The organism is Tsuneonella sp. HG222, from assembly GCF_053819185.1.
The window spans coordinates 771,279-827,071 of sequence record NZ_JBSOQZ010000001.1; the positions used below are offsets into that span (position 1 = coordinate 771,279).

General features: G+C 67.7%; 52 protein-coding genes (2 of these 52 cut by a window edge). 26 read left to right on the top strand and 26 right to left on the bottom strand.

Annotated features, from left to right (window positions below; genetic code table 11):
* The 7 genes from ACWPMZ_RS03840 to ACWPMZ_RS03870 form a co-directional block, all read right to left on the bottom strand.
* Positions 1-287: the beginning of a lipid II flippase Amj family protein gene (locus ACWPMZ_RS03840; protein ID WP_455702687.1), read on the bottom strand. Its footprint begins 520 nt before the window's first position; 287 of the gene's 807 nt are visible here — the first part of the coding sequence; it begins with the start codon at positions 285-287; its stop codon lies off the left edge, out of view.
* Positions 288-326: 39 nt separating this feature from the next.
* Entirely contained in the window at positions 327-1,094 is a 768-nt protein-coding gene (locus tag ACWPMZ_RS03845; RefSeq protein WP_455702688.1) for a sulfite exporter TauE/SafE family protein, read from the bottom strand.
* 113 nt (positions 1,095-1,207) lie between these two features.
* Positions 1,208-1,651 (bottom strand): RrF2 family transcriptional regulator, encoded by a 444-nt coding sequence (locus ACWPMZ_RS03850; RefSeq protein ID WP_455702689.1) that lies wholly within the window; start codon positions 1,649-1,651, stop codon positions 1,208-1,210.
* 109 nt (positions 1,652-1,760) lie between these two features.
* Complete coding sequence (locus tag ACWPMZ_RS03855; RefSeq protein ID WP_455702690.1) at positions 1,761-2,891, bottom strand: PepSY-associated TM helix domain-containing protein; 1,131 nt, start codon at positions 2,889-2,891, stop codon at positions 1,761-1,763.
* A 142-nt stretch (positions 2,892-3,033) separates the two neighbouring features.
* Complete coding sequence (locus tag ACWPMZ_RS03860) at positions 3,034-3,222, bottom strand: helix-turn-helix transcriptional regulator (RefSeq protein ID WP_455702691.1); 189 nt, start codon at positions 3,220-3,222, stop codon at positions 3,034-3,036.
* Positions 3,219-3,599, bottom strand: coding sequence for a hypothetical protein (locus ACWPMZ_RS03865; RefSeq protein ID WP_455702692.1), 381 nt, complete (start codon positions 3,597-3,599; stop codon positions 3,219-3,221). Before ACWPMZ_RS03865 ends, ACWPMZ_RS03860 begins: the two co-directional genes overlap by 4 nt.
* A 76-nt stretch (positions 3,600-3,675) precedes the next feature.
* On the bottom strand, positions 3,676-4,239 hold the full coding sequence (locus ACWPMZ_RS03870) for a nuclear transport factor 2 family protein (protein WP_455702693.1): 564 nt from the start codon (positions 4,237-4,239) through the stop codon (positions 3,676-3,678).
* 102 nt (positions 4,240-4,341) lie between these two features.
* Between ACWPMZ_RS03870 and ACWPMZ_RS03875 the strand changes: the two genes are divergently transcribed.
* Positions 4,342-6,384, top strand: coding sequence for a TonB-dependent receptor (locus ACWPMZ_RS03875; protein WP_455702694.1), 2,043 nt, complete (start codon positions 4,342-4,344; stop codon positions 6,382-6,384).
* A 48-nt stretch (positions 6,385-6,432) separates the two neighbouring features.
* Here the strand turns inward: ACWPMZ_RS03875 and ACWPMZ_RS03880 are convergent, their stop codons facing one another.
* Positions 6,433-6,786, bottom strand: coding sequence for a hypothetical protein (locus tag ACWPMZ_RS03880; RefSeq protein WP_455702695.1), 354 nt, complete (start codon positions 6,784-6,786; stop codon positions 6,433-6,435).
* A gap of 218 nt (positions 6,787-7,004) precedes the next feature.
* Between ACWPMZ_RS03880 and ACWPMZ_RS03885 the strand changes: the two genes are divergently transcribed.
* Genes ACWPMZ_RS03885 through ACWPMZ_RS03895 form a run of 3 tightly spaced genes read left to right on the top strand, consistent with a single transcriptional unit; the run spans position 7,005 to position 10,425 of the window.
* Complete coding sequence (locus ACWPMZ_RS03885) at positions 7,005-8,453, top strand: aldehyde dehydrogenase family protein (RefSeq protein WP_455702696.1); 1,449 nt, start codon at positions 7,005-7,007, stop codon at positions 8,451-8,453.
* Complete coding sequence (locus ACWPMZ_RS03890) at positions 8,450-9,553, top strand: NAD(P)-dependent alcohol dehydrogenase (RefSeq protein WP_455702697.1); 1,104 nt, start codon at positions 8,450-8,452, stop codon at positions 9,551-9,553. Before ACWPMZ_RS03885 ends, ACWPMZ_RS03890 begins: the two co-directional genes overlap by 4 nt.
* Entirely contained in the window at positions 9,550-10,425 is an 876-nt protein-coding gene (locus ACWPMZ_RS03895; protein ID WP_455702698.1) for an alpha/beta hydrolase, read from the top strand. Before ACWPMZ_RS03890 ends, ACWPMZ_RS03895 begins: the two co-directional genes overlap by 4 nt.
* On the opposite strand, the gene ACWPMZ_RS03900 is transcribed toward ACWPMZ_RS03895, so the two are convergent.
* The gene (locus ACWPMZ_RS03900; protein WP_455702699.1) at positions 10,422-11,831 is read right to left on the bottom strand and encodes a carotenoid oxygenase family protein; all 1,410 of its coding nucleotides are present in this window, start codon (positions 11,829-11,831) and stop codon (positions 10,422-10,424) included. The two genes, ACWPMZ_RS03895 and ACWPMZ_RS03900, sit on opposite strands and share 4 nt — an antisense overlap.
* 96 nt (positions 11,832-11,927) lie before the next feature.
* Here ACWPMZ_RS03900 and ACWPMZ_RS03905 point away from each other — a divergent pair, with 96 nt between their 5' ends.
* Complete coding sequence (locus ACWPMZ_RS03905; RefSeq protein WP_455702700.1) at positions 11,928-12,482, top strand: nuclear transport factor 2 family protein; 555 nt, start codon at positions 11,928-11,930, stop codon at positions 12,480-12,482.
* Between the two features lie 48 nt (positions 12,483-12,530).
* Here the strand turns inward: ACWPMZ_RS03905 and ACWPMZ_RS03910 are convergent, their stop codons facing one another.
* Genes ACWPMZ_RS03910 through ACWPMZ_RS03920 form a run of 3 tightly spaced genes read right to left on the bottom strand, consistent with a single transcriptional unit; the run spans position 12,531 to position 13,999 of the window.
* Complete coding sequence (locus tag ACWPMZ_RS03910; protein ID WP_455702701.1) at positions 12,531-13,184, bottom strand: glutathione S-transferase family protein; 654 nt, start codon at positions 13,182-13,184, stop codon at positions 12,531-12,533.
* The gene (locus ACWPMZ_RS03915) at positions 13,181-13,654 is read right to left on the bottom strand and encodes an SRPBCC domain-containing protein (protein WP_455702702.1); all 474 of its coding nucleotides are present in this window, start codon (positions 13,652-13,654) and stop codon (positions 13,181-13,183) included. The genes ACWPMZ_RS03910 and ACWPMZ_RS03915 overlap by 4 nt, the downstream gene beginning before the upstream one ends.
* Positions 13,655-13,999: an ArsR/SmtB family transcription factor gene (locus ACWPMZ_RS03920; protein ID WP_455702703.1), complete on the bottom strand. Its 345-nt coding sequence runs from the start codon at positions 13,997-13,999 to the stop codon at positions 13,655-13,657. It lies immediately after the preceding gene.
* A 171-nt stretch (positions 14,000-14,170) separates the two neighbouring features.
* On the opposite strand from ACWPMZ_RS03920, the gene ACWPMZ_RS03925 reads away from it, so the two are divergent.
* The 3 genes from ACWPMZ_RS03925 to ACWPMZ_RS03935 are packed head-to-tail and all read left to right on the top strand — an operon-like array spanning position 14,171 to position 14,885.
* On the top strand, positions 14,171-14,383 hold the full coding sequence (locus ACWPMZ_RS03925; protein WP_455702704.1) for a hypothetical protein: 213 nt from the start codon (positions 14,171-14,173) through the stop codon (positions 14,381-14,383).
* A 34-nt stretch (positions 14,384-14,417) separates the two neighbouring features.
* Positions 14,418-14,750: a hypothetical protein gene (locus ACWPMZ_RS03930; RefSeq protein ID WP_455702705.1), complete on the top strand. Its 333-nt coding sequence runs from the start codon at positions 14,418-14,420 to the stop codon at positions 14,748-14,750.
* A 3-nt stretch (positions 14,751-14,753) separates the two neighbouring features.
* Positions 14,754-14,885, top strand: a complete 132-nt coding sequence (locus ACWPMZ_RS03935) for a hypothetical protein (RefSeq protein WP_455702706.1) — start codon at positions 14,754-14,756, stop codon at positions 14,883-14,885.
* A 61-nt stretch (positions 14,886-14,946) separates the two neighbouring features.
* Here ACWPMZ_RS03935 and ACWPMZ_RS03940 read toward each other — a convergent pair whose 3' ends face one another.
* The 9 genes from ACWPMZ_RS03940 to ACWPMZ_RS03980 form a co-directional block, all read right to left on the bottom strand.
* On the bottom strand, positions 14,947-15,312 hold the full coding sequence (locus ACWPMZ_RS03940) for a hypothetical protein (RefSeq protein WP_455702707.1): 366 nt from the start codon (positions 15,310-15,312) through the stop codon (positions 14,947-14,949).
* Between the two features lie 12 nt (positions 15,313-15,324).
* Positions 15,325-16,119, bottom strand: coding sequence for a hypothetical protein (locus ACWPMZ_RS03945; RefSeq protein ID WP_455702708.1), 795 nt, complete (start codon positions 16,117-16,119; stop codon positions 15,325-15,327).
* Between the two features lie 123 nt (positions 16,120-16,242).
* Complete coding sequence (locus ACWPMZ_RS03950; RefSeq protein WP_455702709.1) at positions 16,243-17,583, bottom strand: methyl-accepting chemotaxis protein; 1,341 nt, start codon at positions 17,581-17,583, stop codon at positions 16,243-16,245.
* Positions 17,561-19,090 (bottom strand): putative bifunctional diguanylate cyclase/phosphodiesterase, encoded by a 1,530-nt coding sequence (locus ACWPMZ_RS03955; protein ID WP_455702710.1) that lies wholly within the window; start codon positions 19,088-19,090, stop codon positions 17,561-17,563. The genes ACWPMZ_RS03950 and ACWPMZ_RS03955 overlap by 23 nt, the downstream gene beginning before the upstream one ends.
* Positions 19,091-19,160: 70 nt before the next feature.
* Positions 19,161-20,015, bottom strand: a complete 855-nt coding sequence (locus ACWPMZ_RS03960) for a CheR family methyltransferase (protein WP_455702711.1) — start codon at positions 20,013-20,015, stop codon at positions 19,161-19,163.
* Positions 20,012-21,109: a chemotaxis-specific protein-glutamate methyltransferase CheB gene (gene cheB / locus ACWPMZ_RS03965; RefSeq protein ID WP_455702712.1), complete on the bottom strand. Its 1,098-nt coding sequence runs from the start codon at positions 21,107-21,109 to the stop codon at positions 20,012-20,014. Before cheB ends, ACWPMZ_RS03960 begins: the two co-directional genes overlap by 4 nt.
* A gap of 10 nt (positions 21,110-21,119) precedes the next feature.
* Complete coding sequence (locus ACWPMZ_RS03970) at positions 21,120-21,485, bottom strand: response regulator (RefSeq protein ID WP_455702713.1); 366 nt, start codon at positions 21,483-21,485, stop codon at positions 21,120-21,122.
* A 63-nt stretch (positions 21,486-21,548) separates the two neighbouring features.
* Complete coding sequence (locus ACWPMZ_RS03975; RefSeq protein ID WP_455702714.1) at positions 21,549-21,995, bottom strand: chemotaxis protein CheW; 447 nt, start codon at positions 21,993-21,995, stop codon at positions 21,549-21,551.
* Positions 21,992-24,055, bottom strand: a complete 2,064-nt coding sequence (locus ACWPMZ_RS03980; RefSeq protein WP_455702715.1) for a chemotaxis protein CheA — start codon at positions 24,053-24,055, stop codon at positions 21,992-21,994. Before ACWPMZ_RS03980 ends, ACWPMZ_RS03975 begins: the two co-directional genes overlap by 4 nt.
* Positions 24,056-24,156: 101 nt before the next feature.
* Between ACWPMZ_RS03980 and ACWPMZ_RS03985 the strand changes: the two genes are divergently transcribed.
* A complete protein-coding gene (locus ACWPMZ_RS03985) occupies positions 24,157-25,014 on the top strand; it encodes a diacylglycerol/lipid kinase family protein (protein ID WP_455702716.1) in 858 nt (285 codons plus the stop codon).
* Here the strand turns inward: ACWPMZ_RS03985 and ACWPMZ_RS03990 are convergent.
* From ACWPMZ_RS03990 to ACWPMZ_RS04000, 3 genes are all read right to left on the bottom strand, one after another.
* Positions 25,011-26,723, bottom strand: a complete 1,713-nt coding sequence (locus tag ACWPMZ_RS03990; protein ID WP_455702717.1) for a hypothetical protein — start codon at positions 26,721-26,723, stop codon at positions 25,011-25,013. The two genes, ACWPMZ_RS03985 and ACWPMZ_RS03990, sit on opposite strands and share 4 nt — an antisense overlap.
* A gap of 172 nt (positions 26,724-26,895) precedes the next feature.
* Positions 26,896-29,034 carry a PQQ-dependent dehydrogenase, methanol/ethanol family gene (locus tag ACWPMZ_RS03995; protein ID WP_455702718.1) on the bottom strand — a complete coding sequence of 713 codons (2,139 nt, stop codon included), beginning with the start codon at positions 29,032-29,034 and terminating at the stop codon, positions 26,896-26,898.
* 100 nt (positions 29,035-29,134) lie between these two features.
* A complete protein-coding gene (locus tag ACWPMZ_RS04000) occupies positions 29,135-31,660 on the bottom strand; it encodes a TonB-dependent receptor (RefSeq protein ID WP_455702719.1) in 2,526 nt (841 codons plus the stop codon).
* Positions 31,661-31,846: 186 nt separating this feature from the next.
* On the opposite strand from ACWPMZ_RS04000, the gene ACWPMZ_RS04005 reads away from it, so the two are divergent.
* From ACWPMZ_RS04005 to ACWPMZ_RS04045, 9 genes are all read left to right on the top strand, one after another.
* Positions 31,847-32,773 (top strand): helix-turn-helix domain-containing protein, encoded by a 927-nt coding sequence (locus ACWPMZ_RS04005; protein WP_455704159.1) that lies wholly within the window; start codon positions 31,847-31,849, stop codon positions 32,771-32,773.
* Positions 32,774-32,915: 142 nt separating this feature from the next.
* Entirely contained in the window at positions 32,916-33,875 is a 960-nt protein-coding gene (locus ACWPMZ_RS04010) for a hypothetical protein (protein WP_455702720.1), read from the top strand.
* Entirely contained in the window at positions 33,872-35,221 is a 1,350-nt protein-coding gene (locus ACWPMZ_RS04015; protein ID WP_455702721.1) for a nuclear transport factor 2 family protein, read from the top strand. The genes ACWPMZ_RS04010 and ACWPMZ_RS04015 overlap by 4 nt, the downstream gene beginning before the upstream one ends.
* Complete coding sequence (locus ACWPMZ_RS04020; RefSeq protein ID WP_455702722.1) at positions 35,218-36,006, top strand: nuclear transport factor 2 family protein; 789 nt, start codon at positions 35,218-35,220, stop codon at positions 36,004-36,006. The genes ACWPMZ_RS04015 and ACWPMZ_RS04020 overlap by 4 nt, the downstream gene beginning before the upstream one ends.
* 4 nt (positions 36,007-36,010) lie before the next feature.
* A complete protein-coding gene (locus ACWPMZ_RS04025; protein WP_455702723.1) occupies positions 36,011-38,098 on the top strand; it encodes a PQQ-dependent dehydrogenase, methanol/ethanol family in 2,088 nt (695 codons plus the stop codon).
* Positions 38,099-38,246: 148 nt separating this feature from the next.
* A complete protein-coding gene (locus ACWPMZ_RS04030; RefSeq protein WP_455702724.1) occupies positions 38,247-38,630 on the top strand; it encodes a DUF6152 family protein in 384 nt (127 codons plus the stop codon).
* Positions 38,627-39,397 carry a hypothetical protein gene (locus ACWPMZ_RS04035; protein WP_455702725.1) on the top strand — a complete coding sequence of 257 codons (771 nt, stop codon included), beginning with the start codon at positions 38,627-38,629 and terminating at the stop codon, positions 39,395-39,397. The genes ACWPMZ_RS04030 and ACWPMZ_RS04035 overlap by 4 nt, the downstream gene beginning before the upstream one ends.
* A 29-nt stretch (positions 39,398-39,426) precedes the next feature.
* On the top strand, positions 39,427-40,209 hold the full coding sequence (locus ACWPMZ_RS04040; protein ID WP_455702726.1) for a hypothetical protein: 783 nt from the start codon (positions 39,427-39,429) through the stop codon (positions 40,207-40,209).
* Between the two features lie 13 nt (positions 40,210-40,222).
* Entirely contained in the window at positions 40,223-41,245 is a 1,023-nt protein-coding gene (locus ACWPMZ_RS04045) for an SMP-30/gluconolactonase/LRE family protein (RefSeq protein WP_455702727.1), read from the top strand.
* Positions 41,246-41,255: 10 nt separating this feature from the next.
* Here ACWPMZ_RS04045 and ACWPMZ_RS04050 read toward each other — a convergent pair whose 3' ends face one another.
* Entirely contained in the window at positions 41,256-41,933 is a 678-nt protein-coding gene (locus ACWPMZ_RS04050) for a queuosine precursor transporter (RefSeq protein ID WP_455702728.1), read from the bottom strand.
* A 130-nt stretch (positions 41,934-42,063) separates the two neighbouring features.
* Between ACWPMZ_RS04050 and ACWPMZ_RS04055 the strand changes: the two genes are divergently transcribed.
* The 8 genes from ACWPMZ_RS04055 to ACWPMZ_RS04090 all read left to right on the top strand — a co-directional run bounded on the left by ACWPMZ_RS04055 (position 42,064) and on the right by ACWPMZ_RS04090 (position 55,102).
* Positions 42,064-43,380: a NupC/NupG family nucleoside CNT transporter gene (locus tag ACWPMZ_RS04055; protein WP_455702729.1), complete on the top strand. Its 1,317-nt coding sequence runs from the start codon at positions 42,064-42,066 to the stop codon at positions 43,378-43,380.
* Positions 43,381-43,390: 10 nt separating this feature from the next.
* Positions 43,391-44,314: an isopenicillin N synthase family dioxygenase gene (locus ACWPMZ_RS04060; RefSeq protein ID WP_455702730.1), complete on the top strand. Its 924-nt coding sequence runs from the start codon at positions 43,391-43,393 to the stop codon at positions 44,312-44,314.
* A gap of 206 nt (positions 44,315-44,520) precedes the next feature.
* Complete coding sequence (locus tag ACWPMZ_RS04065) at positions 44,521-47,853, top strand: TonB-dependent receptor (protein WP_455702731.1); 3,333 nt, start codon at positions 44,521-44,523, stop codon at positions 47,851-47,853.
* Between the two features lie 84 nt (positions 47,854-47,937).
* Positions 47,938-49,629 (top strand): bifunctional metallophosphatase/5'-nucleotidase, encoded by a 1,692-nt coding sequence (locus ACWPMZ_RS04070; RefSeq protein WP_455702732.1) that lies wholly within the window; start codon positions 47,938-47,940, stop codon positions 49,627-49,629.
* Positions 49,630-49,780: 151 nt separating this feature from the next.
* Positions 49,781-50,161, top strand: coding sequence for a BlaI/MecI/CopY family transcriptional regulator (locus ACWPMZ_RS04075; protein WP_455702733.1), 381 nt, complete (start codon positions 49,781-49,783; stop codon positions 50,159-50,161).
* Positions 50,158-52,056 carry a M56 family metallopeptidase gene (locus tag ACWPMZ_RS04080; protein ID WP_455702734.1) on the top strand — a complete coding sequence of 633 codons (1,899 nt, stop codon included), beginning with the start codon at positions 50,158-50,160 and terminating at the stop codon, positions 52,054-52,056. The genes ACWPMZ_RS04075 and ACWPMZ_RS04080 overlap by 4 nt, the downstream gene beginning before the upstream one ends.
* Positions 52,057-52,151: 95 nt before the next feature.
* Entirely contained in the window at positions 52,152-53,003 is an 852-nt protein-coding gene (locus ACWPMZ_RS04085) for a hypothetical protein (protein ID WP_455702735.1), read from the top strand.
* Positions 53,000-55,102 carry a TonB-dependent receptor plug domain-containing protein gene (locus ACWPMZ_RS04090; protein WP_455702736.1) on the top strand — a complete coding sequence of 701 codons (2,103 nt, stop codon included), beginning with the start codon at positions 53,000-53,002 and terminating at the stop codon, positions 55,100-55,102. Before ACWPMZ_RS04085 ends, ACWPMZ_RS04090 begins: the two co-directional genes overlap by 4 nt.
* Here the strand turns inward: ACWPMZ_RS04090 and ACWPMZ_RS04095 are convergent.
* Positions 55,099-55,793, bottom strand: the 3' portion of a protein-coding gene (locus ACWPMZ_RS04095) for a heme-dependent oxidative N-demethylase family protein (protein ID WP_455702737.1). Its footprint extends 103 nt past the window's final position; the window shows 695 of its 798 coding nt (coding positions 104-798); its start codon lies beyond the right edge, outside the window; the stop codon is at positions 55,099-55,101. The genes ACWPMZ_RS04090 and ACWPMZ_RS04095 overlap by 4 nt on opposite strands.

Sequence of the window (55,793 nt, forward strand, 5' to 3'; positions counted from 1 at the left end):
ATGCCAAGCAGGACCCCCACGGTTGCCGAGCCCATGATCCAGCGGAAGTCGGCCAGCAGGTGCTCGCCGCCGCCGGCCACGATGCCGTTCTCCACCCGCTTGGCCGCGAGCGGGGCGAGGAAGCTGTTCGACAGGCGCGAGACGAGGACCAGCACGTTGAACAGCGCGAAGCTCATCGCGATCCGGCGGGTGCGCACCCCGGCGATCCGCGCGGCATAGGCCAGCGCGCCGATGAGGTTGATCGCTCCGGTGAGCAGGCACAGGACGACGAGGGGCCAGTCGATCATGGCGGGACTTTCGCAGGGGAGGGCGGCTTGTGGCGGGCCCTAGAGTATCGGCCAGGCCTTGTAGATCGAGAAGGTGCTGGTCGCCACAAGAACGATCGAGACCCCGACCAGCAGCGTGCGCGCCGGGATGCGCTTCGCCACGATCGCCCCGAACGGCGCGGCGACCACGCCGCCGATGATCAGCCCCACGGTCGCGACGGTGAAGGCCGCGAATCCCAGCGAGGCGATGAAGGCGACCGAAACGGAAACCGCCAGGAAGAACTCCGCGGTGTTGACGGTGCCCACGGTCTTGGCCGGATCGCTGCCCTGGACCAGCAGGTTGGACGTGACGACCGGTCCCCAGCCGCCGCCGCCCGCGGCGTCGAGAAAGCCGCCGACCATGGCCAGCGGCCGCGTGGTCTTGGGATCCTCGAAGCGCGGCTTCGACTTGCTGACGCCCTTGACGAACAGGTAGATGCCGACGCCCACCAGGTAGATCATGACGAAGGGCCGGGCGGTGCTGGCGTCGATGTTCGACAGGACATAGGCGCCGACCACGCCGCCGAGCACGCCGAACGGCACGAGGCGCTTGAACAGGCCCCAGTCCACGTTGCGCTGCCAGATGTGGCTCACGCCCGAAGTGCCGGTGGTGAACATCTCAACCAGGTGGGTGCTGGCCGATGCGGTCGCCGGGGCGACGCCCAGCATGCTCACCAGCATGGTCTGCGAAATGACGCCGAACGCCATGCCCAGAGCGCCGTCCACGATCTGCGCGCCGAAGCCGATGAGGATGAACGGAAGCAATTCGGAAAACGAGATATCGAACATGCGGGAAGGGCTCCTGCGTGGCGGGCTGGCCGAGACGCGTGAAGCCTAAACTCTACTTTCGGAGTTGACAATACGCCGAGCGTTCGGCCGACGCGCCCTTGCGTCGGGCGGGATCAGGGCTCCGCTTGGTCGGTAAAGGCAGGCACCGGGTCGATCCGGTCGGACAGCTTGATCCCGTCGAGCAGGTCGGCGGTGCGATCGCGCACCTGGAGCATCAGCGCGCGGGTCCGGCAATCGCCTTCCTCCAGGCAGTTGCGGCACTTCTCGTGGGCATAGCGGCTGGCGCAGGGCACCAGCGCCAGCGAGCCGCGCATGTGCCGCACCAGGTCGCCATAGGATATGTCGATCGGCGGGATGGCCAGCAGATACCCGCCGTCGCGCCCGCGCGTCGAAGCGATGATGCCCGAGCGCGCCAGTTCGGACAGGATGACCGTCAGGAACTTGGCCGGGATGTTCTGCTTTTCGGCGATGTCGGCAAGCTGCACCGGGCCCTTGCCGTAATGGTCCGCAAGGTGCTGCATCGCCCTGATGGCATAGCGTGTCTTCTGCGACAGCATGCTCTCGTCCTGCACCGACCGGTCGCCGGCTGCAACCGGGCTGTTGCCCGGCGGGATAACTTGTCCGCGACCTGTTGCCCCGCGAAACGCCGCGGACGCATCGAGCGGCCTAGGACAGACCCCGGTTATGCGCCGCGTAGGCCGCGCGCACGCTGCCCTTCACCCGGCGTCCGCGCAGCCACATCATCACCCCGGTCACCGCCAGCCCGGCCGGGATCAGGCCGCCCAGGAAGATGACGATCTGCCAGACCACGCCCATGTCGGTCCCGTCGTGGAATCTGCGCATCAGGCGCGCGGTGGTCTCAGGCCGGGGCGGATCGGGCGGGGTGAGCTCGCCCGTCGCGTCGGCCACCTTGACTTCCGCCCGGCCGCCGTCGCGGTCGTAGGTCAGCGTCCACTGTCCGTCCGGCGCCGTAGGCCAGGCGATGGTGCGCAGTTCGCCGGGGGCGAGCGGCGCGGCGATCGATGCCGCAGTGTCGGGGCTCAGGGCGGTGCGCTCCAGCAAGGGGGCAGGCGCGCCGCGCGCTCCCGGCGGCGGGCCGCCCGGGCCGTCGCCGGCAAGCGGGCCGAAGAACGCGGGGAAGCTGATCCACGCCCCGGTGAAGCTGAGCACCGCGAGCGGCAGCGCGATCCAGAACCCGCCCTGGTGGTGCAGGTTGCCGCTCGTCGTCGGCATCCGCTTCCAACGCAGCCCGCGCCGGAAACCGCCCTTAAACGGCCACCACAGCCACAGCCCGGTGAGCGACGAGGCGAGCATGGCCCAGCCGATCCAGCCGACGATCTTGCGGCCCATTCCCGGGATCATCAGGCTGCCGTGCAGCACGTGCATGACATGGACCGCACCCGCATCGCTCCTGCCGGTATCGAGCACCCGGCCGTCCACCGGATCGAGCCAGTATTGCGCAAACACCGGCCGCCCGCCCCGCGGCGGCCCGGCGAGCGAGGCGGCGGCAAGAACGGGGCCGCTACCGCTCTCGGGCCAGGTCAGTCGCGCCCGCGCCTCGCCCGGCGCGAGCGCGCGCCGCGCGGCATCGGCATAAAACTGCGCCGGCTTGTCGGCCGCCGCCGTGGTCGCGCGCTCGGGATTGAGCGTGCCTTCGAGCCAGTCGTGCCACACGAGCGCCGATCCGGTCAGGCAGATGGGGATGATGACCGCGGCCAGGATCAGCCCGATCCACTTGTGCACCTGGAACCACATGCGGCGGAGCCGCACCGTGGTGGAATTTGCCGTCGTCGCCATGAATGTCCCCGTCGTTCGACAGCACTTGAGCAGTTTTGCTAACGCTTCGCAAGAACGGGATGCGGGTGAGGTGATATGCGACGTCGATCGCTAGCCGGAAAGCTCGCTGTGGCCAGCGCGGTGGCGGGGCATGCCGATGGCGTCAGGGTTGAAACACCTCCTCTATCGTCAGCCCGAAGGTCCGGGCGATGCTGAAGGCGAGCGGCAGGCTGGGGTCGTAGCGCCCGTTCTCGAGCGCGTTGACCGTCTGGCGCGAGACCTGGAGCACTTCGGCGAAGTCGCCCTGGCTCCAGCCCTTGGCCGCGCGCAGTTCGCGGATGCGATTGTTCACCGGTAGTGCCTCACGGCGGCGAACTGGCCGACGCCCCACAGCACGCCCATGATCGGCCAGACGGCGAACGTCGGCAGGCGCGGCGCCCCGCCGCCCTCGGCAAAGCCCCAGCCGAAGGTTATCAGCGCGGTGCCGAGAAAGGCGAAGGCGATGGCATCGTACTGGATGCGGCGCTGCAGCTCGTCCATCCGCCGCAGGCCGCGCAGCACCGCCCAGACTGCCGCGAAGGCGCCGAGCATTGGCACGAGATTGACCGCAAGCAGCAGCGCGCCATCGGGCTGGATCGCCCGTTCGAGTGTGTTGGCCCCGACCAGCAGCACTGCATAGAGCACAAGCGCCCCGCCGAGTTCGAACGTGTATTGCCTGGAATTGAACATCGTTACCTCCTGTAAAGGAGGCTTTACACAGGCTTCCGCTGCCTGTCAAGGACACTTTCCATCAAGATCGGCCCGGTCAGAGCTTCTTGCTGTTGGGATCGATCGGCGGATCGCTCTTGAGCATGGGGTCCCAATGCTCGGCGATCCGGCCGTCGGCAATGCGATAGAGATCGAACCAGGTGGAGTAATAAGTCTCGCCCGCGGCGTCCTTTTCCGGCCGCACGAAGCTGGTCATCACGTAGTCGCCCTCGGCAATGAGCTGGATCAGCGGGAGCTCCAGCGTGTCGGCGATCGGCCGCTCGGGCCGGGTCTTGCGGATGTAGTCCTGCACCCCAGCAAGGCCCTGCCCGGCGTTGGGGTTGTGCTGGATGTAATCGGCGGCGATGAACTCGCCGGCGCGGTCGGCCAGGCCGGCCTGCAGCACGATGCGGTACATGTCGTAGACCAGCCGCTTGTTGGCCGCGAGCTTCGGATCGGCGCTGGCCAGCAGCGGAGCGTGGTCCTTGGGCACGACGGGCGGGGTTGCTGGCACGTTGGCGGGCACGTTTGCGGTCATGGGGGCAGTCTCCTGCTGGGCCGCGAGCGGCATGGGGGCGGTGGTGCAACCTGCAAGCAGCAAGGCGGCGACGGCTTTGCGCATCGATGGACTCTCCCTCTTGCCGCCAAGTCCTGCCAAAGGCAGCGTGACACCGCAAGCATGAGCCGCTACGTGGGCGGACAAAGTCAACGAAAGACGGACAGGATGCCCCTCAGACTGCGCCTAATGCTGGCCGCCGCCAGCGGTACGCTCGCCGTGCCGGCCTTTGCCCAGGATGCCGCCGGCGATGCCGCGCCCGCACCGGCCGGAATCGGCCCGGAAATTATCGTCACCGGCCGCGGGCTCGACGAGACGCCGGCCACGCCGGCCTACGACATCCAGCGGATCGACCGCGAACAGCTGGTCTCGACCGCTTCCGGCCGGCTGGAGGACGCGCTGGCGAATGTCGCCGGATTCCAGCAATTCCGCCGCTCCGACAGCCGGTCCTCGAACCCCAGCGCGCAGGGCGTGACGCTGCGGGCGCTCGGCGGGAACGCCACCAGCCGCGCGCTCGTGTTGCTCGACGGCGTGCCGATGGCCGATCCGATGTTCGGCTATATCCCGCTGTCCGCCATCGACCCCTCGCGGCTCGAAAGCGTGCGCGTGACGCGGGGCGGCGGCTCGGGGCCGTTCGGCGCGGGCGCGCTTGCGGGCACGATCGAGCTCGACAGCGCGGATGCAGCCGACGTCGGCCTGTTCACCGGCTCGGCGCTCGTCAACGACCGGATGGAAACCGAGCTGTCCGCCAGCGTCGCGCCCGAGCTGGGGCAGGGCTACGCCGTGATCAGCGGGCGGTGGGACCGGGGCAAGGGCTTCTGGACCACGCCCGAGGCACAGCGCGTACCGGCAAGCGTGCGGGCCAAGTTCGACAGCTGGTCGGGCACCGCGCGCATCGTCCAGCCGATCGGCAACGACCTGACGCTGCAGGTTCGCGGCATGGCTTACGACGACGACCGGGTCCTGCGGTTCGCCGGGGCGACCACGGGCAGCAAGGGCGAGGACCTGAGCGCCCGCCTGATCGGCCGCGGTGACTGGCAGTTCGACGTGGTCGGCTATCTGCAGTGGCGCAATTTCTACAACACGGTGATCTCCTCCACCACGTTCAACCGTTCGCTCGACCAGAAGGACACTCCGGCAAGCGGGCAGGGTGGGAAGATCGAGGTTCGGCCCCCGGTCGGCGACGCGCACACGCTGCGCCTGGGTGCGGATTATCGCCGCGCCAAGGGAGACCTGCTGGAAGACGCCTACAACGCCACCACCAGCGTTCGCACCGCGCAGCGGTTCGCGGGCGGGGTGAACACCGACATCGGCCTGTTCGTGGAAGACGACTGGGAGATCGGCCCGGTCACCCTGACGGGCGGCGTCCGCGCGGACCGATACACGATCCGCGACGGATACTACCGCGCGCTCAACGGTCCGGGCACCGTGACGACGGCCGACAACACCTTCGCCGACCGATCAGACTGGGTATTTTCGTGGCGCGGCGGCGCGGTGTTCGAAGCGAGCCCGGGGCTCGAACTGCGCGCAGCCGCCTATTCCGGCCTGCGCCTGCCGACCATCAACGAACTGTACCGCCCCTTCGTGGTCTTCCCGGTGACGACCAACGCCAACGAGAACCTCGTGCCCGAAACGCTCGAGGGTTTCGACGTTGGGGTCGACTGGAGGCCGGGGCCGGGGCTGCGCTTCACCGCGACCTATTTCGACAACGTCGTGAAAGACGCGATCACCAACGTTACCGTCGGCACCAACCTGCGCCAGCGGCGCAACATCGATGCGATCGATGCCGAAGGGTTCGAATTCGGCGCCGAGGTCAGGCAGGGTGCGTTCGGCTTCGATGCCTCGCTCGCCTATACCGATGCGCGGCAGGAGGGCAGCGGGCCTGCCGCCGCCCTCGACGGGTTCCGCCCGTCGCAAACTCCGTCATGGGCGGCGAGCGCGACGGCGAGCTGGCGCCCGGCGGAGCGGATGCTGTTCGCCGCCACGCTGCGCCATGTCGGCAAGCAGTACGAAGACGATCAGCAGACCGATGTGCTTCCCGCCGCGACTACGGTGGATCTCTATGCGCAGGTCCCACTGGTCGACGCGCTCAGTTTCGTCGCCCGCGCCGAAAATCTGACCGGGGAGACGGTCGTCACGCGCAACCAGGGCGGGTCGATGGATCTCGGGGCGCCGCGCACCTTCTGGGCCGGGCTGCGCTACGGGTTCTGACGAGAAAAGTGCCGCGTGGTGCGGCCCTTTTCCTGATCGGATTGTTGCTCAGCGGTCGCCGTATCCCGGCGGCCCGCTGTCTCCCTGCTGACCCTCGCCATCGCCATCCTGCATCTCGGCCTGGCGTCGCTGTGCGGCGTCGGACTGTTGGGGCTGTTGCTCGCGCCGGCCGGGGTCCGGCTGGCCGTGGCTTCCGCCGGTCTGTTCGGGCTGGCCGGTTTCCATTGTTATATCGTTGCCGTCGTCGGGTTGAAAATCGACCGCGCGATCGCCCTCGGGCCGGTAGGTGCCGCCCTGCTGTTCCTGTTGCGGCTGCTCCTGTTCGGGGTTCATGCTCCCCCCGGCATTGGCCTGCTCCTGCTGACGGCTGCCGGCGCCACTGTTCTGGCTCTGCTTCTGCATCGTACGCTCCTGAATTTCCGCACGAAATGCTTCGTGCCTCCGACCATCAATCACCCGGCAGGCCCGTTCGTTCCGGCCGTTTCGGCGCCGGGCGACGAAGCGGGCGCGAGGTGGGGCGGGCGTGATGCGGACGCGGTCGCGGGGAAATATCCGCCGACCGAAGGGAACGGTTGATTCAGGCTATCGCCTCTCTACGAAGGTGCGCATGAGGGAGAGACATGGCCGATATTCAGGTTCTCGAAGTCCGCAATCCGCGCACCGGTGAAGCGGATTTCACCTTGCCCATCTCGGACCGGCAGGAAGTCGCCGCGAAGGCGGCCCGGCTGCGCGGTAACCAAGCTGCGTGGGAAGCGCTGGGGGTGGGCGGCCGCTGCGCGGTCATGGCCCGCTGGCTGGGCGCGGTGAAGGCCCAGGCGGTCGCGATCGGCGAGGCCGACGCGGTCGATACCGGCGGCTGCCACACCAGCTACCTGCAGGGCTTCATCACCATGGGCGGCATCGGCGGCTGGCTGGAAGACGCGCCCAAGGCGTTCGCCGCGCTCGAGTGGCAGGGCATGAGCACGTCGATGCCCACGGTCGAGGTCGAGAGCCAGGTCGTCGCCTTCCCGGTCGTGGGCGTCATCAGCCCGTGGAACGCCCCGCTGATGCTGGCGCTGCTCGATGCGATCCCCGCGCTGTTCGCGGGCTCGGCCGTGCTGCTCAAGCCCAGCGAAGTCACGCCGCGCGTGATCGAGGCGCTGTTCGAAACCGTCCGCACCGTGCCCGAGCTGGCCGCGGTGTTCGATTACGTGACCGGCCCCGGCGCCGTTGGCCAGGCGGTGATCGCCGAGGCCGACACGATCTGCTTCACCGGCTCGGTCCCGACCGGGCGCAAGGTCGCCGTGGCCTGCGCCGAACGGCTGATCCCGTGCAATCTGGAACTCGGCGGCAAGGATCCGTGCATCGTCACCGCCAGCGCCGACCTCGACCGGGCGGCGACGGCGGTGCTGCGCGGCGCGGTCTATGCCACCGGGCAGGTCTGCTATTCGGTGGAACGGGTCTACGTCCACGAGAGCGTGCACGACGCCTTCGTGGCAAAGCTGGTGGCGCTGGCGGAGAAGGTGCGGCTCAATGCCGACAATCCGCGCGCCGGGCATATCGGCCCGTTCACTTTCGCCCCGCAGGCCGAGATCGTCACCCGCCACCTGCAGGACGCCGTTGCCAAGGGCGCGAAAGTCCTGACGGGCGGCCAGGTCGAGAACATCGGCGGCGGCCTCTACCTGCGCCCGACGGTGCTGACCGGCGTGACGCACGACATGCTGATCATGCAGGACGAAACCTTCGGCCCGACGATTCCCGTCATGGCCTTTGCCGATACCGAGGAAGCGATCCGGCTGGCCAACGACACGCAATTCGGCCTCACCGCCAGCGTGATTGCCGGCTCGGCCGAGGAGGCCAAGGCCATCGGCAAGCGGCTCAATGCCGGTGGCATCTTCCTGCAGGACACGTTCCTGACCTTCGCCAAGCTGCGCACCTTCGGTTCGGACAGCTTCGGCTGGTCGGGGTACGGCGCTCCGCGCATCGGACCCGAAAGCCTGCGCCGCTTCCTGCGCCGCAAGAGCCTGCTGACCCAGACCGGGCCGGTCGCCGACATCCAGGACGATCATCACCTGGGGAAGGGCGCGTGAAGATCACCGCCGCTGTCAGCCGCGATCCTGCCTCCGCCGCACCCTCGCTCGAGAAGCTCGAGCTCGAGGTGCCGCGCCCGGGTGAAATGCGCGTGCGGCTCATCGCCACCGGCATCTGCCACACCGACCTGCACGAGCATCCCGGCCGCCACGCGCCGCATCCGATCGTGCTGGGCCACGAAGGCGCCGGCGTGGTCGAGGAACTGGGCGAAGGCGTTGCCGGGTTCGCGGTGGGCGATCACGTCATCCTGTCGGGCAATTCGTGCGGACGGTGCCCCAGTTGCTTGGCCAACCGGCCGACCTATTGCGATCTCGCCATGCCGCTGTGCTTCGGCGCGCAGCGGCTGGACGGGTCGACCGCGCTCAGCCGTGACGGGGAGAGCGTCCACTCGCACTTCTTCGGCCAGTCGAGCTTCGCCACCCACTGCGTGGTGCCGCAGCGCACCGCGGTGAAGATGGACAAGGACCTGCCGCTCGAAAAGCTGGGACCGCTGGGCTGCGGCGTGGTGACCGGCGCGGGCGGGGTGATCGAGGCGCTCAAGGTTGGCTACGGCGATACCATCGCCGTGTTCGGCACCGGCGGCGTCGGGCTCAGCGCCGTCATGGCGGCGAAGCTGGTGGGCGCCAAGCGGATCGTCGCGATCGACATCGACCGCTCGCGGCTCGAACTCGCTCGCGACTTGGGCGCGACCGACTGCATCGCGGCGGACGAGGAAGGCGTGGCCGACAAAGTTCGCGCCGTCACCGGGCGCGGGGTCGACTTCACCTTCAACACCACCACCGTGCCCGAGGTTCACTCCTGGGCGCTCGACGCGCTGGCGATGAACGGCACCGCGGGCTTCGTCGCCGCGCCGCGCGGCGACTGGACGCCAAGGATGTTCGCCATGCTGGCGGGCGGGCGGCAGTTGCGCGGCATCCTGGGCGGCGACGCACATCCCGGACTGTTCCTGCCCCAACTGGCCGAGTACTGGCGCCAGGGGCGCTTCCCGTTCGACCGCCTGCTCACCTTCTACCCCTTCGCCGAAATCGACCGCGCCTTTGCCGATGCGCATTCGGGCAAGGCGATCAAACCCGTCCTGTTGATCGGAGACCCCGCATGATGACCCCCGACCTGCGCGCGAAGCTCGACGCCTTGGGCCGCGAGCTTTCGCCCGGCCTGCTGGGCGGGACGAGCCAGCTTTTCGCCGGCCTGTTCCAGGGGATGGACCCGCAGACCATCGAGGACGTCGACATCTCCTACGGTCCGGACGAGCGCCACCGGCTCGACATCTACCGCCGCGACCTGGCCAAGGACGCGCCGGTCTTCGTCTTCGTCCACGGCGGCGGGTTCGTAATGGGCGACAAACGCAGCGATGCGACCCCGTTCTATCGCAACGTGGGCGACTTTGCGGCGCGGATGGGCTGGATCGGCGTTACCGTGACCTATCGCCTCGCCCCCGGGAGTACCTGGCCCAGCGGGCCGGAGGATCTGGCGCAGGTGGTCGGCTGGCTGCGCGAGAACATCGCCGAATACGGCGGCGACCCGGATCGCATCGTGCTGTGCGGCCAGTCCGCCGGGGCGGTCCACGTCGCCAGCTACGTCGCTTTCCCCGCGCATCACGTGGCGCCCGGCGGCGGCATCGCCGGGGCGGTGCTGATGAGCGGCATCTACGATACGGTCGCCACCGCGCCCAACGACATGCACCGCGCCTACTACGGCGCCGACGAGAGCCGTTATGGCGAGGCGAATTGCGTTCCCGGCCTGCTGCAGACGCAGGTGCCGCTGTGCCTGACGGTCAGCGAGTTCGATCCCGAGAGCTTCCAGCGTGAGGCAGCCCGCTTCGCCGGTGCCTGGGGCGAGGCTAAAGGCACCTTTCCCGAGCTGCACTTCCTGGCCGGGCACAACCACCTGACCCCGGCGCAGAGCCTGGGTTCGACGGTCGAGGACGTGGAGCAGCTGGTGGCCGACTTCGTGCGGCGCGCGACGTCCTAGCCGGCCGGCACCCAGCTTCCGTGAAAGGCCATCGGCAGGGCGAAGGGCAGCTTGATCGTGGCCAGCGCCGGCCTGCTCACGTCGTTGCCGTCCAGGATCAGCAGGTCGGTGCGCTTCTCGGCGAACCGGTCGACCACGGTCAGGATATAACCGTCGCCTTCTGCTGAATCCGGCGTCCGGGGCACGAACACCGGCTCCTGCGCCGCCGCAGCCTCCAGGTCGTGGAAACGTAGTTCGTGGCTGTCCCAGTCGATCTGCGCGATCCCCATGCGCGGCGGGTCGCGGAACGCCAGGTAGCCGACGCGGTACTTCTCCATGGCGTAGCGGTCGTCGATCTTGGGCATGTCGCCATAGGCGCCCTGGACCGGCTCCATGGTCACCGCCTCGGCGCCGTTTTTCGACAGGTCGAAGGTGATGCGGGTCAGCTGGGTCACCGTCTCGGCCATGCTCGGCAGGTTGCCGTGCTTGTCGCGGAAGAAGCAGAAGCAGTTGCCCGGGCTCACCGGGGTGTCGACGATCACCTTCGAACCGTCGGTATAGGCGTTCATGATGTGGCCCAGCACGATGCCTGGAATGTCGAACCAGCGCAGGTCTTCCACCGTGCCGCCGCGCGGCATGATGCCCCACTTGGTCGGCAGGTCGGGATCGTACTGGTAATAGGGTTCGCCCGCGCGCAGCCGCTTCTCGTCGGCGACCAGCGGCATGATCGGGAACACCAGATGCTCGCGCGTGACCGCCCAGTCGTGGCTGAGGCCGGGGTAGGGCGTGTGGAACCATTCCTCGCGCAGCAGGCGGCCGTCCTTGTCGAACACGTGCAGGCTGGCGTCGGTCGTCGGCTCGCCCCCGGCGAACACGCCGTAGGACCACCATTCGCCGGTCTGCGGATCGATCTTGGGATGCGCGGTGAGCGCGGTGGAGCGCAGCCCCTCGAACGCGGGGATGTCGAGCGTGTCGAGCGTTTCGGGATCGAGCCGATAGGGCCGCGAATCCTCGCGCAGGGCGTAGACGTTGCCGCCGTGGGCGAAGGCGTTGGTGTTGCCGGTGTTGTCGCGCTGCGGCAGGTTCGAGACGCTTTCGTCGTCGGTATGGCGGTTGCGATAGGTGCCGTAGAGCCGCCGCCGGGCCGCGCGCTCGGCCTTAAGCCGCTCGGTCTGGACGTAGCGGCTGCGGAAGCTGACGTGGCCGTCCTCGAAACGGAACATGCTGGCCATTCCGTCGCCCGCCAGGATGATGTCCTCCTCCATGCTCGGGTACTGCCGGTCCGCACCGGTGCGATAATAGGCGCCGTTGCGCAGCGCCTCGGGGATCTCTCCCACCACCTCGCACTCGAACACGTCGGCCTCGAACCGCATCGGACTGCGGGTCTGGCCGCCGAAGCTGGCGTAGGGGTGAAATATTTCCGGCATCTGCCTCTCCCGGTGGATTCGATTGCTTAGTTTGCTAAGATCGATTGAACAGTGCGCGCGCGGGAATGGCAAGCGCCGAGGGGGAGGGGATAGCAAATGGCAGAGAACGCCTGGCCCGAAGGGGTGCCCAAGGTCATGCCCGCGCAGGACCGCGGCGAGATCGAGGAGCTCTACGCCCGCTATGCCTGGGGGATCGACCTGGCCGACGAGGAACAGGCCATCGCCACCTTCGCCCGCGAGGCGGAATTCGATCACCTGTGGCAAGGCAAGGTCCAGGGCCACGAGGCCATCCGCAAGAACCTGCGCAGCCTGTGGTACGACCGGCAGCACTGGTGGTACGGCCGCCAGCACCTGATGAGCCACTTCATCATGGACCCGATGGAGCAGGGAGCGCGGGTGCGCTGCTTCTTCCAGATCATCCAGTGGAATGCCGACTACAACACCAACTTCGTGTTCGGCATCGGCACGCGCGACGACCGGCTGATCAAGGAAGACGGGCGCTGGGTGTTCTTCAAGCTGGCGGTCAATGCCTGGACGGCGGCCGACCAGATCCCCTGGAAGGGCGAGCGTACCCTGCCGCTGCGTCCGCCTTACAAGAGCCCGCCCGCGGACACGCGGCCGTTCGACGAGCAGACCGGGGACGGTTGGTAATCTCGCTCGGCGGCTGACTGGAGAATCCGACCAGCCAGAGACTCCGGCCTAGTCCCGGTCCGGTGCCCCGAGCGGGAAGTAGTGTCGGAACGGGCGCGCCTCGTCGACCGCGCGGGCGAACGAGGGGCGCTCCAGCAGGCGCCGGCGATAGGCGATCAGGTGCTTGAAGCGGTCGGGGATGCGCCAGGTCCAATCCGCGTAGAACAGCGAGGGCGCGGCGGCGCAATCCGCCAGGGTGAAGCTCTCGCCCACGGCCCAGGTTCGGCCGTTCATCCGCTGGTCGAGCCAGGCGTAGCTGACTTCGAGCACCTTGCGCGCTTCCTCGACCCCATAGGGATCGCGCGCTTCCGGCGGCCGCAGCGCGTCGAGCACGAACTTGCCCTGCGGCGTCATCACGTAGTTGTCGAACACGCGGTCCAGCATCCGCACCTCGACGGCCAGGTCCGGGTCGTCGGGGATCAACTTGACCGGGCCGGGATACCGGACCTGCAGGTGTTCGATGATGATCGACGCTTCCAGAATGACCCGGTCTGCGTCGCGCAGGATCGGAAACTTCTTCATCGGCCACAGGCGGGCGAGTTCCTCGCCGACCCCGGCATCCTCCATCATGCGGTAGGTGAAGGGGATATCGTTCTCGTAGAAGGCGATCAGCGCTTTCTGGCAGTACGAGGAAAACGGGTGGGAGAAGAGCTCGAGCGTCATGCGAATGCCCTCGCTTCCCGCCCCTCGATCTTCGCCACCAGATTGTCGACATGCCAGGTCGTGCCATGCTCGCGCGCCTGTACGGCCTCGATCCCTCCTGAAAAGTAGGCGCCCTGCTCGGTGTGGAGCAGCGTCGTCCGCTCGCCGTCGGCCCTGAGCTCGATAGTCTGCAGGGACACGGACAGCTTCTCGCCCCCGTGGAGCAGATCGTAGACCAGGACGATCCGCTCGTTCTCGACGATGTCGTGATAGGTTGCCTGAAAGTCGGTCACCAGACCGCTCGGCCAGCGTGCATGGAACCGCTCGGTACCGCCCTCGCGAAAATCGAGATGACGGGCGAGCACTTCGGCATCGGTCGGAGTCCTGAACCATGCGGCCTTGGCTTCGAGGCTGGCATAGGCTGCGAAGATCCGGCTCGGGGCCGCGTTCAAGTGTCGTTCGATAACGAATGTGGCGTTTGTCACGGTCATCTATTCTTCTCCCGTCGGATGCGGTTGGGCCAGATAGGCTTCGAGCTGATCGTACTGCCGCTCCCAGAACTGCCGGCGCTCGGTGATCCAGCGGTCGATCCGGTCGATCGCGCCGGCATCCAGCATGCACGTGCGCACGCGGCCCTGCTTGGCGCTTTTGACGAGGCCCGACTCCTCGAGCACCTTGAGGTGCTGCGTCACGGCCGAGAGGGTCATAGGAAAGGGTTTCGCAAGCTCGCTGACGGTGGCCGGACCGCGGCTCAACCGTTCGACCATGGCGCGTCGGCTGGGGTCGGACAGCGCATGAAACGCCTTGTCGAGAGGTTGCGACTCATACTGAAGCATCCACTTAAGTATTGCTGGATGGCAGGCGGTGTCAAGCGGGGCGAACCGGGTCGCCGCTCCTTGCATTTCGCGGCAGACACCCCATTTTGGATGCATCGATGCGGCAGTCTGTTTGTGAGCGCCCTCGACTGAGAGACCGAGGGCTCCCGCTTGCAGCAAGGGAGCCGTCCGATGCCTCACCCCCAGCCCAACGTGGACCCGCCCAAACCCGAAGCTTCGGTGATCCAGGGAGGCAGCGTTCCCCCGGAACAGCTCGCCGCATCCCTCGGCATCGTGCGCCACGTCACGGAAACCTATTCGGTCGGCGGGTTCAAGTACACCAGCCTGACCGACGCCGTCGCCCAGGCGCGCCGCATGATAAAGCTGGAGCGCGAGCTCCTGTGAACCTCGTTCCCACCTTCAAAGGAGAGCCGCCCGCGTGACCGAAGAGAAAATCAGCGCGCCCGCATCGCACTGGCGCAGGCGCGCCAAATCCGTCCCGATCCCGCGCGATCAGGCCGTCAGGCAGGGGGATATCTCGCGCCTGGCGTTCCTTTCGCTGGGCAAGGAGGCCGCGATCGCGTTCCTCAACGCCGATCTGCCCGAACTCGGTGGTCGTCCGCTCGCCGTCGCAACTGCCAGCGAAGCCGGTGCCGTCAAGGTAAGGGCGATGCTGGAGGATGGCTCGGCTGCCGAAATCGGCGAGGCCCGGCGCGCGAGTGAAGCTTTGCAGTCGGCCGAAGAACCCACCGAACAGCTTGCCGGAGAATAACCCATGGCGAAAAGTCAGAAGAAATCGAACCGCGAAGTCCGCAAGCCCAAGGCGGAAAAGATCAAGACCAATGCCTCTCAGCCCAGCGTGAAGCCGGGTTCCGTGAAAGGGCTGGAGAACCTGCGGAACACCTGATCCTGGATGAGCCGGTCGCGATTGCAGTTTCCTGCAGCAGCGCCGACGAGGCTTTGATCCCCTAGTGCCAGCGCACCTGGCCGCTGCCCGGCTGGAGCACGAGCCTGAGCTTCTCGAGCTCGGCGATCAGCACGCTCAGCGCCTCGGCCTTGAACACCAGGGGTAGTTCGGCGCCGCCCTTGAGCGACATGAACAGGATCGGCTCCCCATCGGTGGTCTTGCCCGTCTGCATGCCGGACGGACGGATGAGCTGACGCTCGGCCTCGTCCCCGCTCAGCTTGGCGGTCTCGGCCGCCAGCGCCGCAACCAGCGCGGCGGCGCACTGCGTGCTCACCGCGATCGTGTGGATGGCATCGTCATCGCCGAGCATGTCGAGCGTGATCGTGTCGCCGTCGACCGACCATTGCTCCATCCGAACGTACTTCACAGCGGAAATCCTCTATTCCTTGGGCACCAGCAGCCGGGCCGGGCGCCGCTCGCGCGCGGTCTTGAACAGCTGGTAGGTCTGCCCGACGAGTTCGGTGACCCCGGTGATGGAGGCCACGAATGCATCGAGCTCGGGCGTATGGGCGGCTTCGATCACGCGCGTGTGCGCCGCCGGGTTCGGCCCTTCGAAGTGGACGTAGAACAGCGGCTCGCCGCGCTTGAGGATCAGGTCCTTCGTGGTGTCGTGCCATTCGAAGGCCCACATCAGCGCGCGCGGCCAGATGTCGATCGGGAAGCGGCCGCTGATCTGGGTGCCGGGGCGCGTATCGCCCAGGTAATGCAGGATCGGCGGGGTCTGGTTCACGAAGAGCGGATCGTCGGTCACGAAGGTGAACGGGGTCAGCATCTGCAGCACCGGGCGGTCCGGGTGGCGCCATTCGTGCCGCGGCTGGAACACGATCCGCTTCTGCAGCGCCTCTGATCGGATCGGGCTCTTGTCCGCCAGCAGGTTGGTGATGTTCATGTCGTGCGGCGTCAGTTGCAAACGCAGGTGCACGTCGATCGGACAGTTGATGACCCAATGCCGGCGGTCGAAATCGATCACCGAAGGGCATTGCCCGACGGAGCGGGGGTCCGCGCTCTGCGAATGGGTGCGGACCTGCTTGGGCGTGTCCCAGATGATCGTCGCCTGCTCGCCGTTGAGCAGCCAACCGGCCGTGTAGCTGCGCGCTTCCGCGGCGCCGGACCGCTCGGGCGGTGCGGCTTCGGCTTCGGGCGGCGGGTCTTTTCCGAAGAGTTTCCCCAGCATGGAGGGGCCTGGCCTTTCGATCGCTGCGATACGCGGGGCGAAGGGTATCGCCCCCCGCTGTGCGCGGGCCGTAGCATGGCCTCTGCCGGCGGGAAAGAGCGCCCCAGGCAGGGCGTGCGCGCGTCAGGCTTGGCGCACGTGCTCGATGAAATCCGCCGCCTTGCCGCGCAGGTACGATGCCTGCTTCTCGAGGTCGGTGGAGCTGGTCAGTACCTGGCTCGCCGCGCTGCCGGTGGCGAGCGAGGCTTCGCGCACCATCTCGATATTGCTCGTCACTTCCTCGGCGCTGCGGGCGGCCATGTCGATCGAACGGGCAAGGTCCTGCCCGGCAACCGATTGCTGGTCGACCGCCGCGGCGATGGACACGGCGGTCGTCTCCAGCTGCTTGATCTGGCCCGCGATGTCGCGCAGCGCAGTGACGCTGGCGCCTGTGGTGTCCTGCATCGCGCGGATCTGCGCGGCGACCTGTTCGGTTGCCTTGCCGGTCTGCGTGGCCAGTTCCTTAACCTCGCTGGCGACGACCGCGAAGCCGCGCCCGGCCTCGCCGCCGCGCGCCGCCTCGATCGAGGCGTTGAGGGCGAGGAGGTTGGTCCGCTGGGCGATGGTGGAGATGAGCTCCACGATCTTGCCGACTTCGCTGGCGCTGCTGGTCAGTTCGGAAATGGTCTGGTCCGCATCGACCGCAGCTACGCTGGCCTTCCGGGCCAGTTCGGCGCTGGTCGAGGCCTGGCGGCTGATTTCGCCGATCGACATGGCGAATTCGTCGCTCGCGGCGGCCGCGGCGGTGACGCCCGCGGTCGCTTCCGCAAGCGCCATGCTCACGCGGGAAGACTGGCTGGCCGACTGCTCGGCGCTCGCCGCCATCGCGGTGGCGGTGGCCTGCAGTTCGCTCGAGGCCGAGGCGACGCTGCCGACGACTTCCACCACCGTCTGGTCGAACCGATCGGTTAGCTGGCGCAGAGCGGCCGCGTGCTTTTCCTTGTTTCCGTCGGTCTCGCTGCGCAGCTTCTGGAACTTGCGCGCGGCTTTCTGGATGGTCACCAGTGCGCGGGCCAGGTCACCCATCTCGTCGGCGCGGTGCTGCCCCTCGATCTCGATTTCGTGGCGGCCCTCCGCCAGCGCGATGGCGCTGCGCTTGGCGCTGCGCAGGGGACGGATGATGTCCTCGTTGATCAGGCGCTGGGTGGCCCAGGCGGTGACCGCGATGCCGGCGGTGAGGGCGAACAGGACCGTGAATGCCCAGGCTGGAACCGCGTCCGTGCCGAGCCACATCGCCAGCGCCAGCGCGGCGTTGCCGGCGGCCAGCCCCGTCAAGGCTGCCAGCACGGTGCGCATCCGCTGGCCCAGCGTGCCGGTGCCGAACATGCGGCGCTCGCGGTCGAACGGCTGGGCCGCGGCCCGCGCGGCGCGGTCCAGGTCCAGGTCGTCCGGCGTGGGCGCCTCAGGCGTGTGCGACATGTCCATGACGTTCGTCTCCGATGGTGCGCGATATGTCGAGCAGTTGGGTGAGTTCGGCGGCCGGGACCGCGCGGTAATAGAGCCAGCCCTGCATCTGGTCGCAGCCGGCCGAACGGGCGAGGGTGGCCTGGGCGTCGGTCTCCACGCCTTCCGCGGTCACGCCCATGTTCATCGCGCGGGCGACCGCGATGGAAGAGACCATCATCGCCCGGCTGGATTCGTCGTCGGCCGCCTCGACGATCAGCGAGCGGTCGAGCTTGAGCTTCTCGAAGCGGAACTTGCGCAGGAAGCCGATCGAGGCATAGCCGGTGCCGAAATCGTCCAGCGCCACGCCCACGCCGAAACTGCGGATCATGTCGAGCGCGCGCCCGGCCACGGCGGGATCGCCGACCAGGTAGGTCTCGGTGATTTCCAGCTCGAGCCGCTCGGGCGGGAAATCCGTCTCCTCGAGAATATGGCCCAGGTGGATCGGGAATTCGGGATTGCGCAGCTGCGCCGGGGAAACGTTGACCGATAGCTTGATATCGCCCCAAGTAAGCGCATCCAGGCACGCCTGGCGCAGGACCCAGCGCCCGATCGGATTGATCAGCCCGGTCTCTTCGGCGATGGGAATGAACACGTTGGGCCCGATCGCCTCGCGCTCGCCCCGATCCCATCGCAGCAGAGCCTCGACCGCCACGATTGCGCCCGACTGGGCATGGACCAGCGGCTGATAGGCCATGTGGAACTCGTCCTTGGCCAGGGCCTGGCGCAATTCGCTCTCCATTATGCGGGAGCGCTCGCGCAATTTGTCGAAATCCTCGGTGAACCAGGTGCAGCGCATCTTTCCACCGGTCTTGGACGCGTACATCGCCACGTCCGCCTGGCGCAGCAGTTCGGAGGAACTGGCCGCGCCGCCCATGCCGTTGCGCGCGAGGCCCACGCTTGCGCCGATGGACAACTTGCGATCGTCGATGGCGATGGGCTTGGTCAGCCGGTCGAGCAGGCGGCGGCAGGTGCTTTCGAGGATATTGGCGGCCAGCGGGCCGATCACCACGATCGCGAACTCGTCGCCGCCGAGGCGATAATGGCGTGCCTCGCCATCGCAGAGCTCGCCAAGAAGCTCAGCCATTTCCTTGATCAGCTTGTCGCCCACGAAATGGCCGTAGTGGTCGTTGACTGCCTTAAACCCGTCGAGATCGAGCAGGGCGAGGGCGACCTCGTCTCCCGTCCGCGCCAAACGACTGACGTCGAAGTGGAGCGCCCGCCTGTTGGACACGCCGCTCAGGCTGTCGGTCAGACCGATGCGTTCCAGCTTGCCTACGTTGGCCAGCCCGATCCGCACGAGAAGTGCGGCGGCGACGAAGTAGACGATGGATGCGATGGCCAGGGCCCGCAGGGAATCGGGCGCGGCGAAGGCGCCGTTGCGGCCGAGCCAGGCGAGAAGAGCCGCGACGATCGCGCTCAGCGCGGCCATCGAGCCGATCACCAGCCATCTGGGCGACAATTCGCCGTCGTGAGCCTTAAGCCGCAAATCGCCGCCCCCCTCGCTGCGGGATAGGCGCAAAGGGTTACGGAAGCTTAAACCCGACATTTACCCTGTTTCACGCAGCGGTCGCGCGAGTCCGTTGCTCGCCCTGGCCTGCATGACGATAGATCGCCTGGCGCTCCTCGTCGGGCACGAAGAAACCGCCGCGGCCCAGCACCGTCTCGCCGCCGCCCAGGACCAGCCGGCCGTCTTCGGCCAGCGCCTCGCTCAGCCGGCCGAACGCCCGCTCGCGCACCTGGGCGTCGAAATAAAGCAGCACGTTGCGGCACAGGATAAGGTCGAAACGGCCGGGGTAGGGCGCGGGGTGGAGGATGTTGTGCACTTCGTAGCGCACCCGGTCGCGCAGTTCCTGGCTAGCGCGCCATCCGTCGGCGGTCTCGGTGAAATTGGCGAGCATCTGCGCGACGCCCAAGCCGCGCTGGATCTGGAAGTTCGAATAGGTCGCCTTGCGGGCAAAATCGACTATCCCGGACGACACGTCGGTGCCGAGGATCTCGATCGTCCATCCGTCCCAGCGCGCGGCCTGTTCGGCGAACATCATGGCCAGGCTCAGCGTTTCCTGGCCGCTCGAACAGCCCACGGACCAGATCGACAGGCGCTTGGTCCGCGCCCGCTCGGCAGCAAGCTGTGGAAGCAGCGCGTCGGCGAGGTAGCTGAAGACCTGCCGGTCGCGGAAGAAGTAGGTTTCGTTGTTGAGCAGGGCCTCGACCACTTCCTGCGCCAGGCTGCTTTCGTCGGGCTGGGTGAGCAGCACGACGAGGTCCTGATTGCTGGCGATGCCGCGATCGCGGAAAAGGCCGGCAAGCGCGGGCGCGATGCGCCACTTGCGGTCCTCGGTCAGGCGCTGGCCGGTCCGCGCCTCCAGCAAGCCAGCGATGATCGAAATGGCAAGGTCGTCGGGGTCCATCATGCGCTCCCCGCTCTTGCTGCGGCACCGACCCGGGCGGCCAGATCGACAGGGTGAAGAATGGCCGAGGCGAGGCCCGCCTTGGCGACCGAACCGGGCATGCCCCAGACTGCGGAGCTCACCTCGTCCTGGACCAGCAAGGTGCCGCCGGCGTCGGCCAGATCGCGCGCGCCTTGCGTGCCGTCGCGGCCCATTCCCGTCAGCACGACGCCCAGCGCGGCGGGGCCATAGGTCCGGGCGAGCGAGGCGAACATCGGGTCGACCGAGGGCATGCAGCCGCTCGGCGAAGGGCGCCGGTCGAGCGCGATCACGCTTTCGCCGGCCCTGCGCTCGACGAGCATATGGGCATCGCCGGGTGCAACGAAGATGTGGTCGGGCTGCAGACGCATCCCATCCTCGGCCTTCAGCGTCGGCATGCCTGACACTTCGTGAAGCTGGTGCGAGAAGGCCTGGATGAACGAAGCGGGCAGGTGCTGCGTGACGAGGATGGGCACACCCGGGCGCGAGGGAAGCGCGCCGAAGAATTGCCCGAGGGCGTGGATGCCCCCGGTCGAGGAGCCGAGCGCCACCACCTCCGCCCTGCGGCGCGATGCGGAACGCAAGGCAGCGCCCGGCTCGCTGCCTTGGGCCATACCCTGGCGAAGCGGCGAGCGGCCCCCGAGCGCGCGAACCTTGGCCAGCAGTTTCTCGCGATAGACCTGGTCGAATCCGCCCGACGGCTTCTGCAACGTGTCGGCCGCGCCCAGCGCAAGCGCCTCGACGGTCGCCTCCGCGCCGTCGGCGGTAAAGCTGGAGACGACGAGGATCTTGGCCTCGCGCGCCCGTTCGATCATCCTGGGCAGGGCGCCGAGCCCGCCGATGCCGGGCATTTCGAGATCGAGCAGGATAACGTCGACGTGTTCGCCGGACAGGGTCCGCAGCGCGTCTTCCGCAGTCGCGGCCGAACCTGCAAGGGCAAGGTCCGCCTCGCGCTCCACCAGGCGGGAGAACGCCGCGCGCACGATGAGGGAATCGTCCACCACCAGGACGCGGATGGGACGACCGCGCTGCGACGGGCGATTGGCGCCCGGCATGCCGATCGTCGAGGCGAGGGTCATTGCCGCGCCCTTAGGCGGCGCCGACGAGCTGCAGCTTGATCTGCAACGTATCGTGATCGAACGGCTTCATCACGTATTCGTCGGCCCCGGCGTCGATCGCTTCGCGGATGTGAGCGACATCGTTCTCGGTGGTGCAGAACACGACCTTGGGCTGGTTGCCGCCCGGGCGCTCGCGCAGTTTGCCGAGGAACTCGATGCCCGTCATCACCGGCATGTTCCAGTCGAGCAGGATCACGTCGGGCATCTTGCCGTCGCACTTGGCGAGGGCTTCCTGCCCGTCGGCCGCTTCGTCCACCAGAAAGCCGAGGGTCTCGACGATATGACGGGACACCTTGCGGATCACACGCGAATCATCGACGATCAGGCAGCTTTTCATAGGGTTACGACCTTGAGTAATCTTTTCACCTCCCAACCTAGGCCCGGGAGGTAAAGAATAGGCTTACGCCGCGGCCCTGCGTTGCGGGCCCGAGACGAGTTCCGTCGGATCGAGCAGCAAGGCGGGGCCGATGGCAGTCTCAACCACGCCTGTCGCCGCGCGGGCCCAGCCGGGCAGCAGGTTGGCGCGGATCGCCGTGGGCGTGCCTTCGAAGGCGACCACTTCCTCCACCCCATCGACGATCAGGGCGTAGAGATATTCCTCGATTTCGACGACGACCGCCAGAATGTCCGCGGCTGTGTCGAATTGCGCCGGTGCCAGTTCGAGCGAGCGGCGGCAGTCGATCACGGTCATGGCCCGGCTGCGAAGGGCAGCAAGCCCGGCAACGTGCGCTGGCGCGCGGGGCACCGGGGTGATCGATTCCAGCTCGACCACGGACTGGATCAGCGCGGAATCGAGCGCGGCCTGTTCGCCGGCGATGGTGACGATGAGCAGCGACCGGTCGATCATGCGATCTCTCCCGACGGCGAGAGGGCCGCGTTCGCCAGGATGGCCTTTTCGTCCAGCAACTCGACCGGCCGGCCGCCGATCAGCGCAAGCCTGCGGCCATCGGCAGAGGCGACGCCGAGCGGGTCGAAGTCGACAAGGTCGATCATCCGCTTGTAAGCGTAGGCGACTTCGCCCGGGCCTTCGCCGATGCGGAACAGCGCGAGGTCGCCCGACGGCTTTTCCCCGGCCAGCCCGATCAGCGGCACGATGCGGCCGTCGAGAACCAGCGTGTCGCCGTCGGGCGCCAGCCGCAGGGTGGCGACCGGCAGCTTTTCGATCCGCCGGACGGCTTCCATTTCCACCGCGCGCTCCTGCTCGTCGAACCCGACGAAAAGCAGGGCCGGCTTCACCACCTTCTCGGCTTCGCGCGCGACCTCGCCCGTGCGGCGCAGGCCCTTGTCCTTGACCTCGCTGATCATCCCCGCCGCCCGCGCCACGCCGGCGATGTCGAGCATCGGGATCGGGCTTCCGTCGTCGAGCTGCGTCGTGCCGACGTACAACCCGCACGCCATCAGCACCGGGGCGATGGGCTTGACGACCAGTTCCTCGTGATTGTGGATCGCGTCGACCGCGAGGCCGAACACGTCGCCGCCGACCAGCTTGATGAGCACGTAGAGCCGTTCCTCGCGCGGGACGGTCGTTTCCACCTCGAGCACTTCCTCGAGGCCCACGCAGGGCAGGCGCTGGCCGCGCACGGTGATGAACCGGCGGCCGCCCAGGACGGTATCGTCGATATCCTCGCCCGTGGTGCGGACGATCTCCTCGACGTAGGAGCGCGGCAGGGCGAACACGCCTCCAGCCAATCCCACGGTGATCGACGGAACGATCGACAGCGTGAGAGGGATGTTGAGCATCATCCGGGTGCCGGACCCGGGCGTCGAATCGATGACCAGCGAGCCGCCGATCTTCTCGATGTTGGCGCGGACCACGTCCATCCCCACGCCGCGGCCCGAGACCGCGGTGACTTCCTTGGCGGTGCTCAGCCCCGGGAGGCAGATCAGCATGTTGCGTTCGCGCGGGGTAAGCGCGGCGGCTTCCTCGGCCGTGACGGCACCGGCGGCGATCGCCTTGGCGACCAGCTTGTCGGTGTCGATGCCCCGGCCGTCGTCGACGATGCCGATGCGGATCTCGCTGCCCGTCTGGCGGGCCGTGATGCTGAGGCTGCCGATCTCGCGCTTGCCGACCGCCTGGCGCTGCGAAGGGGTCTCGATCCCGTGGTCGATCGCGTTGCGGATGATGTGGACCATGGGGTCGCGCACGATCTCGATCATCTCGCGGTCGATCTCGACGTCGCCGCTCTCGACCTCGACCATGACCTGTTTGCCGAGCTCATGACTGAGATCGCGCACCATGCGCGGGAAGCCGGCAAACAGCGTGTCGATCTGCTGCATCCGGATGCGGGTGATCGCTTCACCCAGGTCGGCGAGAATGGCCGAGAGGCGGTTGAAGGGGGCTTCGAGCCCGGTTTCGCCACCCGACTGGGCAAGCCGCCGGGCAAGGTCGTTGCGGGCAACCGCCATGTCCGACACGCCGCTCATCACCCGGTCCAGCAGGTCGACCGGCAGGCGGATGGTGCGGGGAACTGCAGCCTGGCGCCGGGCGCGGGCGGTTTGCGCATCGCCCGCCGCCGGGAAGGCCGCGCCCGTCGCTTCGTTGCATTCGGATAGGGCGGCGATCAGCGCCGCGTCGTCGCCATCGGGAATGGCTTCGCCCGCGCCGATGGCGTCGACCATTTCGGCGATCCGGTCGATCACAGCGAGTACCGCGGTCACCAGGGCCTGATCCGCCCGGCGCCGTCCGGCGCGGCAGTCGGCCAGGGCATCCTCCGCGGCGTGGCTCAGCTTCTCGAGCTGAGGGAAGTCGAAGAACCCGCAGTTGCCCTTGACCGTGTGGACGAAGCGGAAGATCGCGTCGAGCCGGGCCTTGTCCGCCGGGTCGCCTTCCCAGGCGACGATCTCGCCCGAGAGGGCCTCCATCATGTCGCGCGCTTCGGCCACGAAGTCGGCCAGCAGATCATCCATCGCTCACGCCTCTTTAGGAGGGTGCCTTATGCCGGGGGATGGTTAAGCGCCCGTTATCGCGCGCTACCCGGCGGTAAGGTTCCGGTGCTAGGGCGGCCAGGATGGACGCGGTCGTGCAGCTTTTCGCCAATCCCCGGTCGGGCAGCTATTCGCCGCGCCGGATCGCCGCGCTGGTGCGGGCGTTCGAGGCGGCCGGTGCCGACGTTATCGAGAGCGAGGCTTCGGCCGATCATCCCCCCGCCATCGACCGGCGGGCGACCCATGTGTGCGTGGCCGGGGGTGACGGTACGGTGCGCCACGTCGCCAGGGCGCTGGGGGCGAGCGGCCACGCGGCGCCGCTGGCGCAGTACCCGCTCGGCACGATCAACCTGGTCGCTCGCGAGGCGGCCTATCACCCCGACCCGATGCGTTTCGCGGAGCGGTTCCTTGGCACCGGCAAGCGGCGGCGGCACTACACGGGGGCGCTGGCGGACGAGATGTTCCTCGTCTGCGCCAGTGCCGGGCCTGAGGTCGCCGCCATCCGCGGGTACTCGCCGATCCTGAAGCGGCGGCTTGGGCGCCTAGCCTATGGCGTCTCGATGCTGCGCGCGCTGGCCGACTGGCAGCGCCATCCGCTGACCGTGACGGCCGACGGCCAGACGATCGCCTGTGAGGCGGTCTATATCGCCAAGGGCCGCTTCTTCGCGGGACCCTTCAGCTTCGCGCCCAAGGCCAGCCTGACCGACGGCAAGCTGCACGTGGTGACGCTGGGCACCGCCCGGCGGCGCGATTACCTGCGGTTCCTGGCCGACCTCGTGCGGCACCGCGATCCGGGGCTGCGGCCGGGCAACCGCAGTTTCGTCTGCACCGAACTTTCCATCGACGGGCCCGCGCATGTCGAGGTGCAGGCAGATGGGGACATCGTCGCCTCGCTTCCCCTGCGGGCCAGCGCCAGCGCGGAGCCGATCGAGTTCGTCTAGTCCCCGCTGCCGTGCGGCTTCATCCCGTAGGGCAGCTCGCTCGTCCAGGCGTGCACCCCCGTCATCTTTCCGCCGGCAAAGCTGAACACTTCTACCACTTGGTCGGTGCGCGGGTAGCCGGTGCCGACCGAGGGGAAATCCTCGAACGTGCGATAGACCACCAGCCCGCGTGCCTCGTCGACGGCGAGGACCTGGCGGTCGCGGATGCGTTCGATCGGCGGCAAGTTGACGAACGCATCGCTGCATCCGGCCAGGGTCATCCCGTTGAGCGCCAGCTTGCACGAAGGGTCGAACACCCTGGGCGTGCCCTTGCGGGTGTTGATCGCGGTGTACCACTGTTCCGCGCCCTTGATCATCGCGGCGCGCTTCGTGCGCTGTTTGGCCGGAAGCTCGGCGAACTGCGGCGCGCCGCCGGTCTGCGGGTCGGCCCAGGGGGGACCGTATTCCTTCCGCCGGATCAGCGCGTCGACGCCGCCCACGGCCTGCCCGGCGCTGCTCGTGGTCACCGCGGCCCAGGCCGGCTGGCCATGTTCCTCGATGCGGCCGATCCAGACGGACTTGCCGGTCTGCGGGTCGGCCACGATCAGCGGCGCGCTGTCGATTGCCGAAACCCCGGCCCAGATGCCTTCGCCGACACGGATGCCGACCGAGTTCTCGGCATAGCCGACCTTGGGCGCCCAGTTCACCGTGCGCCAGTTGTTGCCGACATATCCGGCCATGACCGACCGGGCCTGCGCGGTCAGGCAGGCGGCGTCGCAGAACCTGGGCTGCGGCTTGTAGACCGGGGGCGCCGAGTCCGGGCCCCAGAACGGGTTGTGCATGAAGTAGGGGACATAGGTGAACACCGCCTCGATGCGCTGGATTTCGGCGTCCTTAATGCGGAAAGCCTCGAGCAGGGTGATCGTGTTCGGCCACTTGAGCGCGGTCTTCATCTCCCGGCCGTTGGTCAGGAGGTAGCGGTCCCACTCGTTCGCGTGGTCGAAGAATCCGCGGCCCACCGCGACGCCCCGTTCCTCGTCGAAGATGAAGAAGTCGCGCCGGATGCGCTTGTTGATCTTGTAGATGCCGAGGAGGAACTGCTCGCGGCATCCGCTGGCGATTGCGGCTGCGTTGCCGCCCGTGCTGCCCGGGGTCGGCGCGGTCGTGGAGATGCCGTTCTCCAGCCGGCTGCAGTCCTTGGCGAAATCGGTGAAGATCTGCCCGTCGTTGAGCTCGGTCGTGCTGAAATAGCCGTCGGCGATGCTCATCATCCGCTCGCGCGGACGGCGCTGCTCGGGCGGCAGTATCTGGTTGAACTCGGGATCGTGGACCATCTTGGTCACGTCGCCGAAGGGGGCGGGCAGGGCGGTCTTGCGGTGGACGACGCTTTCGATCTCGTCGATCTGGCGCGCTGCATTGACGTGGATGCGCACGGCAAGGATCACCGGCTGGCCGTTCTCGCGCGCGGAACCGAACCACGCGGCATTGCCGGTCAGCGGATCGGCCGCCTCGAGCCCGGTGGCATCGAGATCGGTCAGCGTGCGCCACAGGCCCTGGCCCGGCGCGAGGAGCACGTTGTTCTCCGCAATCCGCACGCCCTTGGCCAGCGGCATCCGTGTCGGATCCTTGGCTCGCAGCGCGGCCATGTGCTGGCCGAGCGCGCCGAGCAGGCACGCCCGGTCGCAGGCCGGGGCGACCACCGCGCTGTCCTCGCCGGCGGCCTGGGCCATAGCGGGCGACGCGGAAAACGCGAAAGGTGACACGAAGCACACACCAAGAACGAGGCGCAGCAGCGAGCGCAGGGGTGCCGGCCTTTTTTCGGTCGGGCCGGGCATTCCAGGGGCTTGTGAAACTAGGGTCATCTGTCCTCCGGTGGCATGATCCGAATCTTGCAGGAAAGCGCTATTTTGCCGCCGCATCGGCGTAATCCTCGTTGCCGCGCGCGATCAGGTACTGGTGGATCGCCTCGCTGTCCTCGGGCGAGAGCACGTCGGCGAAGCCGACCATGCCCTTCTCGCGGTAGATGCCCTTGAGCACGATGTCGGCGAACAGCCCGTGCGTCTGGGGCGTCATGAAGCGCAGGTCCTTGACCCCGCCAATCGCATCCTCGCCGTGGCAGCGCACGCAGGTTTCCTGATAGAGACGGCGCCCTTTCGCGACCGTCGCCTCGTTCGCCGTCAGCCGCGGCGGCGGCGGTAGGGCCGAAGGGGGCGCCATCGGCGGAAGGGTCACCCCCTTTGCGCCCAGGCGGAACACCAGCAACTTGGCCGTGGCCGTGCGGAATGGGCCGGCCTTGTTGAGATTGTAGACCGGCGATCCGCCCCACCCGGCGTTGAGCGCAATGTATTGCACGCCGTCGATCATGTAGGTGATCGGCCCGGCGACGGCGGCCTGGTCGACCGGCATCTCCCACAGCAGCTTGCCGTCCGTAGCGCGGTAGATCGCTACCGTCTTCTTGATCGTGCCCTGCACCACGATGTTGCCGGCGGTCGAAAGCGCGCCGCCCGAACCCGGCAGGCCGTAGTCGACCCGCCAGCGTTCGGTCTGGGTCTTGGGATCCCACGCCAGCAGGTAGCCCTTCTCGCTCGCCACCGCCTCCGCCTGGAGCCTGGCGCGCAGTTCGGGCTGGTTGCCGTACTGCTGGCCGGAATTGCTCGCCCCCTTGCGGTAGACGTACTTGCCGTCCTCCGCCCGGGCATAGACCGAGCCCTGTTCCTGCGCGCCGAAATAGACCAGGCCGGTCCGCGGGCTGTAGCTCATCGGGTGCCAGGTGTGCCCGGCCATCCAGCTCGGGCTCATCAGGTGCGGCGTGGTCGTGTTATGCGCGCCGGGCATCAGGATCGGGCGGCCCTTGGCGTCGAGCCCGCTCGCCCAGGTGTTGACCGACGTATAGGACTTGCCGCTGATCACCTCGCCGTTGGTCCGGTCGATGACATAGAAGAACGCGTTCTTGGGCGCGTGCATCGCCACCTTGCGCGTGCGGCCGTCGATCTTCAGGTCGGCCAGCACGATCGGCTGGGTGCAGGTGTAGTCCCAATCTTCCTCGGGCACCTCCTGGTAGTGCCACTTGTACTGGCCCGTGGTGGCATCGACCGCCACGATCGAACACAGGAACAGGTTGTCGCCTTTGCCCTCGCTGCGGAAGTGCCACATGTGCGGCGACCCGTTGCCCGTGCCGATGTAGACCATGTTGAGCTCTGGATCGTAGGCGAAGCTGTCCCACGCGTTGCCGCCGCCGCCGGCAGCCTTTTCCCAGAAACGGCCCGACCAAGTCGGCTGGGCGATCGTCATGGCGGAATCGCTGGCCTCGCCGTCGGGGCCCTTCGCCGGATCGCCGGGGACGAGGTAGAACTTCCACAGCTGCTTGCCGGTCTCCGCGTCCCAGGCAGTCACGAAGCCGCGGCTCCCGTAGTCCGCCCCGCCGTTGCCGATCACGACCTTGCCGTCATAGACCCGCGGCGCGCCGGTGATCGAATATTCCTGCCCCGGCGGGAAGGTCTGGCTCGACCACATCTCGCTGCCGTCCTTGGCGCTGATGGCGATCAGCCTTCCGTCGAGCGTGGCGAGGATGATCTTGCCGTTCCACGCCGCGATCCCGCGGGCCGAGGGGCCGCAGCAGGCGAGGCGCGCCCATTCCGGGCCGACCTTGGGATCGTAGGTCCACAGATGGCGGCCGGTAGCGCCGTCATAGGCCGTGACGATGTTGTAGATCGACTGGTTGTAGAGCACCCCGTCGATCACCAGCGGACTGGCCTGGACGCCGCGGTAGGTCTCGAGATCGGCGTACCACGCCAGCCCGAGGTCGCCGACGGTCCGTTCGTTGATCTGGTCGAGCGGGCTGTAGCGCTGTTCGCCCCAGTCGCGGCTGTAGCTGAGCCAGTCGCCGACGTTGGCGGGCGCGTCGAGATTGCGCATGGTCTTGCCGTCGACCAGGGTGGCGGGCGTGCCCGTGGCCGGCACGCCGCCGTCGCTCGCGCAGCCGGCCAGGCACAGCGCCAATGCCGCCGTACGCAGCCCCCGCCCGAGTTTCGCAGTCCCCATCTCTTCCCCGCGGCTCCCCTCTTCGCGTGCAGCTTCGCCGCTTTCGCGGGCTTTGTGAAGGCGGGGCGGAGCCGGCTGTGCGGCCCCGCCCCGCGTGCGGTCAGAAGTTCTTGCGCACCGTCACCGCCACTTCGCGCGGACGGCCGGGCTGGCCGTTGACGTAGAAAGTGGCGAACTTGTTGAGGAAATAGAACTTGTCGAACAGGTTGGTCGCTTCCAGCGCCACCGACCAGTCGTCATCCGCCGAACGATATGTCAGGCGGGCATTGGCCAGCGTGTAGCTGTCCACCTTGACGTTCGGATCGCAGGCGAAGTTGCCGCAATATCCCGGGATGTACGACACGTCGATCCGCGGGGTCAGCGTACCGATGTTCGCGCCCAGGTCGGCCTCGTACTGCGCGCCCACGCTCCACTTGAACTCCCCGATCCCGGGCCGCTTGGCGCCCACGATGATCGCCGTCGTCGGGTAGTTGATCGACGTGAACTCGAAGTCGGTCAGGCTCATCGCGCCGTCGATCGAGAACCCGGCGACCGGGCGGATCGTCGCTTCCAGCTCGAACCCGCGAACCCGTGCGTCACCGATGTTCAGGTATTGGCCGCACAGGCCCGGGACGCCGCCCGCGGTGACCGGCAATGGCTGGTCGTTCTGGTCGAGGCAGATGTTCGGCGTGCCCTGGTAGCCGGTGTAGTCCATCTGGAACGCAGAGCCGTTGAGGCGCAGCAGGCGGCCCATGATGTCGGCCTTGAAGCCGACCTCGTAGGCTTTCAGCTTCTCCGCGCCGAACGGGCGGATCTGCTGGTAGACGTAGGGCCGCGGGGCCACGCCGCCACCCTTGAACCCGGTCGAATACTGGGCATAGACCATGATGTCGTCGGTCACCTTGTATGACGCAACCGCGCGGTAATCGGTGATCGTTTCCTCGTAGACGCCGACGAAGCCGGTGAGCGGGTTGCCCGGGTTGCTCAGCGGCAGATAATCGCCGACCCCGTTGGGGTTGAGCCGGTTGTAGGTGTATTCCTTCTTCTCGTGAGTCAGGCGGATGCCGCCTTCCAGCGTCAGCCTGTCGGTCACCGCCCAGGCGGCGTTGGCGAACCCGGCGTAGCTGCGCAGGTCGGCGGTATCGTCGTTGATGAACGAGAAGCACGGCGTCGCCGCCGGGCAGAACCCGGAGAACGGCGTGTGGATGCGCGCGTTGTAGCGCGTGGCCGCGTCGTAATAATAAGCGCCCAGGACCACGTCGACGGTGTCGTTCAGGAACTGCCCGGCGAGGCGCAGCTCCTGGCTGAACTGCTTGTGCGAGTAGTCCGAATCGTCCTGGATGAAGACCACCGGCGAGTGGTCGTTGTCCGACCCGGTTTCGCTGAACATGTGGCGGTAGCCGGTGATCGACTTGAGCGTGAGGTTGTCGCTCAACGCGTAGTCGATCGTCGCCGAGGCGCCCCAGGCTTCCGCCCCGCCGGCCGAAGGCGCGATGAACGGCCCGAGCTTGGCGCCCGCGATATAGCCCGACGGCGGTCCCGGGGGCGCCCCGATCGCCGAATACATCACGCCCGGATCGTAGAAGTTGGCGTAGCTGGCGTAGGGCGTGTTGAGCACCGCGGTGGGGCGGCGATAGACGCCGTAGGTGACGAAGCGATCGTCGTAGGCGACGCCCTGATAGGGGATCGAGAGGCCCGAGCGGTTGACGTAGGCGGCCGATCCCTTGTTGGCCGATTCAGCGCTGGCGATGAGGACCGAGGCCTGGGTCTCCGAACTGTCCTTGGTATAGTCCGCGCTGATGTTGATCTCGAGCGGGCTCGCCACCGGGGCGATGCGCAGCGAACCGCGCATGCCGTACATCTGCTGGTTGCCCAGTTCGCCCAGACGGCAATCGCCGGTGCTGGCGAGGCGCGGCAGGCGGCCGGCGACGACGTCGGGATCGGTCGGGTTGAGGCAGCCGTAATCGTAGCGCGTGACGTGGCCGTCACGGTTGCGGGTCACGCCGGTGATGCGCGCGAAGACGGTATCTTGCACCAGGGTGAAATCGGCGCTGGCCTTCACGTCGCGCCGGCCGAAGTTGCCGATCGTCGCCTCGACATAGCCGCCGCTCCCGGTCGGCTTGCGCGAGTAGATCTTGATCGCGCCGCCCAGCGTGTTCATGCCCGACAGCGTGCCCTGCGGCCCGCGCAGCACCTCGATCCGCTCGAGATCGCTCAGGTCGAAGGCGCTTCCCAGCACGGTGCCGTAGTAGATGTCGTCGATGTAGGTGCCGACGCCGGGTTCGACCGACGGACTCTGGTCCGACTGGCCGACGCCGCGGATGAACACCCGCACCGAATTGCCCTGGCCGGCGGGGTTCTTCTGCAGCAGCAGGTTGGGCATCTGCGCGGTAATGTCGGTCAGCGTGGTCTGGCTGCGCTGCTCCAGCATCTCGCCGGTCACGGCGGTGACGGACAGCGGCACGTCCTGCAGGTTCTGCTCGCGCAGCTGCGCGGTCACAACGATCTCGCCGTCGATCCCGGCATCGTCGTTGGGATTGGCCGGGGCGTCCTGCGCCACGGCCGGGGTGGCCAGCGCCAACGCCGCCGCAAGGACCGCGAACGAGGGCTGCAGGCGACACACGTCAAGCTTGAATACGGGCCTCATCGATTCCTCCCCAATCGCGCGGCGGCGTGCTTCGACACCTTGCCGCGTCGTTTATGTCACATTCTCTTTCCGAGCGGCTGTGTGCCTTGTCGGAAGTGCCCGGAATCGTATAGAAAGCTATCGAACGTTACTTTGACCGTCTTGGCCGAACCGCTTGCCGCTTTTGGAAGTGAGGTTGCCGTGGGAATGCATGCCTTCGACCTGCAACGCTACGAACAGGCGGCCCGTCAGGCCGCTTGGCGCAGCGCGGCGAATTCGCTTTTCCCGGGTCTGAGCGTCGAAGTTCGAAACCAGTCGAACATGCGCGGCAAGATCGACCAGGTCGCGCTCGGCAGCGCGCAGCTCTGCGCCATCGAATCGGCTCCGGCCACGGTCCGCTACGAGCCGGGCGGCGCGCATGACGAGGATTGGCGGCACGTTTCCCTGATGGTTCAGTCGTGCGGCACCACCACGCTGACCCAGGCCGGCTGCTCGGTCGACTTGCAGGCCGGCGACATGTGCCTGGTCGACGAGCGCGAGCGGTTCGGCCTGGTCAATCACGACTACTCGTCCATTCTCTTCCTGCGTCTCCCGCGCGCTCCGGCACTGGCGCGCTATCCGCGGCTCGACCGCCTGTTCGGCACCGTGATGCCGGCGCAGGACTGCGGCACCCGGCTGCTGACCGACGTGCTGCTGCGGATCAGCGAGGTCGCGGGCAATCTGGGCGAAATCCAGCGCGCCGCGGTGGTCAACTCGGTGATTCAGATGCTCGGCGTGGCCGAAGGCTTCGCCAAGCTGCCCGACAGCGCGGACTGGCGGGTGCGCCGCGCATCGGACTTCATCGAGCTGAACCTTTCGGTTGCCGGGATCACGGCCGAGGATGTGGCGCGCGACCAGGGGATCAGCCGGCGCCGCCTCGACCAGTTGATGCAGGACGAACTCGGCCGCTCCATCTCGAACCTCCTGTGGGGGCGGCGGATGGAGCAGGCGGCGGCCGATTTGCGCGATCCGCACAAGGCGCGGCTGTCGATCTCGCAGATCGCCTTTGCCAATGGCTACGAGGATCCGGCCCACTTCACCCGTGCGTTTCGCCGCTGCCACGGGATTCCGCCGGGCCAGTGGCGCTGCTCCTGAGGCGCACGGCCGAGGGCAGGGCAAGCGCCGTCGATTCAGGCAAGCCGCTTTTCCATTTGAGTCAGCGGGCGGGCCTTTTCATGCGGCCTTGCGCGAGTATCATGATGCCCGGCTTTGAACCGGGGGCCGAGGGAGAGCATGGGTGGCGTCGCGGCTTGCGGGTAGATTGGCGATTGTCGGCGCGCTGGCGCTGACGGCCGGGTGCGTGAAGTACAACATCGCCCCTACACCGGCGGGTGACGTGACCATCGCAGGCAGCCGGGTGTTCCCCGAGAGCATTACATCCGACGCCGCGGGCAACCTCTACAACGCCAGCGTCGGCGGCACGATCTATCGCACGCTGGCCGGCACTCGCACGGCGGAGCCGTGGATCGTTCCCAATGCCCGCAACGGCCTGAAGTCGCTGTTCGGCGTTTATGCCGATAGCGCGCGCCGTGCGCTGTGGGCGTGCAACAACCCCAATCTCTTCGCGCGCGAGACGGGCACGTCCTCGCTGCTGCAGTTCGACCTGGCGAGCGGCGATTTTGCCGCGCGCCACGATTTTCCCGCCGACGGCCCGGCCGTCTGCAACGATATCGCCGTCGCCTCCGACGGCGCGGTGTGGGTCAGCGAGACCGGGGGCGGGCGCATCTTCGTGCTGCGGCCCCGCGCCCGCGAACTCGAGCTGTTCGCCAAGGGGTCCGAGCTGGTCGGGATCGACGGGCTCGCCTTCGCCAGCGACGGGACGCTGTACATCAACAACGTTCGCTCCAATCTTTTCCAGCGCGTGTTGCGTAAGGCGGACGGAAGCTATGCCGGCCTGCAGACCATCAAGCTGCCGGTCGAACTCGGCGGGCCGGACGGGCTGCGTTCGCTCGGCGGCAACCGGTTCATCCAGGGTGAAGGTCAGTCGGGCCGGGTCGCGCTGATCGAGGTCGCCGGCGACACCGCGACCATGTCCGACGTTGCCACCGGGCTGAACGGCCCGGTCGGTGTCACGGTCGCGGGCGACACGGCGTATGTAGTGGAGGGCAAGATAGGCTACCTGATCGATCCGGCGCTGCGCGACCGGAACCCCGACCCGTTCACCATCCGCGCGTTTCCGCTGGTGGGCCGTCGATGAAACTGCTGGCCGCATTGTGCGCCCTGGCGCTGCTGGTGCCTGCCCCGGCGATGGCCGGGGTCGACGAGGATGTCGCCGCGCTGAGTGCGCGGGTCGAACGGCTCGAAGGCGAGCGCGCGGTCAAGAAGCTGCAGCGGGCCTTCGGATACTACGTCGATCGCGGGCTATGGGGTGAGGCTGCGGACCTGTTCGCGCCCGACGGGACGATCGAGCTGGGTCTCGACGGGGTCTATCGCGGCAATGCGCGCATTCGCGAATATCTCAAGCGGTTGCACGGCGGGCAGGAAGGGCTCGTCTACGGCCAGCTCAACGAATGGGTCACGCTCCAGCCGGCGATCCGGGTTTCGGCGGACGGCCGCAGCGCCACCGCGCGCTGGCGCGACCTGGGGATGCTGGGTCAGTACAAGAAGCACGCGGAGTGGCGCGACGGGGTGTTCGAGAACACCTACGAGAAAGGCGCGGACGGGGTCTGGCGGATCCGCGCGATGCACCTGTGGGTCAATTTCGTGGCGCCGTACGAAAAGGGCTGGGCCCGGCTCGATGCGGGGCAGGGGCTGGTCCGCAGCCAGGCCGCGCAGGACTTCGCCCCCGATGGTCCGTCGAGCACGACCTATGCCCCGTACCCGGCGATTCGCACCGCGCCGTTCCAGCAGGCGCTGGCGACGGTCGGGCAGGTGGCGGGCCCCGTGCGCCTGAGCACTTCGGGAACGCGCATCACAGGCGCCGCCAATCGTCTCGCCCGGCTCGAGGACCAGTCGGCGATCGAGAACCTGCAGGCGATGTACGGGTATTATTTCGACAAGGGCATGTGGTCCGAGGCGGCGGGGCTGTTCAGCCGCAACGGCAGTTTCGAATACGGGATGCGCGGGATCTATCGCGGGCAGGCGCGGATCGAACGGGCGATGCTGCTGTTCGGACCGGAGGGTCTGGCGCCGGGAAAACTCAACAATCACATGCTGTTGCAGAACGTCGTGCAGGTCGCGCCTGACGGACGGACGGCGACGGGGCGATGGCAGGGCATGGTGATGCTGGGCGAGGCGAACCACAACGGAGTCTGGGGCGTGGGGATTTACGAGAATACCTACGTGAAGGAAGGAAACCGCTGGAAGATCGACAGCCTGCACTTCTACCCGGTGGCGATGGCGGATTACGACGCGGGGTTCATGCGCGGGGCGCTGCCGCTCGAGGGCGTGAGCGCGCTGTTTCCGCCCGACGCCCCGCCGAGCGAGAACTATCGTTCGTTCCCGAGCAATTACGTCCCGCCCTTCAGCTTCCCGCACCCGGTCACCGGGCAATCGCTGAATGATCTACCGCAACCGGCCGACGATGTGGCGAGGCGTCAATGAAGCGCTATATTCTGGCAGTTTCGCCGTTCCTGGCAGCGTTCGGCGCGGTTCCCGCCGCCGGGCAGTCGCCCGACGCCTCGCTCGACGCGCTGGAAGCCCGGATCGAGCGGCTGGAAGACCTCAACCAGATCGAGCGGGTGCAGCGGACTTACGGCTATTTCGTCGACAAGAGCCAGTGGACCCAGCTCAGCGAACTGTTCACCGACGATGCCACGCTGGAGATCGGTGGCAAAGGCGTGTTCATCGGCAAGGCGCGCGTGCTCGAATATATGCAGACCGCCTTCGGCCCCGACGGCGCCAAGCCGGGCATCCTCGCCAACCACATGCAGTTCCAGCCGATCCCCGACGTCTCGGCCGACCTGAAGACCGGCTGGATCCGCAGCCGCGCCTTCGTGATGAGCAACGGCGGCTGGGGCCTGCCGCTGTACGAGAACGAGTACCGCAAGGGCGAGGACGGGAAGTGGCGTATCAGCCGCCTGACCGGCCCGTTCACGATGTACAGCAGTTGGGAGGGCTGGGGGAAAAACGCGCTCAACAACACCTGGCCCGACAAGTTCGAGCCCGCGCCCGACCTGCCGCCGACCACGGTCTACCTGACCTATCCGGCCTACTACATTCCGCCGTTCCACTATCCCAACCCGGTCACCGGCAAGGCCTTCGCCACCGGTACCCAGCCGGCCGGCGTCTATCACCGCCCGCCCGGCACGCCCGAGCAGGTTGAGGCGGAACGCGTGGGCCACCTGGCCGACGGCACCCAGCCGATCGCCGAACCGCCGCGGGACTGACGCCATGAGGGCGCTGGCCGCACTTCTCGCCCTGGCGCTTGCCGCCTGCACGTCTGCCAGCGCGCCGCCGGGCCCGGCCGCCGCGCCCATCGCGGACGGGCTGGCCAATCCGCAGGCCGGCGACTGGCCGAGCGACGGGCGCGACTATACCGCGCAGCGCTTCAGCCCGCTGACCCAGATCACCGCCGCCAACATCGGGCAGCTCGGTCTCGACTGGTTCGACCAATACGACACGTTCCGCGGGGTCGAGGCGACGCCGATCTATGCCGACGGCGTGCTCTACAACACGCTGCCGTTCAACATCACCATCGCCTACGACGCGCGCAGTGGCGCCAGACTGTGGACCTACGATCCGCAGACGCCGCGCGAGTACGCCCGCTATGCCTGCTGCGAGCCGGTGTCGCGCGGGCTCGCCATGCGCGGCAGTTCAGTCTTCATCGCCACGCTCGACGGGCGGCTGATCGCGCTCGACAGGCGGACCGGCCAACCGCTGTGGACGACGCGGACCTTCCCCGAACAGACGCGCTACGCCTACTCGATCACCGGCGCCCCGCGCGTCTTCGGCGACAAGGTCGTGGTCGGCCAGTCGGGCGGCGACCTGGGCGTGCGCGGCTTCGTGTCGGCCTATGACGTCGAAACCGGTAAAGAGGTGTGGAAGTTCTACCTGACGCCCAACCCGGAAGACCGGGCCGACGGCGCGGCGAGCGACCCGGTCAACGGCATGATGCGCAAGACCTGGGCCGATGGCGGGCTGTGGCGCGAGCTTGGCGGCGGCGCCAACCCGTGGGATTCGATCGCCTACGATCCCGAGCTCGACCTCGTCTACGTCGGCACCGGCAACGCGGTCCCCCATGCGCGGTACTACCGCTCCGAGAATGGCGGCGACAACCTGTTCGTCTGCTCGATCGTGGCGCTGCGCGGGAAGGACGGCAGCTACGCGTGGCATTATCAGATGAACCCGGGCGAGGAATGGGACTGGACCTGCACCCAGTCGATGATCAGCGCCGACCTTACGATCGACGGCAAGCGGCGCAAGGTGCTGATGCAGGCGCCGAAGAACGGGTTCTTCTACGTCCTCGACCGCGCGACGGGCGAATTCATCAGCGCCAAGGCGCACGTGTTCCAGAACTGGAACGAGGGCTTCGACGCCAAGGGCCGGCCCATCACCAGCGAGAAGGTGCGCTATGCGACCGATCCGGTGATGGTGGCGCCGGGGCCGGGCGGGGCGCACAACTGGTTCCCCATGGCGTTCAGCCCGCGAACGGGGCTGGCCTATTTCCCGGCTTACCAATCGGCCTTCGCCTATGCCGTGCAGCCCGGCTGGAAACCGCAGCCGATGCGATCGAACAGCGGCTGGGGCGGCTTCACCGGCGAAGCGGCCAAGAAGCGCGCCGCGGTGATGGAAGAAGCGAACAAGCTGGAAAAGGCCATGTTGACCGCCTGGGACCCGGTGAAGCAGCAGATTGCCTGGCAGGTCCCGCTGCCGCGCCATGGCAACGGCGGGGTGATGGTCACCGCAGGCGACTTGGTGTTCGAGGGGACCACCAAGCAGACCTTCAGCGCCTTTGACGCCCGGACCGGCAAGGTGCTGTGGGAGTATCCGACGCAGAGCGCCCCGGTGGCGGGCGCGATCACCTATATGCTCGACGGCGTCCAGTACGTGGCCGTCAACGCCGGCTGGGGCGGCGGCGCGGCGCAGATCGAACGCGGCGCCGGTATCGAGCTTCCGCGTGCACCCGCCCGCCTGCTGGTGTTCAAGCTGGGCGGCACGAAGCAGCTTCCCCCGCTTGCCGCCAAGGAGCCGATCCAGGACCCGCCGCCGCTGCGCGCGAGCGAGGCCCAGGTGGCGCAAGGGGCGCGGATCTTCGCCGATACCTGCGCGCTGTGCCACGGGCAGAACGCCATCGGCGGGGTCAAGGACCTGCGCCACATGAGCCGCGAGACCCACGCCAGGTTCAACGCCATCGTTCTCGAAGGTATCTACGCCGACAAGGGCATGGCCAGCTTCGCCGACATCCTGACCCCAGAGCAGGCCGAGCAGGTCCACCATTACCTGATCGCGCGGGCCAACGAGGACTGGGGCGAGCGCTGACCTGCCTTGGGGGCGCACCGGCCGGCATTCAGCGGCAGGACATTTTGCCGCAGGCAAAAATAGCCGCGCAAGCAACAAAAACAGCGGATGACTCGCGCCGCGCACGGTGCCAGTATCGCCATGCCCCCAAGGGGCGGGAGCAGGATCGATGAAAAAGCTTTTGCCGGCATTTGCCGTTTTCGCCGGGTTGGGTGCCCTGGGCATCGCCGCCGCGGCCGAGGCGCACCACAGCTTCGCCATGTTCGACCTTCAGAAGGAGGTGACGATCAAGGGCAAGGTGCGCAAGTTCCAATGGACCAACCCGCACGCCTACATCCAGCTCGTGGTGACCGACGCCCGGGGGCAGGACGTCGAATACAGCCTGGAAATGGGCGCACCGATGTATCTTTACGCGCGCGGCTGGCGCCCATCCTCGCTCAAGGCCGGGATGGACATCGCGGTCACTCTCAATCCGCTGCGTAACGGCAAACCGGGGGGCGTGGTGCGCGACGTTTCGACCACCGACGGGAAGAAGATCGGGACCAATACGTGATCCGCGGCGCCGTTGCGGCGGCGCTGCTGGCCGCCCTTGCGATTGGATCTCCGGCTGCGGCGCAGCAGCTCTCGCCGGCCGAGCGGGTCGAGGCGTTCGCCAAGCTTCCCTATTGGCCCGGCTTCTGGATCAGCGAAAGCGCCGAAGGGACCGAAATCAGTGGAGTGGCGCCCGATCGGCCCGAAGGCGCGCCCCCGGTGGAGCGGCTCAACGGCCGTGACGCGCCGTGGAATGCCGAGGGGCTGGCACGCCAGGCTGAGGCTGCGCGCACCCGCCCGGGCCGCAAGGCTGCCGGCTGGGGCTATCCGATGATGATGGACGCGGCCACGCCGTTCCAGGTCATGATCACCCCGGAGGAGACGCTGATCGTCAACGCCTATGGCGAGACGCGCCATATCTACACCGACGGGCGCAAGTTGCCCCCGGCGGAGGACATGTGGCCTACCGTCTGGGGAACTTCGGTCGGTCATTGGGAAGGCGATACCCTGGTGGTCGAGACCGTCCAGGTGCAGATGCCCTACAGCTTCTTTCATGGCGCCCCGACCTTTTCCGAGCAGGCAATCTATCGCGAACGGCTGCGGCTGGACGGCGACAAGCTGACGATGGAGATGACGGTCGAGGATCCGGTCACGCTGACCGAGCCCTTCCGCAAGGTCATCAATCACGTTCGCGAGACGGGCTACGACCGGATGATCCAGATGGACTTCGCCAACGACCGCACGGGTCAGGAAGACGGGGTCAACACGATCGAGCCGCCGAAGGACTGACGCGGGCCGCCGCGGGGGGAGGGGTAATTATGCGAAGCTTTCTGATGGCCCTGGCCGTTGCCGCCCTGTCCGTGCCCGCCGGCGCGCAGGAGGCGGCACCATCCGCTGCGCGGGGCGACGCGTTCGACCGGCTGCCCTACTGGCCCGGTTACTGGGTCGGCGAAAGCTCGATCGGGACGGCCATCAGCGGCATCGGCCGGGTTGCCGAAAACCGGACATCGCAGACCCCGCCACCGAGCGACACCATCGCCATCTGGAACTCCAACGCCCCGTGGAACGAGGAGGGGAAGCGCCGCGTGGCGGAAGTCGCCGCGAGGCAGGGCGGGCGCAAGGGGATGGGCTGGGGCTTCCCGCTGATGATGAACTCGTCGACCCCGGTGCAATTCCTGATCACCCCCGAAGAGGTCCTGATCGTCAACGCCTACAACGAGGTGCGGCACATCTATGCCGACGGGCGCGATCACCCGCCGCTGGACGACCTGTGGCCCACCCTGACCGGAAATTCGATTGGTCACTGGGAAGGCGATACCCTGGTGATCGACACCATCATGGTCACCAATCCCAACGAGTTCTTCCAGGGCAACCCGCCGTTCAGCGAGGAGGCCCGCTACGTCGAGCGCATTCGCCTCGACGGGGAGCGGTTGCTGATGACCATGACTGTGATCGACCCGGTCACCCTGGCGCAGCCTTGGGTCGCCAACATGGCGCTGGTGCGCGAGACCGCGTTCGACCGGATGATCCAGGTCGACTGGAACAACGACCGCACGGGCATCGAAGGCAATACGAACACGATTGAACCGCCGAAGGACTGAGGGAGAGACTTTGATGCGCAGGAACATTCTGGCCGCCGGGATCGCCGGCATCGCGCTCGCGCTGGCCGTCCCCGCCGCCGCGCAAAGCGGCCCCGCGCCGGCCGCCGGCGTGAAGGTCGCCGCCATTCCTGGCGTGGTCAAGAAGGGCGCCAAGTGGAAGACCTTCTGGGAAGGGCCGATGATCGTCGATGGCATGGCCGCGCAGAAGGACGGCTCGATCCTCTTCGCGCAGGAACAGTCGAACTCGATCTACAAGGTCTGGCCCGACGGGCGCTCGTGGGTCGAATATCCGTTCGTCGCCGGGGCCGGCTCGGTCTCGATCGCGCCCGACGGCAGTATGTTCGCGGCCGATCGTTCGTGCACCGATCCCGGGCTGGGGCTGGGCGACAAGTGCACCGTTCCTTCGAAGATCGTCCAGCTCGGCGCGGTCCGCAAGACGGTGGCCGACAAGCTGGCCGACGGAAAGACACTCGGCCGGATCAACGACCTTGCGGCCGACGGGCACGGCGGGGCCTACTACACGCAGGGCGGGCTGTTTCGCGCGCGGGCCGACGGCAAGGTCGACACGATCGTCGCGGCCGGCAATCCGCAGCAGGGCGGTGTGTTCACCAACGGCCTGGTGCTGAGCCCCGACCGGCGAACGCTCTACGTCACCAACCGGACCGAAATCCTGGCCTTCGCGGTCGCGCCCGACGGATCGGTCGGCGGGCAGCGCAGCTTCGCCACGATCGCCGGCGAGCCCGAAGGCAGCTTCGGCGGCGACGGGCTGGCGGTCGACGCGTCGGGCCGGCTCTACGTCACGGCGGGGCAGGGCATCGTGGTGTTCGATCCCTCTGGCCGGCAACTGGGTGCGATCCCCGTACCGCGCCGGGCGATCACCGTAGCGATCGGCGGGGCCGACGGGCGGACGCTCTATGCCGGCACGCTGGGCGCCAACACCCCCGAAGGAAAGAACTGGGCCACGCCGCAGGGGGTGCGCAACATCGCCGCCACGATCTATTCGATCAGGCTCGACGCCAAGGGGGTCGGCCGCTGACCGGCCCCGGTCAGGCGAGCGGCGCCTCGTGGCGCCGCGCCAGGCCCACGAACAGCGCGATCAGCGGCGGCACGAGGATGACCGACAGCACGACCTTGGCCAGCATCTGGCCGACCAGCAGGCTGCCGATCGGAAACTGGCCGTAGAATGCCAGAGTGATGAAGATCAGCGTGTCGACCACCTGGCTCAGCGCCGAAGCGATCGCCCCGCGCGCCATCATCCACATCCCGCCGCCACGGTCGGTCCCGCCATCCTTGCCGCGCAGTGCGTCGAAAATCCACACGTTCAGCAGCAGCGAAACGCCGTAGGCGACCGGCCCGGCGGCCATGATCCGCGGGGTCGAGGATAGCACCGTTTCGAAAGCGATGATGTTCGCCGCCGGCATATCGGCCGAGGGCGGCAGTTGCAGCACGAGGAAGATCAGCAGGACCGACACCGCGAGCGGCAGGAAGCCGAACAGCACGATGCGGTCTGCCACCCTGCGCCCATAAAGCTGCGCCACCGTGCTCGAGATCACCACCAGCATCAAAAAGGCGAAGATCCCCGCCTCCACCGCCAACGGGCCGAGCGCTACCTGCTTGAAGCCGAGCACCCCGGCGATGACCGTCATCCCGCCGTAAAGCAGGCTGAGGACGAAGAGCGGGCGGGGGATGGCGGTGCGGGCGATCGGCGCTTGAGCGTTGTCCATCCCGCACTGCTATTTCGCTTCGCTTGCGATGAAAAGTGCGCCATCCACATGTTTGCCCGGCAGTTAGGGCTTGTCCTCCGCCCCCGCTTTGGGGAAGGGGGCGCGCGAAAGAGTGGTAACGGCAGAAACCATGACCCCCAAGATCGTCAACGTAGCGGGAATCCTCGCGATTCTGGCCATTGCCTTGCTGTTGTCGACGAATCGCAGGGGCATTCGCCTGCGCACCGTCGGCCCGGCGTTCCTGTTGCAGGCGGTCATCGCCTTCCTGGTGCTGTGGACCCCTTGGGGCCGCGCTGCGATCCAGGGCGCGGCGAACGGCGTCTCCGCGCTGCTCGGCTATGCCAACGCGGGGACCGAGTTCCTGTTCGGCGCCAGCGAGGCCAATCCGCTGGCCAACAGCTTCGCGCTCGGCGCGTTGCCGGTGATCATCTTCTTCGCCGCGCTCGTCTCAATCCTCTACTACCTTGGCATCATGCAGCTCATCATCCGCTGGGTCGGCGGGGCGATCGGCTGGGTTACCGGGGTCAGCCGGGTCGAGGCGCTGGGATCGGCGGCCAACATCTTCGTCGGCCAGTCGGAAAGCCCGCTGGTCGTGCGGCCCTATCTCGCCGCGCTGGCGCCGTCGCAGGTGTTCACGCTGATGGCGGTGGGCATGGCGGGCGTCGCGGGCACGATCCTCGCGGCCTACGCCGGCCTGCTTGGCGACAGCTACCTGCCGTACCTTCTCGCCGCCGCGGTGATGAGCGCGCCGGGCGGCATCCTCATGGCCAAGATCATCATGCCCGACGACGGGCCAGTGGCCACGCCAGCCGGGAAGATCGAGCTGCCCGAAGGGCGCATCAGCGCCGAAGGGCCGGCGGCTATCGTCGAGGGCGGCAAGGCGCACGAAGTCGCTGTTGCCGAGGCGACGCCCGAGCATGAAAAGGCCGCCAACCTGATCGAGGCTGCCGCGCAGGGCGCCCAGACCGGCGTGAAGCTGGCCGTCGCCGTCGGCGCCATGGTGCTCGCCTTCGTCGCGCTGGTCGCGCTGGCCAACGGCATCCTGGGCGGCATCGGCGGCTGGTTCGGCTATCCCGAACTGTCGTTCCAAGGCCTGCTCGGCTGGCTGTTCTCGCCGGTGATGTTCCTGCTGGGCATTCCGTGGAGCGAGGCGCAGGTCGCGGGCGGGCTGTTCGGCACCAAGATCGTGCTCAACGAATTCGTGGCGTTTATCGATCTGGGCGCGCTCGAGCCGGGTGCACTGAGCGATCGCAGCCGGGCGATCATCACCTTCGCCCTGTGCGGCTTCGCCAACTTCTCCTCGATCGCCATCCAGCTGGCGGTCACCGGCGGCCTGGCGCCCAACCAGCGCCCGGTCATCGCGCGGCTGGGCTTGCGCGCGCTTGCCGCCGGATCGCTTGCCAACCTCATGAGCGCGGCGCTCGCCGGGCTCTTCATCGTCAGCTAGAGCCAGACCTATGAACGCCCTCGCCCCCGTCGACCTGCAACGCCCGCTTGGCGAACTCGCCGACGAACTCGGCCGGTCCTTTTCCGAATACGGATTCGCTGTCATCAGCAACCACGGCATTTCCGACCAGCTGATCGGCCGGGTCGAGGACATGCAGAAGGCGCTGTTCGACCTGCCCGAAGGCGTGAAGCGCGGATACCAGGTGTCCGGCGGCGGCGGCGCGCGCGGCTACACCCCGTTCGGCAAGGAAATCGCCAAGGACGCCAAGGTCCACGATTTGAAGGAATTCTGGCACGTCGGCCGCAGCCTGCCCGAAGGGCACGACCTCGCCGGCACGATGGCACCCAACGTCTGGCCCGCCGAGCTGCCGGAATTCCGCGCGACGATGGAAGAGGTATACGCCGCCTTCGAACAGGCCGGCGACCGGGTCCTGCGGGCCATCGCGCTGCACCTCGGCCTGGCGGAAGATTACTTCGTGCCGACCGTGAAGGACGGCAACTCCGTCATGCGCCTGCTGCGCTATCCCGCCTTGCCCGAAGGGGTCGAGGAAGGGGCCGTGCGCGCCGCTGCGCACGAGGACATCAACACGATCACGCTGCTGCTCGGGGCCGAGGAAGCGGGCCTCGAACTGCTGACCAGGCAGGGCGAGTGGCTGGCGATCGATCCGCCGCACGGCGCGCTGGTGGTCAACATCGGCGACATGCTGGACCGGCTGACCAACGGGCGCCTGCGCTCGACCACGCACCGCGTGGTCAACCCGAAGGGCGAGGCGGCGCGCCGCGCCCGCTATTCGATGCCGTTCTTCCTGCACTTCCGGCCCGACTTCCTGATCGAACCGCTGGAATCCTGCATCGAGCCGGGCGACTCGCCGCAGCCGCCGATCACCGCGCACGATTTCCTGCAGCAGCGCTTGAAGGAAATCGGCCTGGCCTAACGGCTGGCGGAATCATTTTGCCCGGCGTGTTGCGTTGCAGCAACACAGCAAAATATTGAAATCGCTGTGTAATTTGAGCGGCAGACGCGACTGCGTTGCGGCGTGGCCGATTGTCACCAGAATGTCATGTGATTGCACTTGAGACGATCCGCGTCCGCGTTAGGGGCGCAATCGTCCGTTTCTCCAAAACCGGGGTCTTCGAAAACATGAAGCTCAAGTATCTGCTGGCCGCCAGCGTCGTCAGCCTGTCCGCCGCCGTGGCTCTTCCCGCACCGGTTGCCGCCCAGGAAACCACTTCGTCGGTGCGCGGCACCGTCAACGCGGCCGGTGCGCCGGTTGCCGGCGCGACCGTGGTCGTCACGCACGTGCCCTCGGGCACCACGCAGACCACCACGACCGATGCGGACGGCAACTTTGCGGCCAGCGGCCTGCGTGTCGGCGGTCCGTTCCAGGTGACGGTCGACGCTTCGGGATACGAGACCACCCAGGTCGACGAGCTCTACCTTCAGGCCGGGCAGTCCTTCCGCCTGCCGATCGAAGTGCAGGCGGCTAACGAGATCGTCGTCACCGCTTCGAACCTCGCCGGTGCGCGCGAAACCTCGACCGGTCCGATCACCGTGATGACCAGCGAAGAGATCGAAGGCGTCGCCTCGGTTTCGCGCGACATCCGCGACATCGCCCGCCGCGACGCGTTTGTCACCATCGACGCTTCGAACGCCCGCACCATCGAGGTCGCCGGCCAGAACGGCCGCCTCAACCGCTTCTCGGTCGACGGCGTGCAGCTGTCGGACGATTTCGGCATCAACAACGGCGGCCTGCCGACCAGCCGCGGCCCGGTTCCCTACGACGCGATCGAGCAGCTCTCGGTCAAGGTTGCGCCCTACGACATATCGGAAGGCGACTTCCAGGGCGGCGCGGTCAACGTGGTGCTGCGTTCGGGCGGCAACCGCTTCACCGGCTCGGCCTTCTACACCTATTCGGACGACAAGCTGACCGGCGACAACATCGCCGGTACGCCCGTCAGCCTGGACTTCACCTCGAAGTCCTATGGCGGCTTCCTGTCCGGCCCGATCATCCAGGACACCCTGTTCTTCGCGGTCGCTTACGAGAAGCTCAAGGAATCCGATCCCATCGACGAAGGCCCGGGCGACGCCGGCTTCGCGGTGCCGATCCCGCGCGTCACCACCGCGCTCGCCAGCCAGATCTCCTCGATCGCCAACTCGGTCTACGGCTATGACACGCTGGGCATCTTCTCCAGCGCCGCCGAGGAAGACGAGAAGATCGTCGCCAAGCTCGACTGGAACGTCAGCGATGCGCACCGCGTGGCGCTGACCTACATCCGTAACGTCGGCAACCAGCAGATCTCGCAGAACAACGTCACCAGCGTGACCGGCCCGACCCTCGGCTTCCAGTCGAACGGCTACGAACTGACCGAAGAGATCAACTCGGGGTCGTTCCAGCTCAACTCGCAGTGGACCGATGCCCTGTCGACCGAACTGCGCGTCGCCTATCGCGACTACAACCGCGGCCAGAACCCGTTCGGCGACCAGTTCGCCCAGTTCGAGGTCTGCACCGATCCCACGTCGATCAACAACAGCGCGATCGGCAACACGCTGACCAGCTGCGGCAACACCATCACGTCGAACCCGCGCTTCTTCTTCGGGCCGGACATCAGCCGCCAGGCGAACGTCCTCAACACCGAGAACCTGGCGATCGACCTGACGCCGCGCTTCGAAACCGGCAACCACAGCTTCAAGGGCCTGCTCGGCTATTCGAAGACCAAGACGTTCAACCTGTTCCTGCAGCGTGCGACGGGCGACATCTACTTCGACTCGATCGCCGACTTCCAGAACCGCATCGCCAGCCGCGTGCGCTTCGCCTCGGCCGTGCCGAGCCTGGATGCCAACGACGCCGCGGCCAAGTTCTCGACCGAAGGTTTCACCATCGGCCTGCAGGACGACTGGCAGGCGACCGACGCCCTGAAGCTGTCGATCGGCGCGCGTTACGACCTGACCGACACTGAATCGCTGATCCCGCTCAACCCCAACTTCGTCGCCCGCGTCGGCTACGGTAACACCAACACCTTCACCGGTCTCGGCGTGTTCCAGCCCCGCATCGGCTTCGAGTGGGATCCGGGTGGCCGCTTCATCCTGCGCGGCGGCGTCGGCAAGTTCGCCGGCGGCGCGCCGGACGTCTTCCTGTCGAACAGCTTCTCCAACACCGGCCAGCTGTCCAACGCGATCGACATTCAGCGCACCACCACCGCCGCCACCTGCAACAGCGGCACCCTGGCGTTCTGCAACGCGGCGCTGACGAACATCTCGGGCAGCGACTTCCCGAGCGTCGTCGACCAGTTCCTGACGACCAACATCGGTTCGCTGGCCGCCGCGCCGGTCAACGCGATCGACCCCGACTACGAACTGCCCTCGCAGTGGCGCTCGACCCTGTCGGCCAGCTACGACGCGGACCTCGGCCCGCTCGGCGACGGCTGGCTGTTCGGCGCCGACCTGCTTTACGGGCGGACGATCGCTGCAAACACCTACGTCGATGCGCGTTCGGTCGTGATCGGCACGCTGCCCGACGGGCGCCCGCGGTATGCGCGCACCACGCAGGGCATCCTGGCCGGCGACACCAACCAGACCAACCAGGACCTGATCCTGACCTCGACCGACCAGGGCCGTTCGATCGTCGGCGTGGTTCGCTTCGAGAAGGAGTTCGACTGGGGCCTCGGCATCGGCGCGAGCTACACCCGCTCGGATATCAAGGACGTGAACCCGATCACTTCGGCGACCGCCGGTTCGCTCTACGGCAACGCCGCGATGGCCGATCCGAACAATGCCGCTTACGGCCGTTCGATCTACGAGTTCACCAACTCGGTGAAGCTCAACTTCGACTACAAGCACGCGTTCTTCGGCGACTACGAGACCCGCTTCTCGCTGTTCGGCGAATGGCGCAACGGCCGTCCGTTCAGCTACACCATGCGCGATCCGGCCACCGGCCGCGCGGCGGTGTTCGGCACGAACGGTTCGAACTCGCGCTACCTGCTCTACGTGCCGACCGGCACCACGGACGCCCTGGTCTCCTATGACAGCACCGCGACGCGCGACGCGCTCGATGCGCTGATCAGCGGAACCAAGCTGTCCGACTACCGCGGCGCGATCGCCCCCAAGAACCTCGGCACCTCGCCTGGTTACTGGAAGGTCGACCTCCACGCCGAGCAGGAAATCCCGGCGTTCTTCGGCAGTGCGCGGTTCAAGGTCTTCGGCGACATCGAGAACGTGCTCAACCTGCTCGACAGCGACTGGGGCGTGCAGCGCCAGGTGGCCTTCGCCTACTTCGCCCCGGTGGTGAACGTGCAGTGCCTGAGCGCCCCCGTGGCCACCGGCACCTCGCCGACCTCGGCGCAGATCAACACGGTGACGACGCAGACCTGCGCCCAGTACCGGTATTCGAGCTACTCGGATCCCAACATCGTGGTGCAGAACCAGGGCAAGCAGTCGCTCTATCAGATCCGCGTGGGCATCCGCTTCGAATTCTGATTGCAGCCAGGTCCGAAACGAAACGGGGGTAGCGGTTCCGCAAGGGGCTGCTACCCCCTTTTTCATGTGCATGAGGAGGGTTGAATGGCTCTGACGATCCGGGCGCTGCGCTGTGCCTTCGGGGCGGTCGGCGCTGCGTTGCTGGCGGGCTGCGCCACGGTTCCGCAGGTGGCTGCGCCGCAGGCCATCCAGATCCTCGCCCTCAACGATTTCCACGGCAACATCGTGCCGATCGAGAACGTCGACTACAGCGTGGCCGGCGGCGCATCGCGCAAGGAAGCGCTGGGCGGAGCGGCCCGGCTGGGCGCAACCCTGTCGGCTCTGCGCGAAGGGCAGGCGCACAGCGTCACCGTGGCGGCGGGCGACCTGATCGGGGCGAGCCCGCTGGTTTCCGCCTATTACCTCGACGAGCCGACGATCCTGGCGCTGAGCCGCGTTGGGCTCGAAGTCGCCAGCGTGGGCAACCACGAGTTCGACAAGGGCGCGACCGAACTGCGCCGGATGCAGGACGGCGGTTGCAACGGCGGCAAGCTGGTCGGCCTGCGCAAGCCGTGCGGGCTGGACGGATCGTTCGAAGGGGCTGGCTTCCGCTACCTCGCCGCCAACGTCGTGGACCAGGCGGGCAAGACGCTGTTTCCCGGCACCTTCATGAAGACCTTCGGCCCGGTGAAGGTCGGGTTCGTCGGCATGACGCTGCGCGAAACCAAGACCCTCGTCTCGCCGGCGGGGACCGCGGGCTACGATTTCCTCGACGAGGCCGACACCGCCAACGCGGCGGCGGCGCAGCTTCGCTCGGCCGGGGCGGATACCGTCGTCGTACTGTTCCACCAGGGCCTCGACACGGTGCCCCGCTGGAACGAGGGCGAGGCCTGCCCGCAGGCGAGCGGCGCTTTGCTGCCGGTGCTCGAGCGACTCGATCCTTCGATCAGGCTGGTCGTGTCCGGGCATACGCATAACGCCTACGTCTGCGAAGTCGCGGCGAGCGATGGATCGCGCCGCCTGCTGACGAGCGCGGGGCAGTACGGCTTTTTCGTCACGGACATCCGGATCACCGTCGATCCGGCCAGCGACACCGTCACCGCGTTTGCCGCCACCAACCGTGCGGTGCGGGCCGACGCCGGAGAGCAGCCCGACGTGGCGGCGCTGGTCGCCCGCTACGCCGAGGCGGTCGCGCCGGAGGCCCGCAAGATCGTGGGCCGCCTGACGGGCGCGTCCGACATCCGCACGCTGGGCAACATCATCGCGGACGCGCAACTGGCGGCCGCGCGGGCGCAGACGCCGAATGTCGACTTCGCGGTGATGAACCGGGGCGGGGTGCGCGCGCCGTTCACCCCGGCGGCCGACGGATCGATCACTTACGGCCAGGCCTATTCGTTGCAGCCGTTCGGCAACAGCGTGAGCGTGATCGAGATCACCGGCGCGCAGTTCCTGGCGACGCTGGAAGACGTGTTCGGGCAGGCCGAAACGCAGGACGGCCGCAACCGGGCGCTGCTTATTCCTTCGGCCAATGCCGCCTACAGCTACGACTGGTCGCGCCCGGCGGGGCAGCGGATCGTCGCCTTTACCGTCGACGGCAAGCCGATCGATCCGGCGCGGACCTACCGCGTGGCGCTCAACAACTTCCTCGCCAGCGGCGGCGACCGGTTCGCCGGTTTCGCGGAAGCCAAGCCGGTAGGCGACGGAGGGGGCGATCTCGACGCGCTCCAGGCCTATCTCGCCAACGGCGTCGTGGCCCCCACGGGCGAGCGGGTGCGCGACCTCACCCCTGCAGGCTGAAGACCGGCGCCCCGCAGTGGGCGTCCAACTCCGGCCGCGCGTCGCCCGACGAGCGCCGTATGCCGTTCGTCGGGCGGGCTCTGGCATCGGTTGACATTCTCACGCTACAAATGTAGCACGACGCTACAAATGTAGCTTGAGGATTCGTTCGATGCTTTCTGCCCTTCCGCCGCGCGAGCGCCAGATCGTGGACATTCTCTACCAGCAGGGCCCGAGCCTGGTGGGCGAGGTCTGTGCCGCGCTCGACGACGAGGTCAGCGGCTCGGCTGTGCGGGCCATGCTCAAGCGGCTCGAGGACAAGGGCTTCGTCGCCCGGCAACCGTCGGAGGCCGGCTTCCGTTACGCCCCGGCGGTGCCCGAGACCGCCGCGCGCAAGTCGGCGCTGGGGCAGGTGGTGAAGACCTTCTTCAACAACTCGCCGGTCGGCGCGGTCTCCGCGCTGCTCGGGATGCAGGACAATCTCGGCAACGAGGATCTCGACGAGCTCGAGCGGCTGATTGCCGAAGCTCGCAAGGGGAGGGACGCAAAATGATGACCGCTGCACTGCTCATCGAACTGGCGCTCAAGTCGGCCCTGCTGGCCGGGGGCATGCTGCTGGTCCTGCGGTTCGCGCGCATACGCTCGGCCGCCCAACGGTCATGGCTGGCGCACCTCGGGCTGCTCGGCCTGGTTTTGCTGCCCGCCGCGACGTTCCTGCTGCCGAGCTGGAACCCGCTGCCCAAGGACATGGCGATCGCGGCGGATGAACCCGCCTCGCTCGACGGGCCGGTGGCCTTTCCGGTGCTGGCCGACGCCCCCGGTCCGGACGAGGGCGCGACCACATCTGCGCCGCTGGAAGCCACGGCCGCCGCGACGCCGTCGACCATGCCCGATGCGGGCGAATTGGCCGTCTGGGTCTACCTGCTGCCCGCCGCCCTGCTGTTGCTGACGATGCTGATCGCCGTCGTGCGGCTGGGCGCGATGCACCGCCGCGCGCAGGTGCTGGTCGATTCCACCTGGCTGTCCGCGCTGGCGCAGGCGCAGCGGCGCATGGGTTTCAAGCACGGCACCGCGCTGCTCGTCAGCCCCGAACTGCGCTCCCCGGTAAGCTGGGGCCTGATGCGCCCGATCATCCTGCTGAGCGACGATACCGTCGACGCGACCGGCGAGGCCGAGGCCATCATCGCCCACGAACTCGCCCACGTCGCGCGGCTCGACTGGGCCAAGCTGCTGCTGGCCCGGCTCGCCTGCGCGCTGTTCTGGTTCAACCCGCTGGTCTGGCGGCTGGCCCGCGAGGCGCACCAGTTGCGCGAGGAAGCCGCCGACGATGCCGTGCTGCTGAGCGAGGTCGACGATGCCGCCTATGCCAGCCTGCTGGTCAACGCGGCGCGGCACGACAACAAGGCCATGCTGATCGCCGCGCACGGCGTGGCGCCGGCCAAGGACAGCCTCAAGCGGCGGATCACGCGCGTGCTCGACCGAGACATCGCCCGTGGCCCCGCCGGCAACACCTGGTCGGCGATCTGTGTGACCGCGCTCGTGCTGGTCGCGGCACCGCTCGCCGCATTCGATCCCGCGGCGAAGGCCCCGGGCGAGACCATCTTCACCGGTAGCGACGCGGTGGCCAATCACCTCGACGAGAAGATGCCGGGCAAGCTGATCGAAAAGACGATCGAGCGCGCCGCCAGCGACGCGGTGGCCGCTTTGCCCTTCGTCGATGCCGGAACCGGGCCGCTCGTCATCGGCGGCGACGAGGCCAACCACGGCCGCGCCAGCCAGGAAATCGACAATCTCGTCGCCTACAAGGCGCTCGACATGACGCCCGAATACATCGCCTCGATCCGCGATGCAGGCTTTGCCAATGCCGACATGGAGCAACTGCTCGAGGCCAAGGCGGTCGGGGTTACCCCGGAATTCGCCCGCACCGTGCGCGGGTGGGACCGGTCGGCCTCGCTCGACGATGTGGTCGAGGCCAAGGCCATCGGCCTGACCCCGGCCTACTTCGGCGAGATGAAGTCGCTGTTCCGCGATGCCGGCTCCGAAGACATCTCGCAGCTCAAGGCCGTGGGCGTGACGCTGGCCTTCGCCCGCGAAATGCGCGCGCTGTTCCCCGGCGCGGATGCCGAAGCGGTCAGCGAGATGAAGGCGGTTGGCGTCACGCCCGAATTCGTCCGCGAGATGCGCCGGCAGGGCATGTCGGCGCGCGATACCGACGATGTGGTCGAAGCGCGGGTCATGTCGTCGCACTTGCGCGGGCGCCCGGGACAGCCGGTCGCGATAACCCGCCCCAACGGCAGCTCGGTCAGTATCGCCGCCAACGGCGCCACCGTGGTCGCGCGGCCGAACGGCAGCACGATCGCCGTGTCGCCGAGCGGCGCGACGGCCATGACGCTGCCCAACGGAACCACGATAGCCAGTCCCGCGCCGCCTGCCTCCCTGCCCGACTGACCTGACGCCCTAGCACCCACGCCCACTGTTACCGCGAAAATCCCGCGCTGCGGGACACGCCCCCGGCTTGCCTGAAATCCACCAGGAGAGAACCCATGCTTCGTCCCCTTGTCGCCACTGCCGTCCTCGGACTCGCCACCGTGACCAGCCTGCCGCAGCCCGCCCCGCTCGCCGCCCGTGACTACCGCGCGATGGATGACATCCACTGGACCTACACGCAGAGCCCGGAGGCCGGCTGGCGCGAGGCGCAGGTGGTGTTCACCCGCACCGACCGGCGCGGCCTCTTCTCCACATCCCGGTTGGGAGAGTTTCTCGATTCGGAGGCCTTGGCCGCGCTCGCCAGTCCCGGCGCGTCCATTTCCTTCGCCGTGGCACGCGAGGCCGGAACCCTCGCCTGCCACGGGACCGTTACCGCGCCGCAGCGCGCCTCGGGCACGTGCCGGTTGGATCCCGACCAGGGGTTCGCCGCCCGGTTCGAGGCCAAGGGCATCGCGCCCGAAGACGACGATGAGATGCTGGCGGCGACGCTGGTCGACGCCAAAGCCGCACAGGTCGAGGAACTGGAGCGCGCCGGATACCGCTTCGGCGAGTTCGGCGACGTGATCGCCGTAGCCGCCCTCGAAGTGACCGCCGGATTCGCGGCCTCGCTGCGCGATGCGGGCCTGCGCCTCGACGAGCTCGACGACCTCGTGGGGGCGAAGGCGGTGGATCTGACGCCCGCCTATCTCGCCGAGCTGCGCGCCGCAGGCATGGCGCTCGACGATGCCAGCGAGGACGATCTCGTCGCCGCCCGCGCGGTCGGGGTCGACCGCGAATGGCTGAGCGGAATGGCTGCGGTCGGCCGGGCAAACCTGTCGCTCGACGACGCCGTGCAACTGCGCGCGCTCGACGTGACCCCTGAATACGTAACGAAAATGGACCGCGTTCTCGCGGCGGTGGGAGAATGATGATGTACACCAGGGTCGCAACGCTGGCTCTCGCGGCCGCAGTGGCGGTGCCTGCCGCGGCGCAATCGCCGACGCAGCCGGAACCGCAGGTGGAAGGCACCGATCCCGGCCCTCCCGCCGTGCAGACCGGCGCCGGAGCGCGGGTGTTCACGGCGGCGGACTTCGTTCGCTTCTCGCCCAAGACGGCGTACGACATGCTCGTCCAGGTGCCCGGCTTCTCGATCCGCCAGGCCAACACCGATCGCGGGCTGGGCCAGGCATCGGAAAACGTCCTGATCAACGGCCAGCGCATCGCCAACAAGTCGGGCGGCGCCCTCGACGAACTGCGCAAGGTGCCCGCCGGCAGCGTCGAACGGATCGAGATCGTCGAGGCCGCTACGCTGGGCATCGCCGGGCTCGCCGGCCAGGTCGCCAACGTCATCGTCAAGCAGGACCAGGCATCCAGCGGCCAGTTCGAATGGAACCCGGACATCCGGGCGCATTATGCCAAGCCCAACCTGTTTCGCGGCAACGCCAGCTGGTCGGGCAAGAGCGGCTGGCTGGACTACACGCTGTCGGTCCGCGACCAGGCGGGGCGCGGGGCGTTCGGCGGGCCGATCGTGCTGACCGACGCGGCGGGGAAAATCATCGAAACCCGCGACCAGATCTTCCATTCGGAAAGCGACCTGGTCACATTCCAGGTCAAGCTGGGCATCGACGGGCCGGGCGACTCGGTAGGCAACCTCACGCTCGGCTATACGCCCTACTGGAACCCCACCTCGGTCATCGAACAGCGTTACCCTGTCGGCGGCATCGCCTACGAACGCAGCAACCGGACCCGGCTGGTGGGCTGGTACTATGACATCAGCGGCGATTACACATTCGGCGTGGGGCCGGGTAAGCTCAAGCTCATCGGCGTACGGCACTGGGACAAGGAGCCGGTGACCTACACCCAGATCGACTCCTTCGCCGACGGATCGCCCGACACCGGTAGCCGCTTCGTGCGCGACAGCCGCATCGCCGAAACCGTCTTCCGCGCCGAATACGGCTGGAAGGGCGGCGCGAACGACTGGCAAATTTCGTTCGAGCGGGCGTTCAACTCGCTCGACCAGCGCGGCGGGCTGTTCGTGCTCGATACCGCGGGCGACTTCGTCGAAGTGCCCTATCCGCAAGGCAGCGGAAAAGTGACCGAGACCCGCTACGAAGGGATCGCCACCTGGAGCCGCTCGCTAAGTCCGACGCTCGACCTGCAGGTCGCGGGCGGGGCCGAGATCTCCGAGCTGGCGCGGGTCGACGGCGATATCCCACCGCGCAAGTTCTTCCGCCCCAAGGGTAGCGTCACGCTCGGCTGGCGCCCCGCCGAAGGGTGGGACGCGAGCCTCCGGCTCAATCGCCGCGTGGGCCAGATCAGCTTCTACGATTTCCTCTCGCAACCCAACCTGCAGCAGGAACGCGAAAGCACCGGCAACCCCGACCTCGTGCCGCCGCAGAGCTGGCAGGTCGAGGCCGAGGTGGGCAAGACGCTGGGCCCGTGGGGCAAGACCCGGCTCAGGGTGTACCATCACTGGATCGAGGATATCGTCGACACCATCCCGCTGGGGCCGGACGACGAGGCGGTCGGAAACCTGCCCAGCGCGCGGCGCATGGGCGTGGATTGGCACAACACCATCGAACTCGCGCCGCTGGGCTTGCGCGGGGCGAAGCTCGATACCGACGTGAAGCTCGAACGCAGCCGGGTGCGCGATCCGCTCTCGGGCCTCAAGCGCCCGATCAGCGGTAATTTCGCGCATTTCCTGGGGGCCGAGTTCCGCCACGACATTCCCGGCAGCGATATCGCCTACGGTTTCAGCGGCAGCAATTCGCGCAACGCGCCCTACGTCTACCTGACCGAGATCAGCGAAAACTGGGAAGGCCCGTGGTTCGTCAACGCCTATATCGAGCACAAGGACGTGTTCGGTCTGACCGTGCGGGCCACGGCGGGCAACATCTTCAATGCGCGCCACCGGGTGGAGCGCGACAAGTACGACGGGCGCCGGCTGAGCGATCCGCTCGAATACCACCAGTCGCACGACCAGCTGATCGGGCCGATCTTCAGCCTGCTGGTCAAGGGCACGTTCTAGCTGCGCAGGCGCCGCGCCGCCCATTCGCTGAGCGGCGCGGCATAATGCGGCGCCGCGCGCCGCGCGTGCTCGCCATCGCCCAGCGCGCCGACCGCGGCGGCGATCTTGGCGACGTTGGCCGGCGAGAGGCTGCTGAGCGGGGCGAGGTAGACCCCGATCGTGAACACGATGGCGCCGGTCCGCGGCAGGCGGCGCAGGGTCTGCCGCTCGCTGCGCACGAACAGCGTCTCGCCGGCATTCTCCGCGCTCACATGGGCGAAGCGCTGTTCGGCCGGTGTGTCAGGCCGATAACGAAGCGATCGATCCGCAACCACGAACCAATTCGCGCGGCCGAAAATGGCGCCCTGCGCCAGGGTGGCCATGAAGTGGTCGACCCCGGCGGAAAGCTGCTCGGCATAGCCGTGGATCGGCGCATGGACCCCGCCCAGCGGCAGCCCGATCTTGTCGGCGAGGCTCCAGTCGGTCGGGAACGCGACCGCCCCGGCGACCAGCACGTAGCCTTCGGGGCCCGGCACCAGCAGGCACATGTCCTCCCAGTGCGATCGCGCCGCTTGCTGGATTCCGCCCGCGATCCCGACGAGTTCCGCCAGCTCTTCGCTCGCCTCCCGCCCCTCGGGCATAACCTGCACGGCCTGCGGATCGCCATCGAAGGCGGCGGCGCGCAGGGCCAAGTCGGGATCGGGCTGCAGCC

Bases quoted from the DNA above. Each gene is read 5' to 3' on its own strand.
- ACWPMZ_RS04030 (WP_455702724.1), top strand. From the start codon at position 38,247: ATGAAAAAGCTTTTGCCGGCATTTGCCGTTTTCGCCGGGTTGGGTGCC.
- ACWPMZ_RS03980 (WP_455702715.1), bottom strand. From the start codon at position 24,055: ATGGATGATCTGCTGGCCGACTTCGTGGCCGAAGCGCGCGACATGATG.
- ACWPMZ_RS03960 (WP_455702711.1), bottom strand. From the start codon at position 20,015: ATGATGGACCCCGACGACCTTGCCATTTCGATCATCGCTGGCTTGCTG.
- ACWPMZ_RS03910 (WP_455702701.1), bottom strand. From the start codon at position 13,184: ATGACGCTCGAGCTCTTCTCCCACCCGTTTTCCTCGTACTGCCAGAAA.
- ACWPMZ_RS04045 (WP_455702727.1), top strand. From the start codon at position 40,223: ATGCGCAGGAACATTCTGGCCGCCGGGATCGCCGGCATCGCGCTCGCG.
- ACWPMZ_RS04000 (WP_455702719.1), bottom strand. From the start codon at position 31,660: ATGAGGCCCGTATTCAAGCTTGACGTGTGTCGCCTGCAGCCCTCGTTC.
- cheB (WP_455702712.1), bottom strand. From the start codon at position 21,109: ATGACCCTCGCCTCGACGATCGGCATGCCGGGCGCCAATCGCCCGTCG.
- ACWPMZ_RS03845 (WP_455702688.1), bottom strand. From the start codon at position 1,094: ATGTTCGATATCTCGTTTTCCGAATTGCTTCCGTTCATCCTCATCGGC.
- ACWPMZ_RS03885 (WP_455702696.1), top strand. From the start codon at position 7,005: ATGGCCGATATTCAGGTTCTCGAAGTCCGCAATCCGCGCACCGGTGAA.
- ACWPMZ_RS04020 (WP_455702722.1), top strand. From the start codon at position 35,218: ATGAAGCGCTATATTCTGGCAGTTTCGCCGTTCCTGGCAGCGTTCGGC.
- ACWPMZ_RS03935 (WP_455702706.1), top strand. From the start codon at position 14,754: ATGGCGAAAAGTCAGAAGAAATCGAACCGCGAAGTCCGCAAGCCCAAG.
- ACWPMZ_RS04065 (WP_455702731.1), top strand. From the start codon at position 44,521: ATGAAGCTCAAGTATCTGCTGGCCGCCAGCGTCGTCAGCCTGTCCGCC.
- ACWPMZ_RS04055 (WP_455702729.1), top strand. From the start codon at position 42,064: ATGACCCCCAAGATCGTCAACGTAGCGGGAATCCTCGCGATTCTGGCC.
- ACWPMZ_RS03870 (WP_455702693.1), bottom strand. From the start codon at position 4,239: ATGCGCAAAGCCGTCGCCGCCTTGCTGCTTGCAGGTTGCACCACCGCC.
- ACWPMZ_RS04025 (WP_455702723.1), top strand. From the start codon at position 36,011: ATGAGGGCGCTGGCCGCACTTCTCGCCCTGGCGCTTGCCGCCTGCACG.
- ACWPMZ_RS03900 (WP_455702699.1), bottom strand. From the start codon at position 11,831: ATGCCGGAAATATTTCACCCCTACGCCAGCTTCGGCGGCCAGACCCGC.
- ACWPMZ_RS03950 (WP_455702709.1), bottom strand. From the start codon at position 17,583: ATGGACATGTCGCACACGCCTGAGGCGCCCACGCCGGACGACCTGGAC.
- ACWPMZ_RS04090 (WP_455702736.1), top strand. From the start codon at position 53,000: ATGATGATGTACACCAGGGTCGCAACGCTGGCTCTCGCGGCCGCAGTG.
- ACWPMZ_RS04005 (WP_455704159.1), top strand. From the start codon at position 31,847: ATGCATGCCTTCGACCTGCAACGCTACGAACAGGCGGCCCGTCAGGCC.
- ACWPMZ_RS03875 (WP_455702694.1), top strand. From the start codon at position 4,342: ATGCCCCTCAGACTGCGCCTAATGCTGGCCGCCGCCAGCGGTACGCTC.
- ACWPMZ_RS04015 (WP_455702721.1), top strand. From the start codon at position 33,872: ATGAAACTGCTGGCCGCATTGTGCGCCCTGGCGCTGCTGGTGCCTGCC.
- ACWPMZ_RS04050 (WP_455702728.1), bottom strand. From the start codon at position 41,933: ATGGACAACGCTCAAGCGCCGATCGCCCGCACCGCCATCCCCCGCCCG.
- ACWPMZ_RS04040 (WP_455702726.1), top strand. From the start codon at position 39,427: ATGCGAAGCTTTCTGATGGCCCTGGCCGTTGCCGCCCTGTCCGTGCCC.
- ACWPMZ_RS03895 (WP_455702698.1), top strand. From the start codon at position 9,550: ATGATGACCCCCGACCTGCGCGCGAAGCTCGACGCCTTGGGCCGCGAG.
- ACWPMZ_RS04085 (WP_455702735.1), top strand. From the start codon at position 52,152: ATGCTTCGTCCCCTTGTCGCCACTGCCGTCCTCGGACTCGCCACCGTG.
- ACWPMZ_RS04080 (WP_455702734.1), top strand. From the start codon at position 50,158: ATGATGACCGCTGCACTGCTCATCGAACTGGCGCTCAAGTCGGCCCTG.
- ACWPMZ_RS03925 (WP_455702704.1), top strand. From the start codon at position 14,171: ATGCCTCACCCCCAGCCCAACGTGGACCCGCCCAAACCCGAAGCTTCG.
- ACWPMZ_RS03915 (WP_455702702.1), bottom strand. From the start codon at position 13,654: ATGACCGTGACAAACGCCACATTCGTTATCGAACGACACTTGAACGCG.
- ACWPMZ_RS03920 (WP_455702703.1), bottom strand. From the start codon at position 13,999: ATGCTTCAGTATGAGTCGCAACCTCTCGACAAGGCGTTTCATGCGCTG.
- ACWPMZ_RS03865 (WP_455702692.1), bottom strand. From the start codon at position 3,599: ATGTTCAATTCCAGGCAATACACGTTCGAACTCGGCGGGGCGCTTGTG.
- ACWPMZ_RS04060 (WP_455702730.1), top strand. From the start codon at position 43,391: ATGAACGCCCTCGCCCCCGTCGACCTGCAACGCCCGCTTGGCGAACTC.
- ACWPMZ_RS03850 (WP_455702689.1), bottom strand. From the start codon at position 1,651: ATGCTGTCGCAGAAGACACGCTATGCCATCAGGGCGATGCAGCACCTT.
- ACWPMZ_RS03995 (WP_455702718.1), bottom strand. From the start codon at position 29,034: ATGGGGACTGCGAAACTCGGGCGGGGGCTGCGTACGGCGGCATTGGCG.
- ACWPMZ_RS03990 (WP_455702717.1), bottom strand. From the start codon at position 26,723: ATGGCCCAGGCCGCCGGCGAGGACAGCGCGGTGGTCGCCCCGGCCTGC.
- ACWPMZ_RS04070 (WP_455702732.1), top strand. From the start codon at position 47,938: ATGGCTCTGACGATCCGGGCGCTGCGCTGTGCCTTCGGGGCGGTCGGC.
- ACWPMZ_RS03905 (WP_455702700.1), top strand. From the start codon at position 11,928: ATGGCAGAGAACGCCTGGCCCGAAGGGGTGCCCAAGGTCATGCCCGCG.
- ACWPMZ_RS03975 (WP_455702714.1), bottom strand. From the start codon at position 21,995: ATGATCGACCGGTCGCTGCTCATCGTCACCATCGCCGGCGAACAGGCC.
- ACWPMZ_RS03855 (WP_455702690.1), bottom strand. From the start codon at position 2,891: ATGGCGACGACGGCAAATTCCACCACGGTGCGGCTCCGCCGCATGTGG.
- ACWPMZ_RS03970 (WP_455702713.1), bottom strand. From the start codon at position 21,485: ATGAAAAGCTGCCTGATCGTCGATGATTCGCGTGTGATCCGCAAGGTG.
- ACWPMZ_RS03880 (WP_455702695.1), bottom strand. From the start codon at position 6,786: ATGCAGAAGCAGAGCCAGAACAGTGGCGCCGGCAGCCGTCAGCAGGAG.
- ACWPMZ_RS03985 (WP_455702716.1), top strand. From the start codon at position 24,157: ATGGACGCGGTCGTGCAGCTTTTCGCCAATCCCCGGTCGGGCAGCTAT.
- ACWPMZ_RS04075 (WP_455702733.1), top strand. From the start codon at position 49,781: ATGCTTTCTGCCCTTCCGCCGCGCGAGCGCCAGATCGTGGACATTCTC.
- ACWPMZ_RS03945 (WP_455702708.1), bottom strand. From the start codon at position 16,119: ATGCTGGGGAAACTCTTCGGAAAAGACCCGCCGCCCGAAGCCGAAGCC.